A 42819-nucleotide genomic window follows, 5' to 3' on the forward strand; every position below is an offset into this window, starting at 1 on the left:
CATCCACAATGCAAGGGTTTTCAGGCCGTTCCGACGGCCTTTTTGATGCCTGGAGAAATACTTCCTTCTTATGCATTTAAAGAATAAACAAATGAATAAATAAGATTTATAGATATATAAATCAGCTGTTATGGTCTGTTCATCCCAGCGAGATCGCAGACAGCGAATCGCCATCCTCCAAGGAATTATCTGCATGCTGGTCGTCTCACTCGGTGGAAGTCCCAGCCAGCGCTCCCGTTCCGGGGTGCTGCTCGAGTTCTCCAAACGTTGGTTGCAGCAGCAGGGCGTAGAGGTGGTGAGTTATCAGGTACGGGACTTCCCGGCCGAAGACTTGCTCCACGCGCGCTTCGACAGCCCGAAGGTGATCGACCTGCTGCAACAGATTGAAAATGCCGATGGTCTGCTGATCGCCACTCCGGTCTACAAGGCGTCGTTCTCCGGCGCACTGAAGACCGTACTCGATCTGCTGCCGGAACGCGCGCTGAGCCACAAGGTGGTGCTGCCCATGGCCACTGGCGGCAGCATCGCCCACATGTTGGCGGTGGATTACGCGCTCAAGCCGGTGCTTTCGGCGCTCAAGGCTCAGGAAATGCTCCATGGGATTTTTGCCGAAGACAGTCAGATCGCCTACGGCGAAGGCAGTGCCCAGGCACAGTTGGTGCCGATCCTCGAACGACGCTTGAACGAGGCGCTGGAGCAGTTTTACAGCGCCATGGCGCGACGGCCAGGACCGATTGATCCGAATCTGTTGAACGAACGTTTGTTGAGTGCTCGCTGGAGCATTTAAGCCTTACCGAATCTGGAAGTACTCACCTTACTCAGCCGCTAACGGCCAAGCAGGTGCAGCCAAAAACCCAACAGCAAAAGGAGAGCGCTATGCGCACTGTCATTTTGCGTCGTGGTCTGGTCGCTCTGTTTGCTGCGGCTGTGTCCTTCGGCGTTGTTACTCAAGCTCAGGCCGAAAGTCTGCGCATCGGTTATCAGAAGTACGGCACCCTGGTGCTGCTCAAAGCCAAGGGCACGCTGGAAAAACGTCTGGCAGAGCAGGGCATCCAGGTGCAATGGACTGAATTCCCCGGCGGCCCGCAGCTGCTCGAAGGGCTGAACGTCGGTTCCATCGACTTTGGCGTGACCGGCGAAACGCCGCCAGTGTTTGCTCAGGCGGCCGGTGCCGATCTGCTCTATGTGGCTTATGAGCCGCCAGCGCCGACCAGCGAAGCGATCCTCGTGCCGAAAGACTCGCCGATCAAATCGGTGCAGGACCTCAAGGGCAAGAAGGTCGTCCTCAACAAAGGCTCCAACGTTCACTACCTGTTGGTACGTGCCCTCGAAGACGCCGGCCTCAAGTACACCGATATCCAGACAGTATTCCTGCCGCCGGCCGATGCCCGCGCCGCATTCGAACGCGGCAGTGTCGATGCCTGGGTAATCTGGGACCCGTACCAGGCGGCCGCCGAACAGCAACTGCAAGCACGCACCCTGCGTGACGGCAGCGGTATCGTCGACAACCATCAGTTCTACCTGGCCACCAGGCCTTACGCCGAAAAGCACCCGCAAGTGATCAAGACACTGGTGGAAGAAGTGCGGGCTGTCGGCGAATGGTCCAAGGCCAATCCTGAAGACGTCACCGAACTGGTGTCGCCACTGCTCGGCCTGCCTGCGGACATCACCCTGACTGCGGTGAAACGCCAAGGCTATGGTGCGTTGTTCCTCACTCCAGAAGTGGTCGCCGCGCAACAGAAAATCGCCGACAGCTTTTACCAGCTCAAGCTGATCCCGAAACCGCTGAGCATCAAAGACGTGATCTGGACGCCCACTGCGACCGTTGCCAAAGCGCCGTAATTCGAATCCCCAAGGAGACAACTCCATGAGCCTGAATATTTTCCGGTTCCTGCCCATCCTTCCCGACATTGCGTCCCGGAACTGAGGCTCGGCCATGAAGAGCAATAAAATTATCCAGAGCCTCGCGCCTTGGGCTTTGCCGGTATTGTTGCTGGCGGTGTGGCAGTTGTCGGTGTCGGCGGGCTGGCTGTCGACGCGGATTCTGCCGGCGCCGAGCGCGGTAATCGAGGCCGGTGTCAGCCTGGTTCGCAGCGGTGAAATCTGGACCCACCTGGCAATCAGCGGCTGGCGCGCGGCAACCGGCTTCTTGATCGGCGGCAGTATCGGTCTGGCCCTGGGCTTCATCACCGGCCTGTCGAAATGGGGCGAACGCCTGCTCGACAGTTCGGTGCAGATGATCCGCAACGTGCCGCACCTGGCGCTGATTCCGCTGGTGATTCTGTGGTTCGGCATCGATGAGTCGGCGAAGATTTTTCTGGTGGCCCTGGGCACCTTGTTCCCGATTTACCTCAACACCTATCACGGCATCCGCAACGTCGACCCGGCGCTGGTGGAAATGGCCCGCAGTTATGGTTTGTCCGGTTTTGGTCTGTTTCGCCAGGTCATTCTGCCGGGAGCGTTGCCTTCGATTCTGGTGGGTGTGCGTTTCGCGCTGGGCTTTATGTGGCTGACCTTGATCGTCGCCGAAACCATCTCCGCCAGCTCCGGCATCGGCTACCTGGCGATGAATGCCCGGGAATTCTTGCAAACTGACGTGGTGGTGCTGGCAATCCTTTTGTACGCGGTGCTCGGCAAGTTGGCCGACCTCGCAGCCCGCGGTCTGGAACGAGTCTGGTTGCGCTGGCACCCGGCTTACCAGGTTGCCAAGGGAGGTGTTGCATGACGGCTCAACAACAACCGCCTCGTCTGCTGCGCGGGATTCCGCTGGCGGTGCGCAAGCTGCAAAAGACCTTTGGCTCGCGGCAGGTGCTGCGCGAGATCGATCTGCATATTCCGGCCGGTCAGTTCGTCGCCGTAGTCGGCCGCAGTGGTTGCGGCAAAAGCACGCTGCTGCGCTTGCTCGCCGGTCTCGACAAGCCTACCGGCGGTGAGCTGCTCGCCGGTTCGGCAGCGCTGAGTGAGTCGATCGAAGACACCCGCCTGATGTTCCAGGAAGCGCGTTTGCTGCCCTGGAAAAAAGTCATCGACAACGTGGGCCTCGGGCTCAAGGGCAACTGGCGGCCAAAAGCCCTGGAGGCACTGGAAGCAGTCGGCCTGGCGGATCGCGCCAATGAATGGCCGGCAGCCTTGTCCGGCGGGCAGAAGCAGCGTGTGGCGCTGGCCCGTGCGTTGATTCATCAACCTCGGTTGTTGTTGCTCGATGAGCCGCTGGGCGCCCTGGATGCCCTGACCCGAATCGAGATGCAGCAACTGATTGAACGCCTTTGGCAGAAACACGGATTCACCGTGCTGCTGGTGACCCATGACGTCAGTGAAGCCGTGGCGATCGCCGATCGGGTGATTCTGATCGAGGAGGGTGAAGTCGGCCTCGACCTGCAGGTGGAGCTGCCGCGCCCTCGGGTTCGCGGTTCCCATCGGCTGGCGACGCTGGAAACCGAAGTGCTTAACCGTGTGTTGTCGCTGCCCGGTTCGCCACCCGAGCCGGAACCCGTTTCACCCTTGCCCACGCAACTGCGTTGGGCCCAATAACTGCGCTGCAGAAAATCTCTTAGCCAAACAGGAATACCGCTTATGACTATTAAAGCCATCAACGTTCGCAACCAGTTCAAAGGCACCATCAAGGAAATCGTAGTCGGTGATGTTCTGTCGGAAATCGATGTGCAGACGGCTTCCGGCGTCGTCACTTCGGTGATTACCACGCGCTCGGTCAAGGAGTTGGAACTGGTGGTCGGCAGCGAGGTGATTGCCTTTGTGAAATCCACCGAGGTATCGATCGCCAAGTTGTAAGCCGTGCGCTACAGACGACCCCGAACGGCTTGAGCCCTTCGGGGTTTTTTTGCGGGTGTTTGTCCGTGAATCGACAGTGCGGCCATCGCGAGCAAGCTCGCTCCCACATTATTTGATCTTCAGTGAACACAGATTCTGTATACGACAGAAATCCACTGTGGGAGCGAGCTTGCTCGCGATGAGGCCAGTGAAGCCAGCACAGAAGTCAGGCTGGAATAGCGCGCTTGGGCAAATACGGTGGCAGATACAGCCCCAGATAGGCATCGAACACCCGCATGCCTTCCTCGGCCATGCGCGGGGTGATTTGCCCGTGCTGTTGCACCGAACGGGCGTAGACGCGATCGCCCAGCTCCATAGCCAGGGCGAAGACATCGACATCATTGGGCAGCACTGGTAGCTGGAAGTGCTGATCGAACAGTTTGTGCATCAAGTCGCCCAATTCGATGTCGTGCTGGCGGTCGGCCTGGGTGACTTCGGTCAGGCCGTGCTGCGCCAGGATCAATTGGCGGGCGGCGGCGTCTTCGCTGTAGATGCTCAGCATGCGTTGTTCCACCAGCCGCGACAGGTCGCGCCAGCCGCTGAGCGAGGCCGCTTCGATGGGGACTTGCAGGCACGCGCGAAAGGCCGCGTGGACATCGGCGGTCAGGGCTTCGAGCAGGGCCGGGACGCTGGCAAAGAAGTGGTAGACGGAGGAGGGCGGGATCTCCGCGCGTTCGGCGACGCTGTAGATCGACAGACTGGCCACGCCCTCGGCCGCCAGCAGCGTGCGGGCGGCATCGAGTATCGAGTCGATCCGGGCCTGGCTGCGTGCGCGGGGTTTGCGGATGGTGGCGGTGCGCGTCATTGAAGTCTCCTGCGGGGCAGCGGGCATTGTACGCGAGGCGGCTTAGATGTTGTCTGTTCGGGCCTCATCGCGAGCAAGCTCGCTCCCACATTTGGCCTTTGTCGTTCACAAGATTTGTGTAGGCAGGAGATCAGTGTGGGAGCGAGCTTGCTCGCGATGAGGCCCGAACAGCCACCCGCAGCGCTGGCGCAAGGGACGCGGGAAATTTTCTGACGAGTTTTCGGGGTTGCGTTGGGGTAGGTGCCCGGATAACCTTTATGGATCGCTGCAAAATCAGCGATCGGGACTGCAAGCCCGCCGAAAGTACGTTTGGCGCACAAGCGCCTCCATGAGCATGGCGCTTTTTTAGTGTTCATCGTTTTATGGTGGCTGTGCGTGGGAGACCTTCGGGTCTGCCGGGTGCCAAACGTCCCGGTCTTGCAGACCCGCGCACAGCTGCCACCCATCATCTGCAAGTGATGTTGGTAGTTCCTACTCATACGTTTGGAGCTTCACCATGATCAAAGTCACCCCAGATCCCCCTGAAACCGAGAGCACTTCCCCCTACGACTCCCTCGATCCCGGCAAACTTCACAAGGCCGCCGAGCGCGCTCTCGATTACCACCTGCCATCGTCCGACAAACCAAAGCTCGATCCGCAATCCGCCAATATCTTCACCGTGATCGACACCGAACGCTTGCTGGCCAATCTCAGCGAAACCCTGGCCTCTGCCAATGCCATGGCCAGTGATCTGGCGTTCGAGCTGGAAGGTTCGCAACGGCACCTTGCGCTGGGTATTCAGCAGATGATCGCACTGGGGGAGTTGTTGGCGAACCGGGCGCTGGATGATCTCGATCCGCGATAGCCGCAGAAGTATCAGTGGACCGCGTTATCGTTCATCGCGAGCAAGCTCGCTCCCACGGGTTTTGTGGCAGTCCGCAATCTTGTGATCGACACAAATCCCCTGTGGGAGCGAGCTTGCTCGCGATGAATCCAACTCGGTTTAACTGAATGAAGCCCATAAAAAAACGCCGCAAGCTGTGAGGCCGGCGGCGTTGTTTTTACTGCAATCGCTTAAACGGTATGCAGGTACCAGTTGTACTCGAGGTCGGAGATGGAGTGTTCGAACTCCTCCAGCTCGCTTTCCTTACAGGCGACGAAGATATCGATGTATTTCGGGTCGATGTACTTGGCCATGACTTCGCTGTCGTCCAGCTCGCGCAGGGCGTCACGCAGGTTGTTCGGCAGGCTCTGCTCGTTCTGCTCGTAGGAGTTGCCTTCCACGGGCGCGCCAGGTTCGATCTTGTTGGTCAGACCGTGGTGCACGCCTGCCAGAACCGAAGCCATCAACAGATACGGGTTGGCGTCGGCGCCGGCAACGCGGTGCTCCAGACGGACCGCATCGGCCGAGCCGGTCGGTACGCGCACCGCAACAGTCCGGTTGTCCAGCCCCCAGCACGGCGCATTTGGCACGTAGAACTGTGCGCCGAAACGACGGTAGGAGTTGACGTTCGGGCAGAGGAAAGCCATCTGCGCCGGTAGGGTCTCGAGCACACCGCCGATCGCGTGACGCAGTGCGGCGTTCTGCTCGGGATCCTCACTGGCAAAAATGTTTTTGCCGTCTTTATCAAGGATCGAGATGTGGACGTGTAGTCCGTTGCCTGCCTGGCCCGGGTAAGGCTTGGCCATGAAGGTGGTGTCCATCTCATGGTCGTAGGCGATGTTTTTGATCAGACGCTTGAGCAGTACCGCGTAATCGCACGCTTTGATCGGGTCGGCAACGTGGTGCAGGTTCACTTCGAACTGCGCCGGGGCACTTTCCTTGACGATCGCGTCGGCCGGGATGCCTTGCTCTTTCGCACCTTCCAGAATGTCCTGGAGGCAGTCGACGTATTCGTCGAGGTCGTCGATCAGGTAGACCTGGGTCGAATGCGGGCGTTTGCCGGAGATCGGCGAGCGCGGAGGTTGTGGCCGGCCATTCACGTTCTCCTGGTCGATCAGGTAGAACTCCAGTTCGAATGCGGCGCAGATGGTCAGGCCCATCTCGTCAAACTTGGTAACAACTTGGCGCAGGACTTCGCGCGGATCGGCGAAGAAAGGTTCACCTTCGATTTCGTGCATGGTCATTAACAGTTGCGCGGTCGGGCGCTTCTGCCAGGGTTCATTGCACAGGGTGTCAGGGATTGGATAGCAGATTCGGTCAGCATCACCGATGTCCAGGCCCAGGCCGGTGCTTTCCACCGTCGAACCATTGATATCCAGAGCAAATAGAGAGGCCGGCAGGTTGATGCCTTTCTCGTAAACCTTGTGGAGACTGGTGCGTTCAATGCGCTTGCCGCGCACCACACCATTCATATCCGCAATCAGAAGGTCAACGTACAGAACCTCAGGATGTTCCTTAAGGAACGCGTTCGCTTCGTTAAGCTGAACGGCACGCGGGGGTACCGACATGATGCAACACCTTTGTTGTTAAAAATATCAATCATTGGACTCTTGAGATTCCAGTCAACCCGAACGGCATGCCGAAGTCAAGCGAGGCCTTTTTTGCCCTGAAAAAGCGCCACAAGAGCATTTTTGGGGCAATTTAAGGCAGTTTTATGCATTCCTGGTCTTTGGTGTCCGCAGGCTTGAGCGGGCCGTGTTGTATTTTTTACGGGGGTGTTGTGTAAAAAAATGAACAAGGCTAAGCTCGATTCAAACCCATAACAGCAATAATACCGGGGTGCTTCATGTCTCGCCTGCCGTTAATCGGCGTCACCGCCTGCTCCAGGCAGATCGGTTTGCATGCTTATCACATCAGTGGCGATAAGTACGTCCGCGCCGTGGCCTCAGCTGCCAAGGGCCTGCCGGTGATTCTTCCATCCCTGGCTGATCTGCTGGATCCGTCCGATATTCTGGACGGTCTGGATGGCATTCTCTTTACCGGCTCTCCTTCCAATATAGAACCGTTTCACTATAGCGGCCCAGCCAGCGCGCCGGGCACTGCTCATGATTCTGCACGCGATGCCACCACTCTCCCGTTGATCCGCGCCGCTGTCGAAGCCGGTATTCCCGTGCTCGGTATTTGCCGCGGCTTCCAGGAAATGAATGTGGCGTTCGGCGGCAGCCTGCATCAGAAAGTTCACGAGGCCGGTCCATTCATGGATCACCGTGAAGACGATAGCCTACCGCTGGAAGGGCAGTATGCGCCACGTCACCCGGTACATATTCAACCGGGTGGTGTACTCGCAGGTCTGGGCCTGGCGAGTGAGATTCAAGTCAATTCGATTCATGGTCAGGGCGTTGAGCGTCTGGCGCCGGGCCTTCGTGTCGAGGCTTTGGCTCCTGACGGGTTGATCGAGGCCATCTCTGTAGGTGCAGAGCCAGTCAACAGCGGCAGGGGTTTTGCTTTGGGAGTGCAATGGCATCCCGAATGGCAGGTAAGCTCAAACCCCGACTACCTTGCGATCTTCCAGGCATTTGGCGATGCCTGCCGCAAGCACGCATTACAACGCGACGCCGATGCGTCAAACAACGCCTGACTTATAAGAGTCAGGAAACTCAGCCCAGAGGCATTTATGAGTAACAACCTCGACCAGCTCACCGATTGGTTGAAAGACCATAAGATCACAGAAGTCGAATGCATGATTGGCGACCTCACCGGGATTACCCGCGGCAAGATCTCGCCGACCAACAAGTTCATCGCCGAGAAAGGCATGCGCCTGCCCGAGAGTGTGCTGTTGCAAACAGTGACGGGCGACTATGTCGAAGACGACATCTATTACGAACTCCTCGATCCGGCAGACATCGACATGATCTGCCGTCCCGATCAGAACGCGGTGTTTCTCGTGCCCTGGGCCATCGAGCCTACGGCCCAGGTGATTCACGATACCTACGACAAGCAGGGCAACCCGATCGAGCTGTCGCCGCGCAACGTGCTCAAGAAGGTGCTGAAACTCTATGCCGACAGAGGCTGGCAGCCGATCGTGGCGCCAGAAATGGAGTTCTACCTGACCAAGCGTTGCGAAGACCCGGACTTCCCGTTGCAGCCGCCAATTGGCCGCTCCGGTCGCCCGGAAACCGGTCGGCAGTCCTTCTCTATAGAAGCGGCCAACGAATTCGACCCGTTGTTCGAAGACGTCTACGACTGGTGCGAACTGCAGGAACTGGATCTCGACACGCTGATCCACGAAGACGGCACCGCGCAGATGGAAATCAACTTCCGTCATGGTGACGCCCTGTCGCTGGCCGATCAGATTCTGGTGTTCAAGCGGACCATGCGCGAAGCGGCGCTCAAGCATGACGTTGCGGCGACGTTCATGGCCAAGCCGATGACCGGTGAGCCGGGCAGTGCCATGCACTTGCACCAAAGCATCATCGACATCGAGACCGGCAAGAACGTCTTCTCCAATGAAGACGGGAGCATGAGCCAACTGTTCTTGCACCACATCGGCGGTTTGCAGAAATTCATTCCCGAGTTGTTGCCGCTGTTCGCCCCGAACGTCAACTCGTTCCGCCGCTTCCTGCCGGACACCTCGGCACCGGTGAACGTGGAGTGGGGCGAAGAGAACCGTACCGTCGGCCTGCGCGTGCCGGACGCCGGTCCGCAGAACCGTCGGGTGGAAAACCGCCTGCCGGGTGCCGATGCCAACCCGTATCTGGCCATCGCCGCGAGCCTGCTCTGCGGTTACATCGGCATGGTCGAGGCGATTGAAGCGAGCGCACCGGTGGTCGGGCGTGGTTACGAACGGCGCAATCTGCGTTTGCCGTTGACCATTGAAGATGCACTGGAACGCATGGAACGCAGCACCACCATCGAGAAGTACCTGGGCAAGAAATTCATTACTGGCTACGTCGCGGTCAAGCGGGCCGAGCATGAAAACTTCAAGCGCGTGATCAGTTCGTGGGAGCGGGAATTCCTGCTGTTCGCCGTCTGATGCGCCGGGCGCCGCTGTTCCTGGCGGCGCCCTCTACTGGAATCTTAGGAGAATTCGCATGACCAGCAACAACCCGCAAACCCGTGAATGGCAAACCCTGAGCAATGATCACCACCTGGCCCCGTTCAGCGACTTCAAGCAGCTGAAAGAGAAAGGCCCGCGGATCATCACCAACGCCAAAGGCGTGTACCTCTGGGACAGCGAAGGCAACAAGATCCTCGACGGCATGGCCGGCCTCTGGTGCGTAGCGATCGGCTACGGTCGCGATGAGCTGGCCGATGCCGCCAGCAAACAAATGCGCGAACTGCCTTATTACAACCTGTTCTTCCAGACCGCTCACCCGCCGGTGCTGGAACTGGCCAAGGCCATCGCCGACATTGCGCCAGAAGGCATGAACCACGTGTTCTTCACCGGCTCAGGCTCCGAAGGCAACGACACCATGCTGCGTATGGTTCGTCACTATTGGGCGATCAAGGGCCAGCCGAACAAGAAAGTCATCATCAGCCGCATCAACGGCTACCACGGTTCGACCGTAGCCGGCGCGAGCCTGGGCGGCATGACCTACATGCACGAACAGGGCGACTTGCCGATCCCGGGCATCGTGCACATCCCGCAGCCGTACTGGTTCGGTGAAGGCGGCGACATGAGCCCGGAAGAATTCGGTATCTGGGCGGCCGACCAACTGGAGAAAAAGATTCTCGAAATCGGCGTCGACAATGTCGGGGCCTTTATTGCCGAGCCGATCCAGGGTGCAGGCGGCGTGATCGTTCCGCCAGAAAGCTACTGGCCGCGCATCAAGGAAATCCTCGCCAAGTACGACATTCTGTTTGTCGCCGATGAGGTGATTTGTGGTTTCGGCCGTACCGGTGAGTGGTTCGGTACCGATTTCTACGACCTCAAGCCGGACATGATGACCATCGCCAAGGGCCTGACCTCCGGTTACATCCCTATGGGCGGCCTGATCGTGCGTGACGAAGTGGTCGAGGTGCTCAATGAAGGGGGCGATTTCAACCACGGTTTCACCTACTCCGGACACCCGGTAGCCGCTGCGGTCGCACTGGAAAACATCCGTATCCTGCGCGAAGAGAAAATTGTCGAGCGCGTCCGTGCAGAAACGGCACCTTATTTGCAAAAGCGTCTACGGGAACTGAACGATCACCCGTTGGTGGGTGAAGTTCGTGGAGTCGGTCTGTTGGGTGCCATCGAGTTGGTTCAGGACAAGGCCACCCGTGCGCGGTATGTCGGGAAGGGCGTCGGCATGATCTGCCGGCAATTCTGCTTCGACAACGGCCTGATCATGCGCGCCGTGGGCGACACCATGATCATTGCTCCGCCACTGGTGATCAGTCATGCCGAGATCGACGAGCTGGTGACCAAGGCTCGCAAGTGTCTGGACCTGACCTTGAGTGCATTGCAAGGCTAAGTGCTAGGCTCTGAGCGGGGGTGTGAGATTGCACTTTCGCTCGGAGCAAACAAAGGATGGGTCTTTCCTTGAAAGCCTGCCTTGGATCTTGCCAGACTACCCATTGTTCTAGTTGCCCGGGAATCGGCCGCTGAGCACGTGGTTAAAAAGAATAATTGGAGCATGACGCATGAAGGCATTAGGTTTAAAGATCGCAGGCAAGACTCTCCTCGCCTTGTCGCTGCTGGGGGTGATGGCTGGGGCCGCCCAGGCGGATGACAAGGTACTGCGCGTATACAACTGGTCCGATTACATCGCGCCGGACACCGTCAAAAAGTTCGAGGCCGAGTCTGGGATCAAGGTGGTCTACGACGTTTTCGACAGTAACGAGACCCTCGAAGCCAAGTTACTGGCAGGCAAGTCCGGTTACGACATCGTCGTACCGTCGAACAACTTCCTGGCCAAACAGATTAAAGCCGGGGTTTACCAGAAGCTGGACAAGTCCAAGCTGCCTAACTGGAAAAACCTCAACCAGGACTTGCTCAAAGCGGTATCGGTGAGCGATCCGGGCAACGAACACGCTTTCCCTTACATGTGGGGCTCGATCGGTATCGGCTTCAATGCCGAGAAAGTCAAAGCCGCACTGGGTGCCGATGCACCGACCAACTCCTGGGACTTGATCTTCAAGCCCGAGAACGCCGCGAAGTTGAAATCCTGCGGTATCAGCGTCCTCGATTCGCCGACCGAGATGATTCCGGTCGCGCTGCACTACCTCGGTTACCCGACCGACAGCCAGGACAAGAAACAGCTGGCCGAAGCTGAAGCGCTGTTCATGAAAGTCCGTCCATCGATTGGCTATTTCCACTCATCCAAGTACATCTCGGACCTGGCCAACGGCAACATTTGTGTGGCCATCGGTTACTCGGGTGATATCTACCAGGCGAAGTCCCGCGCGGCTGAAGCCGGTGACAAGGTCAAAGTCAGCTACAACATTCCGAAAGAAGGTGCCGGCAGCTTCTTCGACATGGTCGCTATCCCCAAGGATGCGGAAAACGTCGAGGGCGCCTACAAGTTCATGACCTTCCTGATGAAGCCGGAAATCATGGCTGAAATCACCAACGCCGTGCGTTTCCCGAACGGTAACGCGGCTGCCACGGCATTGGTTGAAAAAGACATCACCAGCGACCCGGGTATCTATCCGCCAGCAGAAGTCATGGCCAAGCTGTATGCCATCGCTGATCTGCCGGCCGCTACCCAGCGGATCCTGACCCGCAGTTGGACCAAGATCAAATCGGGTAAATAAATCGGTTTGAAGCAATGCCTGTAGCCGCCGACCCTCGTGCGGCGGCTACAGGAATAATTAAATGCCAGAAAGTTTTGCTGGAACGGTTTATCGAGGGTAAGTTGCGCGCCGGTTTTGTTGCCAGGCAGCCATGGCTGTCCTGTAACGCGGGCACAACTGCGGCCCCACTATTCAGAGGACCTCAACTTGCCTATTTCTTTGTTTCGCAACGCTATGCTGATCGGTGCCGGCCTGACTCTGGCAGTCGGTGTTCACGCGGCACCCACCGTGCATATTTATAACTGGTCGGATTACATCGGTGAGACCACCCTGGTCGACTTCGAAAAAGCCACCGGCATCAAGCCGGTGTATGACGTGTTCGATTCCAACGAAACCCTGGAAGGCAAGTTGCTGGCCGGACGTACCGGTTATGACGTGGTCGTGCCGTCCAACCACTTCCTTGGCAAGCAGATCAAGGCCGGGGCGTTCCAGAAACTCGACAAGTCAAAGTTGCCGAACTATTCGAACCTCGACCCGGCGTTGCTCAAGCGCCTGGAGAAGAACGATCCGGGCAACCAGTACGCGGTGCCTTACCTGTGGGGCACCAACGGCATCGGCTACAACGTCGAGAAGGTCAAGGCGGTACTGGGTGTCGACAAGATCGATTCCTGGGCCATGCTCTTCGAGCCCGAGAACATCAAGAAGCTTTCCAGCTGCGGCGTCTCGTTCCTCGACTCCGCCGATGAAATGCTGCCAGCAGTGCTGAACTACATGGGGCTGAACCCTAACAGCGAGAACCCGGAAGACTACAAAAAGGCTGAAGCCAAGCTGATGGCGGTGCGGCCTTACGTGACCTACTTCCATTCATCCAAATACATCTCGGACCTGGCCAATGGCGACATTTGCGTCGCCGCCGGTTTCTCGGGGGATATCTTCCAGGCCAAGGCGCGTGCAGCCGAGGCTGGCAAGGGCGTAGACATTGCCTACGTGATTCCCAAGGAAGGCGGCAATCTGTGGTTCGACCTGCTGGCGATTCCCAAGGACGCCAGCAACGTCAAGGAAGCCCACGCCTTTATCAACTATTTGCTGAAACCCGAGGTGATCGCTCAGGTCAGTGATTATGTCGGCTACGCCAATCCCAACCCCGGGTCGGACAAGCTGATGGAACAGTCGATACGCAATGACGAAACGGTTTATCCACCGCAATCTGTCCTCGATAAGACCTACGTGTCTACCGAGTTACCGCCGAAGGTGATGCGTGTAATGACCCGCAGCTGGACCAAGGTCAAGTCGGGTAAATAGCTTCAAAGGCTCAAACTATCCAAGGTTCGCCTGCAGTGGGCGAACTGAAAATTCTGTTGGGAGTTTCGTAAATGGCAGTTGCCTCCGGCGCCTATAAGAAAGCCCTCGAGGGCGACCAGACACCTAAACAGGTGCTGGTTAAAATCGACCGGGTCACGAAGAAGTTCGACGAGACGATTGCCGTGGACGATGTGTCCCTGGAAATCAAGAAAGGGGAGATTTTCGCTTTGCTCGGCGGCTCGGGATCGGGCAAATCCACCTTGCTGCGGATGCTCGCAGGCTTTGAACGGCCTACGGAGGGGCGCATTTTCCTCGATGGCGTAGACATCACCGACATGCCGCCCTACGAGCGGCCGATCAACATGATGTTCCAGTCCTACGCCTTGTTCCCGCACATGACCGTGGCGCAGAACATTGCCTTCGGTCTCAAGCAGGACAAGATTCCCTCGTCTGAAGTCGATGCTCGTGTAGCCGAGATGCTCAAGCTGGTACAGATGAGCCAGTACGCCAAGCGCAAGCCGCACCAATTGTCCGGCGGTCAGCGTCAGCGGGTGGCGCTGGCACGCTCCCTGGCCAAGCGGCCGAAGCTGTTGCTGCTCGACGAGCCGATGGGTGCTCTGGACAAGAAGCTGCGCTCGCAAATGCAGCTTGAGCTGGTCGAGATCATCGAGCGGGTCGGCGTAACCTGCGTGATGGTGACCCACGACCAGGAAGAGGCCATGACCATGGCCGAGCGCATCGCGATCATGCACCTGGGCTGGATCGCCCAGATCGGCAGCCCGATCGACATCTACGAAACCCCGACCAGTCGTCTGGTCTGCGAATTCATCGGTAACGTCAACATCTTCGAAGGTGAAGTGGTGGACGACGCCGAGGGCCATGCGGTCATTACCTGCAAAGACCTGGATCGCAACATCTACGTGGGGCACGGCGTCAGCACCTCGGTGCAGGACAAGTCCATCACCTACGCGATTCGTCCGGAAAAACTGCTAGTCACCTCCGAAATGCCGACCTGCGAAAACAACTGGTCGAGCGGCAAGGTGCATGACATCGCCTACCTGGGTGGGCACTCGGTGTTCTACGTCGAATTGCCGAGCGGCAAACTGGTGCAGTCCTTCGTGGCCAATGCCGAGCGCCGCGGCACACGGCCGACCTGGGGCGATCAGGTCTACGTGTATTGGGAAGATGACAGCGGCGTGGTATTACGCTCATGAAAATCCGAAAACTCAAACGTGCATTGCAACGAATAACACCCGGTGGCCGTCAGCTGGTCATCGGGGTGCCGTTCCTCTGGCTGTTCCTGTTCTTCATGCTGCCGTTCTTCATCGTATTGAAGATCAGCTTCGCTGAAGCCGACGTAGCCATTCCGCCGTACACCGAGATCTACAGCTTCGTCGAGCAGAAGCTGCAGGTGCTGCTCAACCTTGGCAACTACGTGATGCTGAGCGAGGACGAGTTGTACATCGCCGCTTACCTCGGCTCGCTGAAGATGGCACTGGTCAGCACTGTCCTTTGCCTGCTGATCGGTTATCCAATGGCCTATGCCATTGCCACCGCGCGTAAGGAGATGCAGACCGTACTGATACTGCTGATCATGATGCCGACCTGGACCGCGATCCTGATTCGCGTGTATGCGTGGATGGGCATCCTCAGCAACAACGGCCTGCTCAACGGCTTCCTGATGACCATGGGCTGGATCGACGAACCGCTGCAGATCCTCAACACCAACCTGGCGGTCTATATCGGCGTGGTGTATTCCTACCTGCCGTTCATGATCCTGCCGCTCTACGCCAACCTGGTGAAGCACGACAACAGTCTGCTGGAAGCCGCTTCCGACCTGGGTTCGAGCACCTTCAACAGTTTCTGGAAAATCACCATCCCGCTGTCCAAGAACGGCATCATCGCCGGCTGCATGCTGGTGTTCATTCCGGTAGTGGGTGAGTTCGTGATCCCGGAACTGCTCGGCGGTCCGGAAACCCTGATGATCGGTAAAGTGCTCTGGCAGGAATTCTTCAACAACCGTGACTGGCCGGTGGCGTCCGCCTTGGCCGTGGTGATGCTGGCGATCCTGATTGTGCCGATCATCCTGTTCAACCGCAGTCAGGCTAAAGAAATGGAGGGCAAAGAATGAAGCGCTTCAGTTTTTCAAGCCTGATGCTGGTACTCGGCCTGCTGTTCATCTATCTGCCGATGCTGATCCTGGTGATCTACTCATTCAACGCTTCGAAGCTGGTGACGGTGTGGGGCGGTTGGTCGATCAAGTGGTACGTCGGTCTGCTGGACAACACGCAACTGATGGGCTCGGTGGTGCGCTCCCTGGAGATCGCCTGCTACACGGCGATCGCCGCGGTGATACTGGGTACACTGGCGGCGTTCGTGCTGACCCGCATCACCCACTTCAAGGGCCGCACGCTGTTCGGTGGCCTGGTCACCGCGCCGCTGGTGATGCCCGAAGTGATCACCGGTCTGTCGCTGTTACTGCTGTTCGTGGCCATGGCGCAGATGATCGGCTGGCCGCAGGAGCGCGGCATCATCACCATCTGGATCGCCCACACCACGTTCTGTGCGGCCTATGTGGCGGTGGTGGTCTCGGCGCGCTTGCGTGAACTGGACCTGTCCATCGAAGAAGCGGCCATGGACCTCGGTGCGCGGCCGTGGAAGGTGTTCTTCCTGATCACCATCCCGATGATCGCGCCTTCGCTGGGGGCGGGTGGGATGATGTCCTTCGCCCTGTCGCTGGATGACCTGGTGCTGGCGAGCTTTGTCTCGGGGCCGGGTTCGACGACCTTGCCGATGGAAGTGTTCTCCGCCGTGCGCCTGGGGGTGAAACCGGAGATCAACGCCGTGGCCAGCCTGATTCTGCTGGCGGTGTCGCTGATGACCTTCCTGGTCTGGTACTTCAGCCGGCGAGCCGAAGAACATCGCAAACGCGCGATCCAGCTGGCTATCGACGAAAGCGCTGCCGATTCCTGGAAACAACCGGACATACGCCGCGCCCCGGCGCCGGCTTCGGTTTAACGACTGCGGTACCAAAAAACCTCGCTCTCTGGACGGAGAGCGAGGTTTTTTTATGCGCTCGCGAACGTTTGTGGCGAGGGGGCTTGCCCTCGCTGGAGTGCGCAGCACTCCCAAACCCTGCGAATGCGGTATGTCTGAAATGATGCGGTTACAGGTTTTGGGGCTGCTGCGCAGCCCAACGGGGGCAAGCCCCCTCGCCACAGGGGCGTGGTCAACTCCAGTATTGTTTAGCTCAACCCACCCAAGGGGACGTGCGGATAACGTCGACAAAGTTCATCGGCTTGAACCCCGGCTCCTGATCCATCAACACATCGGTCTTCACATTGCCGAAGGTGGTCTGCGGGCGATGGCGCAAGCCATTGGCAAAGGCGCAGATGATGCACTCCTTGAACCCTTCTCCTCGTGGGTGCGCATGCACCACCGCTTCACGCTGGGCGCTGGAAAACGCCGCGTAATCCATCCCCAGCACATCCATCTCCACGCCCGCAGTCACCAGCGCCACGGTCGGACGCAGGTGTTTGGGCACCCCCGGCGTCGTGTGCAGGGCGATGGACAGCCAGACCTGCTCGATATCGTCATCACTCAGCCCGTAAGGTTTCAGAAACGCCTTGGCCGCATTCGCGCCGTCGACTTCGAAACGTTCATCATCGCTGCGATGACCCTCCACCAGCCCCAGGTCATGGAACATCGCGCCGACGTACAGCAGCTCCGGATCGAAAGCCAGTTGCTGGCGTTCACCGCTCAAGGCGCCAAACAGAAACACCCGGCGCGAGTGGTGATACAGCAGGTCGGATTCAATGTCGCGTATGTACTCAGTGGTCGCCCTGGCCAGGGTGCTGTCGGGGATCGTGATGCCGGCGATGGTACTGCTCATGATGGTTGCCTCGTGGGGAACGCCGTGGTGGCGCTGATGAATCCAGTCTGTCCGCGCGCCCCCGGGTGAACAATCGACACGAGGCTGCGATCCCGGCCAATCAGCGTGCATATCGCGCCAACTCGCTTGTTGGGCGGGGTTTCGCTAGGGTTGGCGTGCAGCCTAAAAAGATCGCAGCCTGCGGCAGCTCCTACGCCGACCGCATTCCCCTGTAGGAGCTGCCGAAGGCTGCGATCTTGGCGATATCTCTCGCACTGAAGGTCTTGACCTTGCTATCCCTCTCAAAACCACTGAAGGCAATCCATCCCATGAGCAGAACCGTTGCCATTGTGGTTTTTTCCGGGGTTCAGTCTCTGGATGTCACGGGGCCCATGGATGTGTTTTCCGAAGCCAATCGCTTTCTTGCGGTGGATGATCACTACCGGCTGGAGGTGATCGGCGTGGAGCGCGGCGTAATACCCTGCTCGAACGGACTGGCGCTGCAGGCTCATCGGCACTTCAGCGAAGCACAGGAGGCCTATGACTTGTTGTTGGTCGCCGGAGGGCCGCAGCTGCCGTATCAGGATTTCGGCGCCCGCTTTGATACCTGGTTGTGCGAAGCCAGTGCTCGTTCAAAGCGCTTTGGTTCGATCTGCAACGGTGCATTCATGCTGGCCCGCGCAGGACTGCTCGAAGGGCGGACGGTCACGACTCATTGGGGCGACGCGGCTGCGCTGGCGGCGCTGTGCCCGTCGACTCAGGTCGAGGCCGATCGGCTTTATGTGCAGGATGGCGAACTCTACACCTCGGCAGGGGTGACGGCGGGGATCGACCTGTCCTTGTACCTGCTGGCCAGGGATCACGGGCCGGAAGTCGCACTGAGCGTGGCCAAAAGACTGGTGGTGTTCACCCAGCGCTCGGGCGGGCAATCGCAGTTCAGTCCGTTCCTCACGCCCTATGCCGAAGCGACCTCCCCAGTGGCGATGGTCCAGCACTACGTGTTGGCCAATCTGACGGGCGACCTGACCATTGCTGACCTGGCCCAGGCCGCCAACATGAGCGCGCGCAATTTCTCCCGTGTGTTTGCCCGGGAAGCCAAAATCACCCCGGCCGAATTCGTCGAGCAGGCGAGGGTGGATGCTGCCAGGGTGATGCTGGAAAGCGGCAGTGCACCGCTCAAGACCGTGGCCTATCAATGCGGGTTCCGCGATGCCCAGCACATGCGCAGCGTGTTCAATCGCAGGCTTGGGGTGACGCCGCAGCAGTTCCGGATGAATTTTTCGGCGATGGTTTGATGCCTGACAGACCGCCAAAGATCGCAGCCTACGGCAGCTCCTACAGGATTTGTGTACACCCGATAATTTTCGGCTGTACTCGGGCAGCGTAGGAGCTGGCGGAGCCTACGATCTTTTGATGTTTCCTTACTGAGCCACCTTCGCCGGCAACAGTTTCAAGGTGCTGCGGGTGTTGGCCGCCACTTCCTCGTCGCTGAAATGCGCCTGCTGGTAAATCCCCTCGATGTACGCCTCGGCCTGATCGTCATAGTGCTTGTCGAACAGCACGCCGCTTTGCCCGACCGGGTTGATGGTCAGGCTGTGGGCCGGGTCGGCGAAGTCGATGATGCGCCGGGTCGAGGGGCCGTAGGTCACTGGCCACGGCGCCGGACCGATCCTGGCCGAGAGGTTGTTCGGCACTTCGTGGCTGCCCGGGGCTTCGAACAGGCCGACGTTGAAGACTCGGTCCAGTGGCTTTTGCAGCCCCAATGGATGGCCATGGGTCAGGGTGTGCGCCTTGCCCCACAACCATTGGCTCGGGTTATCGCCGAGGGTGGCCTTGAGGTGGGCCATGCTGGCCTGCCATGCAACCATGACGATGTCGGCGCGGTTTTCCTTGCCGAGGGTGTTGCGGTTGTCCCACCACGGCGAATCGGCAGAGGCCGCCAGGCGCGGCAACGCGGCATCGATTATCCGAGTGGAGAGCAGGGTCCCGAAGAAACCGTCGCCCAATTCGTCGTGGAACGCGGCATCGGTCAAGTTGAACAGCAGCTGGTTGAACAGCGTGGCACTGGTGGAGTCCAGCGGATAGTCGCCTTTCCACTGCGCCAGTTGCGCCACCAGTTTGAGCTCCTCAGAATCTTTCACCACCTCTCGCAGCACCGGCAATAGCGGCGCCAGCAGGCGTGGGCCGTAGGCGGTGGTGGTACCCAGTTGCAATTTCTGGCTGCTCTCCAGGTCCCATTTGACGCTCGCCTCGCTCAGTTGTTTGTTCAACTGCTGACCGCGATCCGCCAGGTTGTAATAGCCGGGGATTTCCAGGGTCGGCGACAGCGGCTGGAAGTTGGCCGAGACGATGTAGCCGCGCGCCGGGTTCTCTTCCTGGGGGTTGGCGCTGAAGGGGTAAAAGCCGTCCTTGTCCGCCTGATGGGTACTGCCGTCGAGGATAAAGCCCGGCTTGACCCCGGCTGGACGCTTGGGCAGTTGCGCCGCCGCCCACCAACCGATGTCACCCTTGGCGTTGGCCCACAGCAGATTCAAGCCGGGTGCCTGCACCTTGGCTGCGGCGCCGCGGGCCTTGGCCAGCGTGTCGGCGCGGTTGAGCTGGTAGAAGCCTTCGAGAATCGGATTCCGGGTTTCGAGGAAACCCCACCACATGGCTATCGGCGTCTTGCCGGCGCTGGCGCCGAGCAGGTCATTGATGATCGGACCGTGGGGCGATTGGCGCAGGACCAGCTTGAACGGTGCCTGGCCTTTCACGGCGATCTGCTGTTCGCTACTGGTCAGTTCGACCCATTTGTCGCGATACCAGACCTGATCAGGGTTATCCGGATTGACCTTTTCGGCGATCAAATCGAGGTCATCGTTCTGGAACATGGTCATGCTCCAGCCGAAGTCACGGTTGTGACCCAAGGAGGCGAAGGGCATCAGTGCCTGGTAGTAACCGTACAGCTCGAAATCGGGCGCGGACAGATGAGCTTCGTACCACACCGAGGGCACGGAGAAGCGGATGTGCGGATCACCGGCCAGCAACGGCTTGCCGCTTTTGGTCCGGTTACCGGAAATCACCCAGGCATTGCTGCCTTCGAACTGCGGCAAGCCGTGGTCGGCCATTGCCTGTTCGCTCAGCCGGGCAATAGCGTTCAGGTCTTGCCAGTCGCTGGCGGTCAGGGCGGGTGTCGAGGCCAGTACGCCTTTGGGTTGCCAGTCGATGTCAAAGACGCCGAGGTAGCCATTGCCCAGCTGGTCGCGGACATAGGTCAGCAAGGGTTCGGTGCGAAACGCCGCGGCAAAGCTGTAGGCCATGTAGCCGGCAATGCTGATGGTGTCCTGGGCGGTGAAAGCGCGCTTGGGGATGCCCAGCACCTCGAACTCCATGGGCCTGGCGTGAGTCGCCTGAAACTGGTTGATGCCATCCAGATAGGCTTGCAGGGCCTTCCAGGTGGCAGATTGCTGGTCCAGCCCGGCCAGGTAAGTCTCGGCGCGCTCGCGGATGCGCAGGTTACGCATCAGTTTATCGGTATCGAGCAATTTCGGCCCGAGCACTTCGGCCAGCTCGCCACGGGCCAGCCGGCGCATGATATCCATCTGGAACAGCCGGTCTTGAGCCTGTACATAACCGAGGGCACGGTACATATCGACTTCGTTGCCGGCGCGGATATGCGGCACGCCGCGTTCGTCATAATGCACTGTGACCGGACCCTGCAGGCCTTGCAGCTCCACCTGCCCCTGGCGCGTTGGCTGCTTGCTATACACGTACCAGCCGCCACCGGTGGCGAGTGCGACGACCAGGAGGGCCAGTACGGTCAGGCTGCGTTTCATTGAAACTCCTTGTTCTGATTCTTGGTTGCCACCACTCAGGGCCGCGAATATTTAGCACAGGCGTTGTGTGCCGCGCAGCGTTGTCCTTGAAAAGTCAGGAATGCCTTAGTTCGTCTGGCTGGCCGGCCACGGGCAATAACAGCCCACCGCCAGGGTGTGAGTGGCGTTGACCGCTCGTCCTTCACTCAGTGCCTGCAGAATCGGCTCGATAAAGCTGTTGTTGGAGTTACAGGTCAGGCCTTCGCTGTAGGGGCCGAAATACGCCAGTTTGCCGTTGCGATCCCAGATCGCCACGGCCGGGCTGGCGGGAATGTGTTCGGCACCGGGCAGGGCCGACAGGGTTTTCAGGCCGCTCAGGGTGCTGGGCAACTGCCCGTGGCTGCCGGGCTTTTGCACCGAATAGAACTCCACGCCTTGCGGCGCGTACTGTTCGATCAGTTCGCTCAGGTGCTGCTGGTTGCCGACATTGCAGGGGCAGGCCGGGTCCCAGAAATGCACCAGCCGCACTGCCCCGGGGCCGGCCAGTTCGCTGGGCAGACTCAGGGGATCGCCGGAAAACACCGCGGTCTGGTCGCTGAAGGCGCGCAGGTAGCGCCCCTGGAACCAGTCGTAAGCGGCCCACAGCCCACCGGCGCACACAAGGGCGAGCAGGCTGGCAAACAGTGTGGTGCGGTAGGGCAGGCGCATACGGATCAATCCTCGAAGGTCGGGTAGCTTGCCATGCTTGCCGCGACAGATGAATATCGCAGACCTATTAAGTCTGTTACGCGCTCCGCGTTTTTTGTCTGGAAACCCTTATGCCTGCGACCTTCGAGCCCGATCACCTGCGTGCCAGCCTGCGACCTTTGGCCGCTGCGCAGCCGCTGTCGGTGGAAGCACTGGCCTATCAGCGTTTCTATGGGCTGGATTTTGCGCAGCACAGCCTGCCGGTCAAGCGTGCGCTGGGACGCTTCGCAGTCGGTCATTATGAGCTGGTCAGCCAGGTCTGGTGGCCGCCGGAGCCCGTGGCCACGCTGTTTTTGTTGCACGGTTTCTACGACCACATGGGGCTCTACCGGCATGTAATCGAGTGGGCCCTGCAGCGTAGTTTCGTGGTGATTTCCTGCGACCTGCCGGGGCATGGTTTGTCCAGCGGCGAGCGCGCCAGCATCGAGGATTTCGCCGAGTACCAGGCCGTGCTGCAAGGGTTGTTCGCCGAGGCGCAATCCCTCGATCTGCCGCAGCCGTGGCACCTGTGCGGACAAAGCACCGGTGGGGCGATAGTGCTTGATCATCTGCTCAATCACGGCACCAGCAGCCCGGCGCAGGGCCAGACCATTCTGCTTTCGCCGCTGGTGCGGCCACGGTCCTGGGGTTGGTCGCAATTGAGCTACTACCTGGTCAAACCCTTCGTCAAAGGCATCGCCCGGCGTTTCAGCGAGAACTCCAACGACCCGGCATTTTTACCCTTTCTGCAGGCCGATCCGTTGCAGCCGTTACGGTTGCCGACTGCCTGGGTCGGCGCGCTGGCGCGCTGGATCAAACGCATTGAAGCGGCGCCGCGCAGTAGCCGGCGACCACTGATCGTCCAGGGGCAAGCGGACATGACGGTGGATTGGGTGCATAACCTGGAGGTGTTGCGCAGCAAGTTCGATCAGCCGCAGGTGTTGATGCTGCCTGAGGCGCGGCATCATCTGGCGAATGAAATTCCAGCGTTGCGCGAGCGGTATTTCGGGTTTTTGAATGAGCGGATGACGACTCGGGATTTGTAGTGCCTTTGAGGGCGTCATCGCGATCCGACCTGCTCGCGATTGGATTCTGCAGGCGCCTCAGGTCACTGGGTCAGGCTCGAGGTACTTTGCCCCACCGCCAATCCTGCGCGGATCGCTGCCAGGGCGGCCTGATAGTAAGCCTTGCCTTCGTCTGACTCGGCGAAGGTGGCGAATTCTTCCAGTTCCGTATCAGACAGGTCACGGTAGACGTAGAGCAACGTGTTGTTCAGGTCGGTGCCGATTTGATCCATCAGCCGCTGGCGCTGACCGCTCAACATCCCTTGCGCCTGACCGTTGCCGAGCAGGCCGGGGATCATCTGGCTCAGGCTGTCGGCGGCAACCCCGGCGATGGCCAGGCTGACTTCGGCACCCGCCTCGCGGGCAGGCAGCGCCTGAGCCAAATGGCCAATGATCAGCAGGCGGGTATCGCTGGCCTGGATTTTCGGCAAGCCCTGGGCGTTTTTCGCCAATTGGTCACGGCGGGTCGCCAGCAGTTCAGCGGCGACGATCTTGCGGCCCAACGGTGACTGAAAAAACGCCAACGCAGGTTTTGGATCGGCGAGTTTCTGGCGTAACTGCGCCTGGGCTCGCTGATCCATGGCCTGGGGTGCAAAGCGCTGATTGCTGTTGTTCACCAGTGCCTGGAACACCGCGGGCGGCAGGCTGTTTTTATAGCGTTGCTGGGCGGCGGTGAGGGCATCATTGAAATGCGCGCGTTGTTCTGGCCAACCGGCGACCTTGTATAACTGGTCGAGGCCGTCTGCCCAAACGGGCAAAGTGCAGAACATCAGCAGTGAAAAAAGCAAACGGCGCATAAGGACTCCTGTCAGCAGCCCACTATTCTCCGGGGCTTGGCCGTGGTTTGTCGAGAATTCGTATCAGTCCGCTCTGTGGCTCTGTCGGATTTTCAGGTGTATGGATACTATGCGCGGCATGCAAATACCCTCTGATCACCCGCTGCTGTTGCGTATCGTCGACGATCTGGCTGAACGCGGCTGGTCGCAGCAGAATATTTTCCTGCCCGAGGTTCTGACCCTGGAACTGGCGGCTGAGTGCCGTAAACGTGCGGCCGAGGGTGAACTGGCTCCGGCCTCGGTGGGTCGAGGGGCTTCCCAGGAAATTCGCGAGGGGATTCGAGGGGACCATATCCAGTGGCTCGAACCCGGTCAGGTCGAGTCGTGCGACAGCTACCTGGGGTTGATGGACAGCCTGCGGCTCGCCATGAATCGCGGGTTGTTTCTGGGGCTGGAAGACTTCGAAAGCCATTTCGCGCTGTACCCGCCGGGCGCGTTTTATCTAAAACATGTCGATCGCTTTCGCGATGATGACCGGCGCATGGTCTCCGCCGTACTTTATCTCAATCAAGCCTGGCTGCCTGAGCATGGGGGCCAGCTGCGGATGTATCTGGATGAAGGCGTTGAATATGATGTGGTACCCACCGGCGGTTGCCTGGTGGTGTTCCTCTCCGGCGAAGTGCCCCATGAAGTCCTGCCCGCCACTCGGGATCGCCTGTCGCTGACGGGGTGGTTTCGTCGTCGCGGTAATGAGCCGTTTTGAGATGCAAAAGATTCTGGTGAGTCGCTGCTTGCTCGGGCACCGCGTGCGTTACGACGGCGGTGCCAGCGGGCCCTTTGATCAGCTTGAACAGTGGATCATCGAAGGACGGGTGGTGGCGCTGTGCCCGGAAGTGGCCGGCGGATTGCCGACGCCACGCGCTGCGGCCGAGATTCCCGGCGGGCAGGGCGCTGCAGTGCTCGATGGCAGCGAGCGAGTGTTGACCCGTGAGGGTGAGGACGTCAGCGCCGAGTTCCTCAGTGGCGCGCGACAGGCTCTGGCGCTGGTTGAACAGCACGGCATACGGATTGCCGTGCTCAAGGCCAACAGCCCGTCCTGCGGCAATCTGCTGACGTATGACGGCAGCTTCAACGGGGTCAAAGTCAGTGGGGAGGGCGTTACCGCGGCGTTGTTGAAGCGCAACGGAATTCAGGTGTTCAGCGAACTGGAATTGGCTGAGGCGGCGGCTGCGTTGGCAGCACTGGACTGAGGCGAACACAATCCCTGTGGCGAGGGAGCTTACTGTGGCGAGGGGGCTTGCCCCCGCTCGGGTGCGCAGCAGCCGCAAAACCTGTGAATGCGGTGTGCCTGACGAAATGTGATTGCGGGTTTTAGGGCCGCTGCGCGACCCAACGGGGGCAAGCCCCCTCGCCACACGTTGAACGCAGACTCTCGATTTATGACCTTCTCAAGGCTTGGGCGGCTTGCTCGCATCCATTCCGAACCATTTTTCCGAGAGTGCCATCAACCGGCCGTCGGCCTTGATGCGCTGCAAGGCCTTGTCGATGCTGGCCTGGAACGCCGGGTTACCCTTCTGGAATGGAATCGCCAGGCTCAGCGTCGGGCCGACTTTGGCGCCTTCCTTCACCGGCAAGTGGCTGTCACGAATGGCGTAAGGCACTAGCAGACGATCGCTGATGGCCGCGTCGATCTGCTTTTGCGCTACCTCCTTGATGGGCTGTTGCGCGTCGGGGTAGCTGCGCAGGTCAATGCCCTCGACGGTGCGTGCCTGCTCGACGAACTGGCTGCTTTGCGCCACGCCCAGTGCCTGGCCCTTGAGCGCTTGCAGCGAACTTAGCGGGCGTTGCTCTTCCTGGCGCACGATCAACTGCGCACTGGAATAGCTATAAGGTTCACTGAAGTCGAAACGTTCCTCGAGTTCGGGGGTCATTGCTATGTGGTTGATGGCGACGTCGTACCGGCCGCTTTCGACGCCTTGCAGCAGATCGCCCGGATCGGTGACGACGAAATCCGCACGCACGTCCAGCTCGCTGGCGAGCATGTGGCCCAGTTCGACCTCGAACCCACTGAGCTTGCCGTCATCCTTGAAGTTGAATGGCGGCATATTGGCTTCCAGAGCGATGCGCAACTCGCCACGGTCATTCACATCATCGATCAGTTCGGCTTGAGCGCAAGTGCTCGCCAGGGGTAGCAAAAGTAACAGGCCAGGCAAAAACCGCATGGTCACTCCTTTGAATTCAAATGTGCTGTGCGCGGTATCTGGTGCGCTTTGCTATGGTGTTGATTGGCTTCGACAACTATTTGTCACTAAGTTGTCGCAACCTTACGGATTTTGCTGAAAAACTGGAGAAGAGAATGAAAACCTTAATGTCTCGTGCTGCTTTTGCCAGCCTGTTGCTGGGAGCTTCGATGTTGGCGAACGCCGCGGATGGCATCCCGCGCACCCCGACTCCCAAAGGCGCGGAAGTGTTCATCGTCTCTCCTGAAGACGGCGCCACGGTAGGTCAAACCTTCAAGGTCAAATTCGGCGTCAAGGATATTGCCCTGGCTCCGGCCGGCGACCAGACCAAAAACACCGGCCACCATCACCTGCTGATCGACGTCGACAAGTTGCCGGCCGAGACCGCGCCGATCCCGATGGACGCCAACCACATGCACTTCGGCAAGGCGCAGACCGAAGCCGAGGTCAAGCTGGCCCCAGGCAAGCATACCCTGCAGCTGGAACTGGGCGACAAGAACCACGTACCGTTCGACCCGCCGATTGTCTCGAAAAAAATTACCGTGACCGTGAAATAACCCTTTCGCGAGCATAAAAAAGGGAGACCCGAGGGTCTCCCTTTTTCATGGGCACTTGAAGCTTAGAACAACACGCGGCAACGGATGGTGCCGTTGATGTGTTGCAGCTTCTCTTGCGCCAGGTCCGAGTACTCGGCATCGACGTCGATGACGACGTAGCCGACTTTCTCGTTGGTCTGCAGGAACTGACCGGAGATGTTGATACCGTTTTCGGCGAAGACCTTGTTGATCTCGCTCATCACACCCGGAATGTTCTGGTGGATGTGCAGCAAACGGTGCTTGCCAGGGTGAGCCGGCAGGGCCACTTCCGGGAAGTTGACGGAGGACACCGAGGTACCGTTGTCGCTGTACTTGACCAGCTTCTCTGCCACTTCCAGACCAATGTTGGCTTGGGCTTCAGCAGTGGAACCGCCGATGTGCGGAGTCAGGATCACGTTGTCCAGGCCACGCAGCGGGCTTTCGAACTCTTCGTCGTTGGAGCGCGGCTCCACCGGGAATACGTCGATAGCCGCGCCGATCAGGTGCTTGTCCTTGATCGCGTCCGCCAGGGCTTGCAACTCCACCACCGTGCCGCGAGCAGCGTTGATCAGAATGCCGCCCTTCTTGATCGCGCGGATTTCCTTCTCGCCGATCATCCACTGGGTCGCAGCGGTTTCCGGAACGTGCAGGGTGACGATGTCGGACATGCCCAGCAGCTCGGTCAGGCTGGCGACCTGCGTCGCGTTACCCAATGGCAGCTTGGTGATGGTGTCGTAGAAATACACCTGCATGCCCAGGCCTTCAGCCAGGACCGACAACTGAGTACCGATCGAGCCGTAACCAACGATGCCCAGCTTCTTGCCGCGGATTTCGAAGGAGTTGGCCGCGCTTTTGATCCAGCCACCACGGTGGCAGGAAGCGTTTTTCTCGGGAATGCCACGCAGCAGCAGGATCGCTTCAGCCAGCACCAGCTCGGCCACCGAACGGGTGTTGGAGTAAGGCGCGTTGAAGACTGCGATGCCGCGTTCGCGAGCAGCGTTGAGGTCGACCTGGTTGGTGCCGATGCAGAAACAGCCTACAGCGACCAGTTTCTTCGCGTGATCGAAGACCTCTTCGGTCAGTTGAGTGCGGGAACGAATGCCGATGAAGTGAGCATCAGCGATCTTTTCCTTCAGCTGGGCTTCCGGCAGAGAACCCGTGAGGTACTCGATGCTGGTGTAGCCGGCGGCCTTGAGGACGTCGACAGCGGATTGGTGGACGCCTTCGAGAAGAAGGAACTTGATCTTGCTCTTGTCGAGGGAAGTCTTGTTCATCTGCGTAAACCTGTGTCCCGGAGAAAAATGACAGGAAAGGACAGCCTGAGCTGACCTGCGCGGCATGTTAGCCGTCACCGCAGAACGCCTTTGGGCACTATCCTGCGGGGGCGGTATGCTAGCATACGCACCCCGCAAACACTCATTCCTGCGACGTGAAGCGTTCTCAGGATGACCATGAATTGTTCGAGAGTTCTGTCGATGACCAATCCTGCCCTGATTGATGAGCTGAAGACCCTGGTTGAGCCTGGCAAGGTGCTGACCGATGCCGACTCCCTGAATGCTTACGGCAAGGATTGGACCAAGCATTTCGCCCCGGCCCCGACCGCCATCGTGTTCCCCAAGACCACCGAGCAGGTCCAGGCCATCGTGCGTTGGGCCAATGAGCACAAGGTCGCGCTGGTGCCGTCCGGCGGTCGTACCGGGCTTTCCGCCGCTGCGGTGGCGGCCAATAGTGAAGTGGTCGTTTCCTTCGACTATATGAACCAGATCCTCGACGTGAACCTGACCGACCGCACCGCGGTCTGCCAGCCGGGCGTGGTCACCGAGCACTTGCAGAACGTGGCTGAAGAAAAAGGCCTGTACTACCCAGTGGACTTCGCTTCGGCCGGTTCCAGCCAGATTGGCGGCAATATCGGCACCAATGCCGGCGGGATCAAGGTCATTCGCTACGGCATGACCCGTAATTGGGTCGCAGGCATGAAAGTCGTGACCGGCAAGGGCGACCTGCTGGAACTGAACAAGGACCTGATCAAGAACGCCACCGGTTATGACCTGCGTCAGCTGTTCATCGGCGCCGAAGGCACCCTGGGGTTTGTCGTCGAAGCGACCATGCGCCTGGACCGTGCACCGAAAAACCTCACCGCCATGGTCCTCGGCACCGCCGATTTCGACTCGATCATGCCGGTGCTGCATGCCTTCCAGAGCAAGCTTGACCTGACTGCCTTCGAATTTTTCTCCGACAAGGCGCTGGCCAAGGTTCTGGGGCGTGGTGATGTGCCGGCGCCATTCGAGTCCGATTGCCCGTTCTACGCGCTGCTGGAATTCGAAGCGACCACTGAAGAAGTGGCCAACGATGCGCTGGAGACCTTCGAGCATTGCGTCGAGCAGGGTTGGGTGGTCGATGGCGTGATGAGCCAGAGCGAACAGCAACTGCAGAATCTCTGGAAATTGCGCGAATACATCTCCGAGACCATTTCCCACTGGACGCCGTACAAGAACGATATTTCGGTCACTGTGTCGAAAGTGCCGGCGTTCCTCAAGGAAATCGACGCGATCGTCGGCGAACACTACCCGGACTTCGAAATCGTCTGGTTCGGTCACATCGGCGACGGCAACCTGCACTTGAACATCCTCAAGCCGGACAACCTGAGCAAAGACGAGTTCTTTGCCAAGTGCGCAACGGTGAACAAGTGGGTGTTCGAAACCGTCGAGAAGTACAACGGCTCGATTTCCGCCGAACATGGCGTGGGCATGACCAAGCGCGATTACCTGACCTACAGCCGATCAACGGTTGAGATCGAGTACATGAAGGCAGTCAAAGCGGTGTTCGACCCGAACGGCATCATGAACCCGGGCAAGATTTTCGCCCTGTGACTTTCTAAAGCCGAGATTCTCTATTTTTGAAGCAGGAGTGGTAAATGAGCTATCAGCACCAGTATGTCGACGGTACTCGTATTCACTTCCCGCTGGGAAAAGTGGTGTGCATCGGGCGTAACTACGCCGAACACGCCAAGGAACTGGACAACCCGGTGCCGACCGAACCGCTGCTGTTCATCAAACCGGGCAGTTGCGTGGTGCCGCTGGAAGAGAGCTTCGCGATTCCGACCGAGCGTGGTTCGGTGCACTACGAGGCGGAGATTGCCGTGTTGATTGGCAAGCCACTGTCGACCAAGCCGAGTCGCGAAGAGGTGCTCGACGCGATTTCCGGTTTCGCTCCGGCGCTGGACCTGACCTTGCGCGACAAGCAGGCAGAGTTGAAATCCAAGGGTTTGCCGTGGGAAATCGCCAAGTCCTTCGACGGTGCGGCGGTAATCGCGCCATTTGTGGTCAGCAGCAGCTTTGATGACCTGACCAACATCGGCATCCGCCTGACCATCAACGGCGAAGTCCGCCAGGATGGCAACAGCAGCGCCATGCTCAACCCGATCGTGCCGATGATTCAGCACATGGCTGGCTGCTTCTCGTTGCAGGCCGGAGACGTGATCCTCACGGGTACTCCGGTAGGCGTCGGCCCGCTGAATGTCGGGGACGAACTGGTGCTGGAGTTGCCGGGAGTGAGCAGCTTCAATAGCAGCGTTCGCTGATCCAGCACGCATCCCCTGTGGGAGCGAGCTTGCTCGCGATAGCGGTCTGAATGTGCCGGCCTCATCGCGAGCAAGCCCGCTCCCACAGTGGGTGCAGCGCTTTCCTGCCATTTCCCGTTTTTTTCACATTTTGTCTGGATAATTTTTCGGTTCTGGGCACGCGAGCCTGTACGCGTTGTGCTATTACCCACAGCTGATTTTTCTGGAATGCTCCCTCAATGCCCACGCAACCCGTTTCCAATGTGAACGCTGTTCGTCGCTCCCGCTTCGCCATGCGCTGGTATTCCTGGCTCTTGCTGGTCGCAGCGATGGGTTATGGCCTTGCGTTCGCAATGCATTGGGATGATCGGGCGGTACTTTGGCTGAGCGAGTATTTTGAAAGCCCGGCCGAGCGCCAGGAAAGCGTCTGGCTGCCGGACTATCACGTGGTGATCGATGCCAAGCCGCTGCTGGGCATGGAAAAGGACGAAGCCTCGGATATCGCCTACAACCCGCTCAGCAAAACCTTGTTCGCGGTGATGGGGAAAAAGCCCTTCCTCGCCGAGTTGACCCTGCAAGGCGACGTCTTGCGCAAAATTCCGTTGCTGGGCTGGAGCAATCCAGAAGGAGTGACGGTGATGGAAGACGGCTTGATCGCCATCGTCGATGAGCGCGAACACAGCTTGAGCATCGTCAAGGTCGACGAGCAGACCCGCGAACTGAATGTCGACAGCTTCCCGAAATATGACCTCGGGCCTTCGAAAGACCAGAACAAGGCTTTCGAAGCGATTGCCTGGGACCCTCGCAACCAGCAGTTGTTGTTGGGCGAGGAGCGCCCGCCCGCGATGTTTACCTGGAAAGGCGACGGCCGTCAGATCCTCAAGGGCGACAAGTACAAACTCGCGAGCGATGAGCTGGACCTGCGTAACCTCTCGGCCCTGGCTGTCGATTCGCGCACCGGCCATACCCTGGTGTTGTCCGCTGATTCGCACCTGTTGCTCGAGCTCAATGAAAAAGGCGAACAGGTCAGCTTCATGACCTTGCTCGGCGGTTTCAACGGCCTGAAAAAGACCATTCCGCGTGCCGAAGGGGTGACGATCGACGAGGCAGGCACGCTGTATATCGTCAGCGAACCGAACCTGTTCTATCGATTGGAAAAGTAGGAACTGGCGTAGCCTGGGATCTTTTGATCCTGCTTTTTTCGACATGTTTGCCCATTGCACTGGCTACGCCAAGAGATCGCAGCCTGTGCAAGTGCCTTTGCTCATTAAGCTTGAATTCATAAAGTCGTGTTACTTCATTCACCCGTTTTGTTCTTGAGCTTGCTTGCATGCGCCGACTTGCCCGTCCCAAATCCATTCTGTTGATCCTGTTGCTGGCGACGTTGATCGCGCTGGGGATGGTTGGCCAGCATCTGCGGCTGTTCGAGCGTACCTGGTTCAATGTGCAGACCTGGTGGCAGCCGGCTGACGCTCGGTCCATGGGCCTGGCGGACTATCAGGTGACCCTCGAGGCCAGGGTCATCGAAGGGCTGGAGGCCGACGTATCAGCCCTGACCTATGACCCGGTGCGCAAAAGCCTGTTTACGGTGACCAACAAGAATGCCGAGCTGGTTGAGCTGTCCCTCGATGGCCGGGTCCTTCGGCGCGTGGCATTGATCGGATTCGGTGATGCCGAGGCCGTCGAATTCATCAGCGCCAACACCTATGTGGTTACCGATGAGCGCCAGCAGCGCCTGATCAAAGTTCACCTGGAAGACCACACGCAGTTTCTTGATGCGGCGGACGCCGAGCAGATTTCGCTTGGTGTACACATGAGCAGTAACAAGGGCTTCGAGGGGCTGGCGTACGATTCGGTGGGCAAGCGGCTGTTCGTCGCCAAGGAACGCGATCCGATGCTGATCTATGAAGTGCAGGGCTTCCCGCATTACAGCCCGGAGAAGTCCTATGCAGTTCACGTGGTCAACAACCCCAAGCGTGACGCTGGGCTGTTTGTGCGAGACCTGTCGAGCCTGCAATACGACGAGCGCAGCGGGCATTTGCTGGCGCTGTCCGATGAGTCGCGATTGGTGATGGAGCTGGATGTCGACGGTCGCCCGCTGAGCACCCTGTCATTGCGTAAAGGGCGGCAGGGGCTGAAAAAGACTGTGCCGCAAGCGGAAGGGATCGCCATGGATGACGACGGTACCCTGTACCTCGTCAGCGAACCGAACCTGTTCTACGTCTTCAAGAAGCCGTCACCGCCCTGATAAACGCCGCAATACCAATGTGGGAGCGAGCCTGCTCGCGATAGCGATCTGACATTCAAAGTAGATGTTGAATGTTATGGCCTCATCGCGAGCAAGCTCGCTCCCACAGGTTTATTTGGCGCGCAGGGTTTTCACGCCTTCGCTGGTGCCCAGTAGCAGCACATCGGCCGGACGCGCGGCGAACAGACCGTTGGTGACCACGCCGACGATGGCGTTGATTTGGCTTTCCAGCTCGACCGGGTTGCTGATCTGCAGGTTGAACACGTCGAGGATGATGTTGCCGTTGTCGGTCAACACACCTTCGCGGTAGACCGGGTCGCCGCCCAGTTTCACCAACTGGCGGGCCACATGGCTGCGAGCCATCGGAATCACTTCGACTGGCAGCGGGAAGGCGCCCAGCATCGGCACCAGTTTGCTGGCGTCGGCGATGCAGATGAAGGTCTTGGCCACGGCCGCGACGATTTTCTCGCGGGTCAGGGCTGCGCCGCCGCCCTTGATCAGGTTCAGGTGTTCGTCGCTTTCATCGGCGCCGTCGACGTAGAACTCCAGGTCGCCGACGGTATTGAGCTCATACACCGGAATGCCGTGGCCCTTGAGGCGTGCGGCGGTGGCTTCGGAGCTGGCGACCGCACCGTCGAACGCGCCCTTGTGCAGGGCCAGGGCGTCGATGAAGCAGTTGGCGGTGGAGCCGGTGCCGACCCCGACGATGCTTTTATCGTCGAGTTTTGGAAGGATGAAGTCGACGGCGGCCTGAGCCACTGCCTGTTTGAGTTGATCCTGGGTCATGCGGGCTCCGAGGGTGCCGAAGGGGAACGAAAGGCCGGCATTATAGCCGTATGCCCGGTTAAAACCTCTTGATTCGTGTGGTCGCACGACCAAACGCTGAGTTAGACTCCTTGGCCCTGCCCAACTCGCTCAGTGATGCTTTCCGATGCTCGAACAGTACGTCAAGAAGATCCTCACCTCGCGCGTTTATGACGTTGCCGTAGAAACCCCATTGCAAACTGCCCGCCAGCTCTCCGAGCGGCTGGGCAATCAGATCCTGCTCAAGCGTGAAGACTTGCAGCCGGTGTTCTCGTTCAAGATTCGCGGCGCTTACAACAAGCTCACGCAGTTGACCGACGAAGAGCGCTCACGTGGCGTGGTCACGGCTTCCGCCGGCAACCATGCGCAGGGCCTGGCCCTGGCGGCCAAGGTGCTGGGGGTCAAGGCGATCATTGTGATGCCCAAGACTACCCCGGAGATCAAGGTCGAAGGCGTGCGTTCCCGTGGCGGCAAAGTAGTGCTGCATGGTGACTCCTTCCCGGAAGCATTGGCGTACTCGCTGAAACTGGTCGACGAAAAAGGCTACGTCTACATCCACCCCTACGATGATCCGCACACCATTGCCGGGCAGGGCACCGTGGCGATGGAGATTCTGCGTCAACATCCGGGGCGCCTGGACGCTATTTTCGTTCCGGTGGGCGGCGGCGGCCTGATCGCCGGGATCGCCGCTTATGTGAAGTACCTGCGTCCCGAGATCAAAATCATTGGCGTCGAACCGGATGATTCCAATTGCCTGCAAGCCGCCATGGCGGCCGGCGAGCGGGTGGTGTTGCCGACCGTGGGGCTGTTCGCCGATGGCGTGGCCGTGGCGCAGATCGGCCAGCACACCTTCGATATCTGCAAAGACTATGTCGATGAAGTGATCACCGTCAGCACTGATGAGATCTGCGCGGCAATCAAGGATATCTACGACGATACCCGCTCGATCACCGAGCCTGCCGGCGCCTTGGGCGTGGCCGGGATCAAGAAGTATGTCGAACTGCGTGGTGTCACCGGCCAGACTCTGGTGGCCATCGATTCCGGGGCCAACGTCAACTTCGACCGCCTGCGCCACGTCGCTGAGCGCGCCGAGTTGGGCGAAGGCCGGGAAGCCATCATCGCAGTGACCATTCCGGAACAGCCTGGCAGCTTCAAGGCGTTCTGCGAAGCCATCGGCAAACGCCAGATCACCGAATTCAACTATCGCTACCACACCGGCAGCGAGGCGCATATTTTCGTCGGCGTGCAGACCCATCCGGAAAACGACCCACGCCGCGCGCTGATCAGCAGCCTCACCGAGCAAGGTTTCCCGGTAGTCGACCTGACCGACAATGAGCTGGCCAAGCTGCACATCCGCCATATGGTCGGTGGTCACGCGGCGCGGGTCAGCGACGAAGTGGTATTTCGCTTCGAATTCCCGGAGCGTCCGGGCGCGTTGTTCAACTTCCTCAATAAACTTGGCGGGCGCTGGAATATTTCGATGTTCCATTACCGCAACCATGGTGCTGCGGACGGGCGAGTGGTCGCGGGCCTGCAGGTGCCTGACGATGAGCGTCACCTGGTGCCGGCGGCGCTGGCGGAAATCGGTTACCCGTACTGGGATGAAAGTGATAATCCGGCGTATCAGTTGTTCCTCGGCTGAGGGACTACGCTGATGGGCACGGCCTGAGGAATCGAAGAAATGGAAATGCTGACCACCCTGAAAACGATGCACATCCTGGCGACCGTGCTGCTTCTGGCCAGTGCGCTGGGGCTGGCGATCCGGGTCTGGCGCGCCCGGCGCAAGGGTGATACGACGATTCATGCCCGCACCTTGCAGCGGCCGTGGCTATTCGTCTGGCTGCTGATGGGGATCTGCCTGATCAGCATGCCGTTCAGCGGTTGGTGGCTGGTGCATCTGGTGGGCTGGCCACTGGGGCAGACCTGGATTCTCGCCTCCAGCGTGCTTTATACCGTTGCGGCGTTGGCCTGGCTCTGGCTGCTGGTGCGGCTCAATCGGTTGCGCACGGCGCCGGCGGGGAGCAATGGGAAGTTCACCTTCGCTTTAGCGCTGGTCAGCTTTGTGTGTTTTATCGCCATTGCCGGGTTGATGGGCGCCAAGCCGGTTTAAGGCTTGGGACCGAGGTGACCCCATCGCGAGCAAGCTCGCTCCCACATTGATCTTCAGCGAACACAGAATATGTGTACGACGCAGATCCAGTGTGGGAGCGAGCTTGCTCGCGATAGCGATTTCAGTCGCGCAGACTAATCACCGGCCAACCGCGCTTCTCGGCTTCAGCCCGCAAATTCGGATCAGGGTCCACCGCCACCGGATGGCTCACCAGCTCCAGTAGCGAGAAATCATTCATCGAATCACTGTAGAAGTAGCTGTCTTCCAAGCTGAACCCGGTCTCTTCCAGCCAGCGTTGCAGGCGTGTCACCTTGCCTTCGCGAAAGCAGGGGACGTCGGTGCTGCGGCCGCTGTAGCGGCCGTCGATCATCTCGCACTCGGTGGCGATCAGGGTCTCGACGCCCAGACGGGCGGCAATCGGCCCGGTGACGAAACGGTTGGTGGCGGTGATGATCACCAGTTTGTCGCCGGCGGCCTGGTGTTTGGCCAGCAATTCAATGCCCTTGGGCAGCACGATCGGTTCGATGCAGTCACGCATGTAATCGCGATGCCATTCGTCCAGCTGGGCCATCTCGGTGCGCCCGAGGATTTCCAGGCAGAAGTTCAGGTATTCGGCATTGTCCAGCTTGCCGGCCAGGTAGTCCTGATAAAACTCATCGTTACGCGTCTTGTAGGCGACGGCGTCGAGGATGCCTCGTTCGCACAGGTAGTCACCCCAGGCGTGGTCACTGTCACCGCCCAAAAGCGTGTTGTCCAAGTCGAATAAAGCCAGGCGCATTGCGGTTACTCGCTGAAAAGTCTGTAAAAAGGCGTCCAGAATACGGTCTTTTCACAAGAGTGCACATAAGGTAGGTCGTCTCGTTGCTGCTTTAACAACCTTTGTGGAACAATGCGGCGACATGCGTTTGCGAGGTTGTTGCCGTGATCGACCCCGATGGTTTCCGCCCCAATGTCGGGATCATTCTGACGAATGATGCCGGCCAGGTGCTATGGGCTCGCCGTATCAATCAAGATGCCTGGCAGTTTCCTCAGGGAGGTATCAACCCTCAGGAGACGCCGGAAGACGCCTTGTATCGCGAGTTGAACGAAGAAGTGGGCCTGGAGCGCGAAGATGTGCAAATTCTCGCCTGCACCCGGGGCTGGTTGCGCTATCGTTTGCCGCAACGTCTGGTGAGGACGCACAGCCAACCGCTGTGCATCGGCCAGAAGCAGAAATGGTTTCTCCTGCGCCTGGTCTCCAACGAGCAGCGGGTGCGGATGGATTTGACCGGTAAACCGGAATTCGATGGCTGGCGCTGGGTCAGTTATTGGTATCCGTTGGGCCAGGTGGTGACATTCAAGCGCGAGGTGTATCGACGCGCTCTCAAAGAGCTTGCCCCGCGCCTTTTAGCGCGCGACTGACGACGGAGTTCGACCCCGAGCCATGCTCAATACGCTGCGCAAGATCGTCCAGGAAGTTAACTCCGCCAAGGATCTCAAGGCGGCGTTGGGGATTATTGTATTGCGCGTCAAAGAGGCCATGGGCAGCCAGGTTTGCTCGGTCTACCTGCTGGACCCCGAGACCAATCGTTTCGTGTTGATGGCCACCGAGGGCTTGAACAAGCGCTCGATCGGCAAGGTCAGCATGGCGCCCAACGAAGGTCTGGTCGGTCTGGTCGGTACGCGCGAAGAACCCCTGAACCTCGAGAACGCTGCCGATCACCCGCGTTATCGCTACTTCGCCGAAACCGGCGAAGAGCGCTATGCCTCCTTCCTTGGCGCGCCGATCATTCACCACCGCCGCGTTGTCGGCGTATTGGTCATCCAGCAAAAGGAGCGGCGCCAGTTTGACGAAGGCGAAGAAGCCTTCCTGGTAACCATGAGCGCCCAACTTGCCGGGGTTATCGCTCACGCCGAAGCCACTGGCTCGATCCGCGGTCTGGGTCGTCAGGGCAAAGGCATCCAGGAAGCCAAGTTCGTCGGCGTACCCGGCTCGCCCGGTGCGGCGATCGGTACCGCGGTGGTCATGCTGCCGCCGGCGGATCTGGACGTGGTGCCGGACAAGGCCATCACCGACATCGAAGCCGAACTGGGGCTGTTCAAGACCGCGATCGAAGGCGTGCGCGCCGACATGCGCACGCTGTCCGCCAAGCTGGCGACGCAGCTGCGTCCGGAAGAGCGGGCGCTGTTCGACGTTTACCTGATGATGCTCGACGACGCGTCGCTGGGCAGCGAAGTAACCACCGTGATCAAGACCGGTCAGTGGGCCCAGGGTGCCTTGCGCCAGGTGGTGACCGATCACGTCAACCGTTTCGAACTGATGGACGACGCCTACCTGCGTGAGCGGGCATCGGACGTCAAGGACCTCGGCCGTCGCCTTCTGGCTTACCTGCAGGAAGAGCGTCAGCAGACCCTGGTGTATCCCGACAACTCCATTCTGATCAGCGAAGAACTGACGCCTGCCATGCTCGGCGAGGTGCCGGAAGGCAAGTTGGTGGGTCTGGTCTCGGTATTGGGTTCGGGTAACTCCCACGTGGCGATCCTGGCCCGGGCCATGGGCATCCCGACGGTGATGGGCCTGGTTGACCTGCCGTATTCCAAGGTCGACGGCATCCAGATGATCGTCGATGGCTACCACGGCGAGGTCTACACCAACCCCAGCGAAGTGCTGCGCAAGCAATTCGCCGAGGTGGTCGAAGAAGAGCGGCAACTGGCCCTGGGGCTGGATGCGCTGCGCGACTTGCCGTGCGTGACCCTTGATGGTCACCGCATGCCTTTGTGGGTCAATACCGGCCTGCTGGCGGACGTGGCGCGGGCGCAGAAGCGCGGTGCCGAAGGCGTGGGTCTGTACCGCACCGAAGTGCCGTTCATGATCAATCAGCGCTTCCCGAGCGAAAAGGAGCAGCTGGCGATTTATCGCGAGCAACTCGCCGCCTTCCATCCGCAACCGGTGACCATGCGCAGCCTGGACATCGGCGGCGACAAGTCACTGTCGTATTTCCCGATCAAGGAAGACAACCCGTTCCTCGGCTGGCGCGGGATCCGCGTCACCCTCGACCACCCGGAAATCTTCCTGGTACAGACCCGCGCCATGCTCAAGGCTAGCGAAGGCCTGAACAACCTGCGCATTCTGCTGCCGATGATCTCCGGCACTCACGAACTTGAAGAAGCCCTGCACCTGATCCACCGCGCCTGGGGTGAAGTGCGCGACGAAGGCTGCGACGTGCCGATGCCGCCGATTGGCGTGATGATCGAGATTCCGGCGGCTGTGTATCAGACCAAGGAACTGGCGCGGCAAGTGGACTTCCTCTCGGTCGGCTCCAATGACCTGACCCAGTACCTGCTGGCCGTGGACCGCAACAATCCACGGGTCGCCGATCTCTACGACTACCTGCACCCCGCGGTGCTGCAAGCCCTGCAGAGTGTAGTGCGTGACGCCCATGCCGAAGGCAAGCCGGTGAGTATTTGCGGCGAAATGGCCGGTGATCCGGCGGCGGCGGTGCTGTTGATGGCGATGGGCTTCGACAGCCTGTCGATGAACGCCACCAACCTGCCGAAAGTGAAGTGGATGCTCCGGCAGATCAACCTGAGCAAGGCCAAGGAACTGCTGGCGGAGTTGATGACCATCGACAACCCGCATGTTATCCACAGCTCGCTGCAACTGGCGCTGAAGAACCTTGGGTTGGCGCGGATGATCAATCCGGCTTCGGCCAAGACCCTCTAAACCAGCATCGCACCTGTGGCGAGGGGGCTTGTCGGAACGCCGCACCGCCCCGCTGGGCCGCGTAGCGGTCCTAAAACCAGCAATCGCGGACTTTCAGGAAAAATGCATCAGCCGGGTTACGACTGCTTCGCCCGAGCGCGGACCGACCGGCGGGGGCAAGCCCCCTCGCCACAGTGCCGACAACGCTTAAACCCTGACTTCAACCTCCCCCAAATGCCCGCCATACGGTCCGAAGCTGCGCTCGACCATGTGCCGTGAACCATCGGCATTAACGATCAGCGCAGTACTGGCGCGGGTGCCGTAACTGGGACTGGCGATAAACACGCTCGACAACAGACTCTCGGTCGCCAGACCAACCCCGGTATCGGGAAGCTCGGCAAAAGGTACGATCTGTGGATCGTTCAACAGTGCGAGCAGCGCTTGCGGCTGCGGATCGTCGAGGACCTCGCTCAATGCCGCCTTGGCCTTGAGCACTTTCGGCCATGGGCTATCGAGTCCTGCATTGGACAGTCCGTAGATACCTGCCGCCAACAAGGTGGGCTCAGGCTCCAGCGTGTTGTAGTGCCACAACTCGGTTGAAGTCCCTAGCAGCAGATTAAACCCGGCATATTCGACCGATCTGCCGACAACGTCGGCCAAATAGTCATCAACTGGTATTTCCCCACTGAGAAAGCGCGCCACCAGTTCACCCCGTGAGCGAAGGGCTGGAGGCTGATGGGGATTGCGGATATTGGTCAGCGCCGCAAAGCGTCCAGCGGCACCAATTCCCAGCCAGGTGCCCCCGGCCTCCAGATCGCGACCGGCATAAACCTGCGGTGCCTCAGGCCATTGCGCCAGCGGCAGGCTCGGGCGGGCATAGAACTCGTCGCGGTTGGCGGCGACAACCAATGGCTGGGCATGGCCGGGGCGCCAGGCGAACACGATCAGGCACATAGGGTAATCCTTGTGTGTTTTTTGCTCACTCTACGCAGTCATCGCCTGTCGATCCATCGCCATCCACAGTGGAGCCCGAGGCCATGCATCCGTTACCATGCCGCTCCTATTTTTGGGATGCATGGGGATACGGCCATGGAATTTCTGCTCTATCTGGCGCTGGGCGCCTGTGCAGGCGTGCTGGCCGGGCTGTTTGGGGTGGGTGGCGGGATCATCATCGTGCCGGTGTTGGTGTTCAGTTTCAAACTGCAGGGCTTCGATCCGTCGATTCTGACTCACCTGGCGGTCGGCACGTCCCTGGCGACGATTATTTTTACTTCGGTGAATGCGATCCGCGAGCATCATCGTCGCGGCGCCGTGCGTTGGCCGATTTTTGCCTGGATGACCCTCGGCATTCTCATCGGTGCCGGTTTCGGCGCGCTGACCGCTGAGGCGATCTCCGGCCCACATTTGCAGAAGATCATTGGCGTATTCGCGCTGATCGTCGCTGTTCAGCTCGCATTGGACTTCAAACCCAAGGCCAGCCGAACGGTGCCAGGCAAAGTCGGTCTGACCGTGGCGGGCAGTGTGATTGGCTGGGCTTCGGCAATTTTCGGGATTGGCGGTGGTTCGCTGACCGTGCCGTTCCTGACCTGGCGCAGCGTACCGATGCAACAAGCCGTGGCGACTTCGTCTGCCTGTGGCCTGCCGATTGCCTTGTCCAGTGCATTGTTTTTCATGATTCTGGGCTGGCACGATCCATTGTTGCCGGCCCATAGCCTTGGTTTTGTTTATTTGCCGGCGTTGCTGGGGATCGCACTGACCAGCATGTTCTTCGCCCGATTTGGCGCACGACTGGCCCACAGTTTGTCGCCGCGCTTGCTCAAAAAGCTGTTCGCCGCTTTGCTGTTCTGCGTGGGGCTCAATTTCCTGCTCTGATGCCCGGCACAATCCTGGCTTAATCCTGAGGTGGCATCGTCCCCCGGGAATTTTGAAGGTTTCAACTCTAACGAGGAGTCGCAATGCTGCCTTACCCGCAGATTGACCCGGTGGCCCTGGCCATCGGCCCGCTGAAGATCCACTGGTACGGCCTGATGTACCTGATTGGCATTGGCGGCGCCTGGTGGCTGGCATCGCGCCGGATGAACCGTTTCGACCCGACTTGGACCAAGGAGAAGCTCTCCGACATGGTCTTCTGGATGTCGATGGGGGTCATTCTCGGTGGTCGACTGGGTTATGTGCTGTTCTACGACCTGCATGCCTACCTGGCCAATCCGACGCTGATCTTCGAAGTGTGGAAAGGTGGCATGTCGTTCCACGGCGGCTTTATCGGAGTCATGCTGGCGGCCTGGTGGTTCGGCAGGCGCAACGGCAAGTCGTTCTTCGAGCTGATGGACTTTGTCGCGCCGATGGTGCCGATCGGCCTGGGTGCCGGGCGTATTGGCAACTTCATCAATGCCGAGTTGTGGGGCAAGGCGACTGACGTGCCTTGGGCGATGGTTTTCCCAACCGATGAGTTGCAACTGGCGCGTCACCCGTCGCAGCTGTATCAGTTCGCTCTCGAAGGTGTGGCGCTGTTCCTGATCCTCTGGTTGTTCTCGCGCAAGCCGCGGCCGACCATGGCAGTGTCCGGGATGTTCGCGTTGTTCTACGGAATCTTCCGCTTCATCGTCGAGTTCGTCCGGGTACCTGATGCCCAGCTCGGCTATCTGGCGTGGAACTGGCTGACCATGGGACAGGTGCTGTGCCTGCCGATGATCATCGGCGGCCTGGCATTGATCTGGCTGGCGTATCACCGCGCTCCGGCAAGCAAAAGCGCCGCGCTATAAACTCGAATCGCAGGGCCCGGGCCCTGCGATCAAGGACACAGGTAACTCATGAAGCAATATCTCGAACTGGTAGCCCACGTCATCAAGAACGGCACCAAGCAGGCCAACCGCACTGGCGTGAACACCATCAGCTTCCCCGGCGCCATGCTGCGCTATGACCTGAAGGAAGGTTTCCCGGCCATCACCACCCGCAGGATGGCTTTCAAATCGGCGATCGGCGAGATGGTCGGTTTCTTGCGTGGCGTGAACAACGCCGCCGAGTTCCGTGCCCTCGGCTGCAAGGTCTGGGACCAGAACGCCAACGAAAACGCCCAGTGGCTGGCCAACCCGTTCCGCCAGGGCGATGACGACCTCGGCGAAATCTACGGTGTGCAATGGCGTAAATGGCCGGCGTACAAGCAGATCCCGGTGAGTAATCAGGCTGCCATCGAACAAACGCTGAGCCAGGGCTATCGGCAGATCGCCGAAGGTGAAGAAGACGGTCAGGCCTACGTGGTGCTATACAAGGCCATCGACCAGGTTCGCCAGTGCGTCGATACCATCATGAAGGATCCAGGCAGCCGCCGGATACTGTTCCACGGCTGGAACGTCGCTCAGCTGGATGAAATGGCCTTGCCGCCGTGCCACCTGCTGTACCAGTTCCATCCGAATGTCGAAACCAAAGAAATCTCTTTGACCCTCTACATCCGTTCCAACGACCTGGGGCTGGGCACGCCGTTCAACCTGACCGAAGGCGCAGCGCTGCTGAGCCTGATCGGCCGCCTGACCGGCTACACGCCACGCTGGTTCACCTATTTCATCGGTGATGCCCACGTTTACGAAAACCACCTGGACATGCTCAACGAACAGCTCACCCGCGAGCCGTTCCCGATGCCGAAACTGGTGATTTCCGAGCGCGTGCCGGAGTTTGCCAAGACCGGTATCTACCAGCCGGAATGGCTGGAGCAGATCGAGCCGAGCGACTTCTCGCTAGAGGGTTATCAGCACCACGCGCCAATGACCGCGCCGATGGCGGTCTAAGCGTTCGCCACCCCGCCGGCCGCATACACCCGTGATATCGCGGATGTACACAAATCCTGTAGGAGCTGCCGCAG

Annotated in this window: 41 protein-coding genes; 30 read left to right on the forward strand and 11 right to left on the reverse strand. The window is 59.4% G+C overall.

Annotated features, from left to right (window positions below):
* Window positions 1-193 precede the first annotated feature (193 nt).
* The 5 genes from ssuE (at window position 194) to F8N85_RS24855 (ending at window position 3789) form a co-directional block, all read left to right on the forward strand.
* Entirely contained in the window at window positions 194-787 is a 594-nt protein-coding gene (gene ssuE, locus F8N85_RS24835) for an NADPH-dependent FMN reductase (RefSeq protein WP_150806153.1), read from the forward strand.
* An 89-nt stretch (window positions 788-876) separates the two neighbouring features.
* Window positions 877-1842 carry a sulfonate ABC transporter substrate-binding protein gene (locus tag F8N85_RS24840; RefSeq protein WP_150806154.1) on the forward strand — a complete coding sequence of 322 codons (966 nt, stop codon included), beginning with the start codon at window positions 877-879 and terminating at the stop codon, window positions 1840-1842.
* 94 nt (window positions 1843-1936) lie between these two features.
* Window positions 1937-2725, forward strand: a complete 789-nt coding sequence (gene ssuC / locus F8N85_RS24845) for an aliphatic sulfonate ABC transporter permease SsuC (RefSeq protein ID WP_150806155.1) — start codon at window positions 1937-1939, stop codon at window positions 2723-2725.
* A complete protein-coding gene (gene ssuB, locus F8N85_RS24850; RefSeq protein WP_150806156.1) occupies window positions 2722-3531 on the forward strand; it encodes an aliphatic sulfonates ABC transporter ATP-binding protein in 810 nt (269 codons plus the stop codon). Before ssuC ends, ssuB begins: the two co-directional genes overlap by 4 nt.
* A 42-nt stretch (window positions 3532-3573) precedes the next feature.
* Window positions 3574-3789 (forward strand): TOBE domain-containing protein, encoded by a 216-nt coding sequence (locus F8N85_RS24855; RefSeq protein WP_150806157.1) that lies wholly within the window; start codon window positions 3574-3576, stop codon window positions 3787-3789.
* A 205-nt stretch (window positions 3790-3994) separates the two neighbouring features.
* On the opposite strand, the gene F8N85_RS24860 is transcribed toward F8N85_RS24855, so the two are convergent.
* Window positions 3995-4633: a TetR/AcrR family transcriptional regulator gene (locus F8N85_RS24860; RefSeq protein ID WP_150806158.1), complete on the reverse strand. Its 639-nt coding sequence runs from the start codon at window positions 4631-4633 to the stop codon at window positions 3995-3997.
* Between the two features lie 496 nt (window positions 4634-5129).
* Here F8N85_RS24860 and F8N85_RS24865 point away from each other — a divergent pair, with 496 nt between their 5' ends.
* On the forward strand, window positions 5130-5477 hold the full coding sequence (locus F8N85_RS24865; protein WP_150806159.1) for a DUF6124 family protein: 348 nt from the start codon (window positions 5130-5132) through the stop codon (window positions 5475-5477).
* A gap of 209 nt (window positions 5478-5686) precedes the next feature.
* Here the strand turns inward: F8N85_RS24865 and F8N85_RS24870 are convergent, their stop codons facing one another.
* Window positions 5687-7063 (reverse strand): glutamine synthetase family protein, encoded by a 1377-nt coding sequence (locus tag F8N85_RS24870; RefSeq protein WP_150806160.1) that lies wholly within the window; start codon window positions 7061-7063, stop codon window positions 5687-5689.
* Between the two features lie 278 nt (window positions 7064-7341).
* On the opposite strand from F8N85_RS24870, the gene F8N85_RS24875 reads away from it, so the two are divergent.
* The 8 genes from F8N85_RS24875 to F8N85_RS24910 all read left to right on the forward strand — a co-directional run bounded on the left by F8N85_RS24875 (window position 7342) and on the right by F8N85_RS24910 (window position 16532).
* Window positions 7342-8133: a gamma-glutamyl-gamma-aminobutyrate hydrolase family protein gene (locus F8N85_RS24875; protein WP_150806161.1), complete on the forward strand. Its 792-nt coding sequence runs from the start codon at window positions 7342-7344 to the stop codon at window positions 8131-8133.
* 36 nt (window positions 8134-8169) lie between these two features.
* Entirely contained in the window at window positions 8170-9528 is a 1359-nt protein-coding gene (locus tag F8N85_RS24880; protein ID WP_150806162.1) for a glutamine synthetase family protein, read from the forward strand.
* A 58-nt stretch (window positions 9529-9586) separates the two neighbouring features.
* Entirely contained in the window at window positions 9587-10951 is a 1365-nt protein-coding gene (locus F8N85_RS24885) for an aspartate aminotransferase family protein (RefSeq protein ID WP_150806163.1), read from the forward strand.
* A gap of 169 nt (window positions 10952-11120) precedes the next feature.
* Window positions 11121-12233, forward strand: a complete 1113-nt coding sequence (locus F8N85_RS24890; protein WP_150806164.1) for a polyamine ABC transporter substrate-binding protein — start codon at window positions 11121-11123, stop codon at window positions 12231-12233.
* Between the two features lie 186 nt (window positions 12234-12419).
* Window positions 12420-13514 (forward strand): polyamine ABC transporter substrate-binding protein, encoded by a 1095-nt coding sequence (locus F8N85_RS24895; protein WP_150806165.1) that lies wholly within the window; start codon window positions 12420-12422, stop codon window positions 13512-13514.
* Window positions 13515-13585: 71 nt separating this feature from the next.
* The gene (locus F8N85_RS24900; protein ID WP_150806166.1) at window positions 13586-14728 is read left to right on the forward strand and encodes an ABC transporter ATP-binding protein; all 1143 of its coding nucleotides are present in this window, start codon (window positions 13586-13588) and stop codon (window positions 14726-14728) included.
* Complete coding sequence (locus F8N85_RS24905; RefSeq protein WP_150806167.1) at window positions 14725-15645, forward strand: ABC transporter permease subunit; 921 nt, start codon at window positions 14725-14727, stop codon at window positions 15643-15645. Before F8N85_RS24900 ends, F8N85_RS24905 begins: the two co-directional genes overlap by 4 nt.
* Window positions 15642-16532, forward strand: a complete 891-nt coding sequence (locus F8N85_RS24910) for an ABC transporter permease subunit (RefSeq protein WP_150806168.1) — start codon at window positions 15642-15644, stop codon at window positions 16530-16532. The genes F8N85_RS24905 and F8N85_RS24910 overlap by 4 nt, the downstream gene beginning before the upstream one ends.
* Before the next feature lie 232 nt (window positions 16533-16764).
* Here F8N85_RS24910 and F8N85_RS24920 read toward each other — a convergent pair whose 3' ends face one another.
* Window positions 16765-17406, reverse strand: a complete 642-nt coding sequence (locus F8N85_RS24920) for an HD domain-containing protein (protein WP_150806169.1) — start codon at window positions 17404-17406, stop codon at window positions 16765-16767.
* Window positions 17407-17714: 308 nt separating this feature from the next.
* Between F8N85_RS24920 and F8N85_RS24925 the strand changes: the two genes are divergently transcribed.
* Window positions 17715-18680, forward strand: coding sequence for a GlxA family transcriptional regulator (locus F8N85_RS24925; protein ID WP_150806170.1), 966 nt, complete (start codon window positions 17715-17717; stop codon window positions 18678-18680).
* 126 nt (window positions 18681-18806) lie between these two features.
* Here the strand turns inward: F8N85_RS24925 and F8N85_RS24930 are convergent, their stop codons facing one another.
* Both F8N85_RS24930 and F8N85_RS24935 read right to left on the reverse strand, forming a co-directional pair.
* Window positions 18807-21200 (reverse strand): penicillin acylase family protein, encoded by a 2394-nt coding sequence (locus F8N85_RS24930; RefSeq protein WP_150806171.1) that lies wholly within the window; start codon window positions 21198-21200, stop codon window positions 18807-18809.
* Window positions 21201-21305: 105 nt separating this feature from the next.
* Window positions 21306-21887 (reverse strand): DUF6436 domain-containing protein, encoded by a 582-nt coding sequence (locus F8N85_RS24935; RefSeq protein WP_150806172.1) that lies wholly within the window; start codon window positions 21885-21887, stop codon window positions 21306-21308.
* Between the two features lie 110 nt (window positions 21888-21997).
* Here F8N85_RS24935 and F8N85_RS24940 point away from each other — a divergent pair, with 110 nt between their 5' ends.
* Entirely contained in the window at window positions 21998-22951 is a 954-nt protein-coding gene (locus F8N85_RS24940) for an alpha/beta hydrolase (protein WP_150806173.1), read from the forward strand.
* Window positions 22952-23013: 62 nt separating this feature from the next.
* On the opposite strand, the gene F8N85_RS24945 is transcribed toward F8N85_RS24940, so the two are convergent.
* Window positions 23014-23766, reverse strand: coding sequence for a DUF2059 domain-containing protein (locus tag F8N85_RS24945; RefSeq protein WP_150806174.1), 753 nt, complete (start codon window positions 23764-23766; stop codon window positions 23014-23016).
* A 109-nt stretch (window positions 23767-23875) separates the two neighbouring features.
* Between F8N85_RS24945 and F8N85_RS24950 the strand changes: the two genes are divergently transcribed.
* Both F8N85_RS24950 and F8N85_RS24955 read left to right on the forward strand, forming a co-directional pair.
* Window positions 23876-24508 carry a 2OG-Fe(II) oxygenase gene (locus F8N85_RS24950; RefSeq protein WP_150806193.1) on the forward strand — a complete coding sequence of 211 codons (633 nt, stop codon included), beginning with the start codon at window positions 23876-23878 and terminating at the stop codon, window positions 24506-24508.
* A 1-nt stretch (window position 24509) separates the two neighbouring features.
* A complete protein-coding gene (locus F8N85_RS24955) occupies window positions 24510-24995 on the forward strand; it encodes a DUF523 domain-containing protein (protein WP_150806175.1) in 486 nt (161 codons plus the stop codon).
* A gap of 198 nt (window positions 24996-25193) precedes the next feature.
* Here F8N85_RS24955 and F8N85_RS24960 read toward each other — a convergent pair whose 3' ends face one another.
* Window positions 25194-25967: a transporter substrate-binding domain-containing protein gene (locus F8N85_RS24960; RefSeq protein WP_150806176.1), complete on the reverse strand. Its 774-nt coding sequence runs from the start codon at window positions 25965-25967 to the stop codon at window positions 25194-25196.
* Between the two features lie 134 nt (window positions 25968-26101).
* On the opposite strand from F8N85_RS24960, the gene F8N85_RS24965 reads away from it, so the two are divergent.
* Window positions 26102-26542: a DUF4399 domain-containing protein gene (locus tag F8N85_RS24965; RefSeq protein ID WP_150806177.1), complete on the forward strand. Its 441-nt coding sequence runs from the start codon at window positions 26102-26104 to the stop codon at window positions 26540-26542.
* A gap of 62 nt (window positions 26543-26604) precedes the next feature.
* Here the strand turns inward: F8N85_RS24965 and serA are convergent, their stop codons facing one another.
* Window positions 26605-27834 carry a phosphoglycerate dehydrogenase gene (serA, locus tag F8N85_RS24970; RefSeq protein WP_150806178.1) on the reverse strand — a complete coding sequence of 410 codons (1230 nt, stop codon included), beginning with the start codon at window positions 27832-27834 and terminating at the stop codon, window positions 26605-26607.
* Window positions 27835-28035: 201 nt separating this feature from the next.
* Here serA and F8N85_RS24975 point away from each other — a divergent pair, with 201 nt between their 5' ends.
* The 4 genes from F8N85_RS24975 to F8N85_RS24990 all read left to right on the forward strand — a co-directional run bounded on the left by F8N85_RS24975 (window position 28036) and on the right by F8N85_RS24990 (window position 32367).
* On the forward strand, window positions 28036-29430 hold the full coding sequence (locus tag F8N85_RS24975; RefSeq protein WP_150806179.1) for an FAD-binding oxidoreductase: 1395 nt from the start codon (window positions 28036-28038) through the stop codon (window positions 29428-29430).
* 44 nt (window positions 29431-29474) lie between these two features.
* The gene (locus tag F8N85_RS24980) at window positions 29475-30140 is read left to right on the forward strand and encodes a fumarylacetoacetate hydrolase family protein (protein ID WP_150806180.1); all 666 of its coding nucleotides are present in this window, start codon (window positions 29475-29477) and stop codon (window positions 30138-30140) included.
* 218 nt (window positions 30141-30358) lie between these two features.
* On the forward strand, window positions 30359-31282 hold the full coding sequence (locus F8N85_RS24985; protein ID WP_150806181.1) for an SdiA-regulated domain-containing protein: 924 nt from the start codon (window positions 30359-30361) through the stop codon (window positions 31280-31282).
* Between the two features lie 167 nt (window positions 31283-31449).
* Window positions 31450-32367: an SdiA-regulated domain-containing protein gene (locus F8N85_RS24990; protein WP_150806182.1), complete on the forward strand. Its 918-nt coding sequence runs from the start codon at window positions 31450-31452 to the stop codon at window positions 32365-32367.
* Between the two features lie 111 nt (window positions 32368-32478).
* Here the strand turns inward: F8N85_RS24990 and rpiA are convergent, their stop codons facing one another.
* On the reverse strand, window positions 32479-33153 hold the full coding sequence (rpiA, locus tag F8N85_RS25000) for a ribose-5-phosphate isomerase RpiA (RefSeq protein WP_150806183.1): 675 nt from the start codon (window positions 33151-33153) through the stop codon (window positions 32479-32481).
* Between the two features lie 145 nt (window positions 33154-33298).
* On the opposite strand from rpiA, the gene ilvA reads away from it, so the two are divergent.
* On the forward strand, window positions 33299-34813 hold the full coding sequence (gene ilvA / locus F8N85_RS25005) for a threonine ammonia-lyase, biosynthetic (RefSeq protein WP_150806184.1): 1515 nt from the start codon (window positions 33299-33301) through the stop codon (window positions 34811-34813).
* Between the two features lie 39 nt (window positions 34814-34852).
* Window positions 34853-35281 carry a DUF2269 domain-containing protein gene (locus F8N85_RS25010; protein ID WP_150806185.1) on the forward strand — a complete coding sequence of 143 codons (429 nt, stop codon included), beginning with the start codon at window positions 34853-34855 and terminating at the stop codon, window positions 35279-35281.
* A 121-nt stretch (window positions 35282-35402) separates the two neighbouring features.
* Here the strand turns inward: F8N85_RS25010 and F8N85_RS25015 are convergent, their stop codons facing one another.
* Window positions 35403-36059: an HAD family hydrolase gene (locus tag F8N85_RS25015; protein WP_150806186.1), complete on the reverse strand. Its 657-nt coding sequence runs from the start codon at window positions 36057-36059 to the stop codon at window positions 35403-35405.
* Window positions 36060-36202: 143 nt separating this feature from the next.
* Here F8N85_RS25015 and F8N85_RS25020 point away from each other — a divergent pair, with 143 nt between their 5' ends.
* Window positions 36203-36682, forward strand: coding sequence for an RNA pyrophosphohydrolase (locus F8N85_RS25020; RefSeq protein ID WP_150806187.1), 480 nt, complete (start codon window positions 36203-36205; stop codon window positions 36680-36682).
* Window positions 36683-36704: 22 nt separating this feature from the next.
* Window positions 36705-38984 carry a phosphoenolpyruvate--protein phosphotransferase gene (ptsP, locus tag F8N85_RS25025; RefSeq protein ID WP_150806188.1) on the forward strand — a complete coding sequence of 760 codons (2280 nt, stop codon included), beginning with the start codon at window positions 36705-36707 and terminating at the stop codon, window positions 38982-38984.
* Between the two features lie 186 nt (window positions 38985-39170).
* Here ptsP and F8N85_RS25030 read toward each other — a convergent pair whose 3' ends face one another.
* A complete protein-coding gene (locus F8N85_RS25030; protein WP_150806189.1) occupies window positions 39171-39917 on the reverse strand; it encodes an NRDE family protein in 747 nt (248 codons plus the stop codon).
* A gap of 135 nt (window positions 39918-40052) precedes the next feature.
* Here F8N85_RS25030 and F8N85_RS25035 point away from each other — a divergent pair, with 135 nt between their 5' ends.
* The 3 genes from F8N85_RS25035 (at window position 40053) to F8N85_RS25045 (ending at window position 42745) form a co-directional block, all read left to right on the forward strand.
* On the forward strand, window positions 40053-40835 hold the full coding sequence (locus tag F8N85_RS25035; protein WP_150806190.1) for a sulfite exporter TauE/SafE family protein: 783 nt from the start codon (window positions 40053-40055) through the stop codon (window positions 40833-40835).
* Between the two features lie 83 nt (window positions 40836-40918).
* Complete coding sequence (lgt, locus tag F8N85_RS25040) at window positions 40919-41725, forward strand: prolipoprotein diacylglyceryl transferase (protein ID WP_150806191.1); 807 nt, start codon at window positions 40919-40921, stop codon at window positions 41723-41725.
* A gap of 48 nt (window positions 41726-41773) precedes the next feature.
* Window positions 41774-42745 carry a thymidylate synthase gene (locus tag F8N85_RS25045; RefSeq protein WP_150802939.1) on the forward strand — a complete coding sequence of 324 codons (972 nt, stop codon included), beginning with the start codon at window positions 41774-41776 and terminating at the stop codon, window positions 42743-42745.
* Window positions 42746-42819 lie beyond the last annotated feature (74 nt).

It is taken from the genome of Pseudomonas fluorescens (assembly GCF_902497875.1).
GTDB classification, from domain to species: domain Bacteria; phylum Pseudomonadota; class Gammaproteobacteria; order Pseudomonadales; family Pseudomonadaceae; genus Aquipseudomonas; species Aquipseudomonas fluorescens_BR.

Excerpts from the sequence above, each read along its gene's own strand:
- ssuE (WP_150806153.1), top strand. The coding sequence starts at position 194 with ATGCTGGTCGTCTCACTCGGTGGAAGTCCCAGCCAGCGCTCCCGTTCC.
- F8N85_RS24840 (WP_150806154.1), top strand. The coding sequence starts at position 877 with ATGCGCACTGTCATTTTGCGTCGTGGTCTGGTCGCTCTGTTTGCTGCG.
- ssuC (WP_150806155.1), top strand. The coding sequence starts at position 1,937 with ATGAAGAGCAATAAAATTATCCAGAGCCTCGCGCCTTGGGCTTTGCCG.
- ssuB (WP_150806156.1), top strand. The coding sequence starts at position 2,722 with ATGACGGCTCAACAACAACCGCCTCGTCTGCTGCGCGGGATTCCGCTG.
- F8N85_RS24855 (WP_150806157.1), top strand. The coding sequence starts at position 3,574 with ATGACTATTAAAGCCATCAACGTTCGCAACCAGTTCAAAGGCACCATC.
- F8N85_RS24860 (WP_150806158.1), bottom strand. The coding sequence starts at position 4,633 with ATGACGCGCACCGCCACCATCCGCAAACCCCGCGCACGCAGCCAGGCC.
- F8N85_RS24865 (WP_150806159.1), top strand. The coding sequence starts at position 5,130 with ATGATCAAAGTCACCCCAGATCCCCCTGAAACCGAGAGCACTTCCCCC.
- F8N85_RS24870 (WP_150806160.1), bottom strand. The coding sequence starts at position 7,063 with ATGTCGGTACCCCCGCGTGCCGTTCAGCTTAACGAAGCGAACGCGTTC.
- F8N85_RS24875 (WP_150806161.1), top strand. The coding sequence starts at position 7,342 with ATGTCTCGCCTGCCGTTAATCGGCGTCACCGCCTGCTCCAGGCAGATC.
- F8N85_RS24880 (WP_150806162.1), top strand. The coding sequence starts at position 8,170 with ATGAGTAACAACCTCGACCAGCTCACCGATTGGTTGAAAGACCATAAG.
- F8N85_RS24885 (WP_150806163.1), top strand. The coding sequence starts at position 9,587 with ATGACCAGCAACAACCCGCAAACCCGTGAATGGCAAACCCTGAGCAAT.
- F8N85_RS24890 (WP_150806164.1), top strand. The coding sequence starts at position 11,121 with ATGAAGGCATTAGGTTTAAAGATCGCAGGCAAGACTCTCCTCGCCTTG.
- F8N85_RS24900 (WP_150806166.1), top strand. The coding sequence starts at position 13,586 with ATGGCAGTTGCCTCCGGCGCCTATAAGAAAGCCCTCGAGGGCGACCAG.
- F8N85_RS24905 (WP_150806167.1), top strand. The coding sequence starts at position 14,725 with ATGAAAATCCGAAAACTCAAACGTGCATTGCAACGAATAACACCCGGT.
- F8N85_RS24910 (WP_150806168.1), top strand. The coding sequence starts at position 15,642 with ATGAAGCGCTTCAGTTTTTCAAGCCTGATGCTGGTACTCGGCCTGCTG.
- F8N85_RS24920 (WP_150806169.1), bottom strand. The coding sequence starts at position 17,406 with ATGAGCAGTACCATCGCCGGCATCACGATCCCCGACAGCACCCTGGCC.
- F8N85_RS24925 (WP_150806170.1), top strand. The coding sequence starts at position 17,715 with ATGAGCAGAACCGTTGCCATTGTGGTTTTTTCCGGGGTTCAGTCTCTG.
- F8N85_RS24930 (WP_150806171.1), bottom strand. The coding sequence starts at position 21,200 with ATGAAACGCAGCCTGACCGTACTGGCCCTCCTGGTCGTCGCACTCGCC.
- F8N85_RS24935 (WP_150806172.1), bottom strand. The coding sequence starts at position 21,887 with ATGCGCCTGCCCTACCGCACCACACTGTTTGCCAGCCTGCTCGCCCTT.
- F8N85_RS24940 (WP_150806173.1), top strand. The coding sequence starts at position 21,998 with ATGCCTGCGACCTTCGAGCCCGATCACCTGCGTGCCAGCCTGCGACCT.
- F8N85_RS24945 (WP_150806174.1), bottom strand. The coding sequence starts at position 23,766 with ATGCGCCGTTTGCTTTTTTCACTGCTGATGTTCTGCACTTTGCCCGTT.
- F8N85_RS24950 (WP_150806193.1), top strand. The coding sequence starts at position 23,876 with ATGCGCGGCATGCAAATACCCTCTGATCACCCGCTGCTGTTGCGTATC.
- F8N85_RS24955 (WP_150806175.1), top strand. The coding sequence starts at position 24,510 with ATGCAAAAGATTCTGGTGAGTCGCTGCTTGCTCGGGCACCGCGTGCGT.
- F8N85_RS24960 (WP_150806176.1), bottom strand. The coding sequence starts at position 25,967 with ATGCGGTTTTTGCCTGGCCTGTTACTTTTGCTACCCCTGGCGAGCACT.
- F8N85_RS24965 (WP_150806177.1), top strand. The coding sequence starts at position 26,102 with ATGAAAACCTTAATGTCTCGTGCTGCTTTTGCCAGCCTGTTGCTGGGA.
- serA (WP_150806178.1), bottom strand. The coding sequence starts at position 27,834 with ATGAACAAGACTTCCCTCGACAAGAGCAAGATCAAGTTCCTTCTTCTC.
- F8N85_RS24975 (WP_150806179.1), top strand. The coding sequence starts at position 28,036 with ATGACCAATCCTGCCCTGATTGATGAGCTGAAGACCCTGGTTGAGCCT.
- F8N85_RS24980 (WP_150806180.1), top strand. The coding sequence starts at position 29,475 with ATGAGCTATCAGCACCAGTATGTCGACGGTACTCGTATTCACTTCCCG.
- F8N85_RS24985 (WP_150806181.1), top strand. The coding sequence starts at position 30,359 with ATGCCCACGCAACCCGTTTCCAATGTGAACGCTGTTCGTCGCTCCCGC.
- F8N85_RS24990 (WP_150806182.1), top strand. The coding sequence starts at position 31,450 with ATGCGCCGACTTGCCCGTCCCAAATCCATTCTGTTGATCCTGTTGCTG.
- rpiA (WP_150806183.1), bottom strand. The coding sequence starts at position 33,153 with ATGACCCAGGATCAACTCAAACAGGCAGTGGCTCAGGCCGCCGTCGAC.
- ilvA (WP_150806184.1), top strand. The coding sequence starts at position 33,299 with ATGCTCGAACAGTACGTCAAGAAGATCCTCACCTCGCGCGTTTATGAC.
- F8N85_RS25010 (WP_150806185.1), top strand. The coding sequence starts at position 34,853 with ATGGAAATGCTGACCACCCTGAAAACGATGCACATCCTGGCGACCGTG.
- F8N85_RS25015 (WP_150806186.1), bottom strand. The coding sequence starts at position 36,059 with ATGCGCCTGGCTTTATTCGACTTGGACAACACGCTTTTGGGCGGTGAC.
- ptsP (WP_150806188.1), top strand. The coding sequence starts at position 36,705 with ATGCTCAATACGCTGCGCAAGATCGTCCAGGAAGTTAACTCCGCCAAG.
- F8N85_RS25030 (WP_150806189.1), bottom strand. The coding sequence starts at position 39,917 with ATGTGCCTGATCGTGTTCGCCTGGCGCCCCGGCCATGCCCAGCCATTG.
- F8N85_RS25035 (WP_150806190.1), top strand. The coding sequence starts at position 40,053 with ATGGAATTTCTGCTCTATCTGGCGCTGGGCGCCTGTGCAGGCGTGCTG.
- lgt (WP_150806191.1), top strand. The coding sequence starts at position 40,919 with ATGCTGCCTTACCCGCAGATTGACCCGGTGGCCCTGGCCATCGGCCCG.
- F8N85_RS25045 (WP_150802939.1), top strand. The coding sequence starts at position 41,774 with ATGAAGCAATATCTCGAACTGGTAGCCCACGTCATCAAGAACGGCACC.